The 57,132-nt window shown below is 70.3% G+C and carries 51 protein-coding genes, 1 tRNA gene and 1 pseudogene (2 of these 53 running past the window's edge); 24 read left to right on the plus strand and 29 right to left on the minus strand.

The annotated features are described in order from the left end of the window. The 5 genes from ACVV2G_RS26975 to bldG all read right to left on the minus strand — a co-directional run. Positions 1–356, minus strand: the beginning of a protein-coding gene (locus ACVV2G_RS26975; RefSeq protein ID WP_453845362.1) for a DUF7059 domain-containing protein. It extends 1,162 nt beyond the left edge of the window; 356 of the gene's 1,518 nt are visible here — the first part of the coding sequence; its start codon is at positions 354–356; its stop codon lies beyond the left edge, outside the window. A 46-nt stretch (positions 357–402) separates the two neighbouring features. Then, complete coding sequence (locus ACVV2G_RS26980) at positions 403–996, minus strand: small secreted protein (protein ID WP_453845363.1); 594 nt, start codon at positions 994–996, stop codon at positions 403–405. Positions 997–1,201: 205 nt separating this feature from the next. After that, positions 1,202–3,607, minus strand: coding sequence for a sodium-translocating pyrophosphatase (locus ACVV2G_RS26985; RefSeq protein WP_453845364.1), 2,406 nt, complete (start codon positions 3,605–3,607; stop codon positions 1,202–1,204). Between the two features lie 412 nt (positions 3,608–4,019). After that, positions 4,020–4,451, minus strand: a complete 432-nt coding sequence (locus ACVV2G_RS26990; RefSeq protein ID WP_453845365.1) for an ATP-binding protein — start codon at positions 4,449–4,451, stop codon at positions 4,020–4,022. A 106-nt stretch (positions 4,452–4,557) separates the two neighbouring features. Beyond that, entirely contained in the window at positions 4,558–4,899 is a 342-nt protein-coding gene (bldG, locus tag ACVV2G_RS26995; RefSeq protein WP_003975386.1) for an anti-sigma factor antagonist BldG, read from the minus strand. Between the two features lie 82 nt (positions 4,900–4,981). On the opposite strand from bldG, the gene ACVV2G_RS27000 reads away from it, so the two are divergent. Then, positions 4,982–7,447, plus strand: a complete 2,466-nt coding sequence (locus tag ACVV2G_RS27000; protein ID WP_453845366.1) for a DEAD/DEAH box helicase — start codon at positions 4,982–4,984, stop codon at positions 7,445–7,447. A gap of 379 nt (positions 7,448–7,826) precedes the next feature. Here ACVV2G_RS27000 and ACVV2G_RS27005 read toward each other — a convergent pair. The 7 genes and pseudogenes from ACVV2G_RS27005 to ssd form a co-directional block, all read right to left on the minus strand. Next, positions 7,827–8,159, minus strand: a pseudogene (locus tag ACVV2G_RS27005) (Rv3654c family TadE-like protein); the annotation flags it as partial. A 101-nt stretch (positions 8,160–8,260) separates the two neighbouring features. Further along, the gene (locus tag ACVV2G_RS27010; protein ID WP_453845367.1) at positions 8,261–8,698 is read right to left on the minus strand and encodes a TadE family type IV pilus minor pilin; all 438 of its coding nucleotides are present in this window, start codon (positions 8,696–8,698) and stop codon (positions 8,261–8,263) included. Beyond that, a complete protein-coding gene (locus tag ACVV2G_RS27015) occupies positions 8,685–8,909 on the minus strand; it encodes a DUF4244 domain-containing protein (protein WP_453845368.1) in 225 nt (74 codons plus the stop codon). The genes ACVV2G_RS27010 and ACVV2G_RS27015 overlap by 14 nt, the downstream gene beginning before the upstream one ends. An 89-nt stretch (positions 8,910–8,998) precedes the next feature. Next, positions 8,999–9,796 carry a type II secretion system F family protein gene (locus ACVV2G_RS27020; protein WP_453845369.1) on the minus strand — a complete coding sequence of 266 codons (798 nt, stop codon included), beginning with the start codon at positions 9,794–9,796 and terminating at the stop codon, positions 8,999–9,001. Beyond that, positions 9,793–10,668, minus strand: coding sequence for a type II secretion system F family protein (locus ACVV2G_RS27025; protein WP_453845370.1), 876 nt, complete (start codon positions 10,666–10,668; stop codon positions 9,793–9,795). The genes ACVV2G_RS27020 and ACVV2G_RS27025 overlap by 4 nt, the downstream gene beginning before the upstream one ends. Further along, positions 10,665–11,834: a TadA family conjugal transfer-associated ATPase gene (locus ACVV2G_RS27030; RefSeq protein WP_453845371.1), complete on the minus strand. Its 1,170-nt coding sequence runs from the start codon at positions 11,832–11,834 to the stop codon at positions 10,665–10,667. The genes ACVV2G_RS27025 and ACVV2G_RS27030 overlap by 4 nt, the downstream gene beginning before the upstream one ends. Positions 11,835–12,295: 461 nt before the next feature. Next, positions 12,296–13,432, minus strand: coding sequence for a septum site-determining protein Ssd (ssd, locus tag ACVV2G_RS27035; protein WP_453845372.1), 1,137 nt, complete (start codon positions 13,430–13,432; stop codon positions 12,296–12,298). Between the two features lie 687 nt (positions 13,433–14,119). Between ssd and ACVV2G_RS27040 the strand changes: the two genes are divergently transcribed. Further along, positions 14,120–14,965, plus strand: coding sequence for an HAD family hydrolase (locus ACVV2G_RS27040; RefSeq protein ID WP_453845373.1), 846 nt, complete (start codon positions 14,120–14,122; stop codon positions 14,963–14,965). 592 nt (positions 14,966–15,557) lie between these two features. Here the strand turns inward: ACVV2G_RS27040 and ACVV2G_RS27045 are convergent. Next, positions 15,558–16,382, minus strand: a complete 825-nt coding sequence (locus tag ACVV2G_RS27045) for a Fic family protein (protein WP_453845374.1) — start codon at positions 16,380–16,382, stop codon at positions 15,558–15,560. Between the two features lie 111 nt (positions 16,383–16,493). Between ACVV2G_RS27045 and ACVV2G_RS27050 the strand changes: the two genes are divergently transcribed. Beyond that, positions 16,494–17,474 carry an ATP-binding protein gene (locus ACVV2G_RS27050; RefSeq protein ID WP_453845375.1) on the plus strand — a complete coding sequence of 327 codons (981 nt, stop codon included), beginning with the start codon at positions 16,494–16,496 and terminating at the stop codon, positions 17,472–17,474. Between the two features lie 29 nt (positions 17,475–17,503). On the opposite strand, the gene ACVV2G_RS27055 is transcribed toward ACVV2G_RS27050, so the two are convergent. Beyond that, positions 17,504–18,787, minus strand: a complete 1,284-nt coding sequence (locus ACVV2G_RS27055; protein ID WP_453845376.1) for a polysaccharide deacetylase family protein — start codon at positions 18,785–18,787, stop codon at positions 17,504–17,506. A gap of 389 nt (positions 18,788–19,176) precedes the next feature. Here ACVV2G_RS27055 and ACVV2G_RS27060 point away from each other — a divergent pair, with 389 nt between their 5' ends. The 6 genes from ACVV2G_RS27060 to ACVV2G_RS27085 all read left to right on the plus strand — a co-directional run bounded on the left by ACVV2G_RS27060 (position 19,177) and on the right by ACVV2G_RS27085 (position 27,335). Then, the gene (locus tag ACVV2G_RS27060) at positions 19,177–21,636 is read left to right on the plus strand and encodes a bifunctional SulP family inorganic anion transporter/carbonic anhydrase (protein WP_453845377.1); all 2,460 of its coding nucleotides are present in this window, start codon (positions 19,177–19,179) and stop codon (positions 21,634–21,636) included. A gap of 218 nt (positions 21,637–21,854) precedes the next feature. After that, a complete protein-coding gene (gene acs / locus ACVV2G_RS27065; protein ID WP_453845378.1) occupies positions 21,855–23,810 on the plus strand; it encodes an acetate--CoA ligase in 1,956 nt (651 codons plus the stop codon). Positions 23,811–24,024: 214 nt separating this feature from the next. Next, positions 24,025–25,449, plus strand: a complete 1,425-nt coding sequence (nhaA, locus tag ACVV2G_RS27070) for a Na+/H+ antiporter NhaA (protein ID WP_453845379.1) — start codon at positions 24,025–24,027, stop codon at positions 25,447–25,449. A gap of 113 nt (positions 25,450–25,562) precedes the next feature. Further along, positions 25,563–26,051 (plus strand): phage holin family protein, encoded by a 489-nt coding sequence (locus tag ACVV2G_RS27075; protein WP_453845380.1) that lies wholly within the window; start codon positions 25,563–25,565, stop codon positions 26,049–26,051. Then, on the plus strand, positions 26,048–27,022 hold the full coding sequence (locus tag ACVV2G_RS27080) for an alpha/beta fold hydrolase (protein ID WP_453845381.1): 975 nt from the start codon (positions 26,048–26,050) through the stop codon (positions 27,020–27,022). The genes ACVV2G_RS27075 and ACVV2G_RS27080 overlap by 4 nt, the downstream gene beginning before the upstream one ends. A 127-nt stretch (positions 27,023–27,149) precedes the next feature. After that, on the plus strand, positions 27,150–27,335 hold the full coding sequence (locus ACVV2G_RS27085) for a hypothetical protein (RefSeq protein WP_453845382.1): 186 nt from the start codon (positions 27,150–27,152) through the stop codon (positions 27,333–27,335). A 138-nt stretch (positions 27,336–27,473) separates the two neighbouring features. Here the strand turns inward: ACVV2G_RS27085 and ACVV2G_RS27090 are convergent, their stop codons facing one another. The 3 genes from ACVV2G_RS27090 to nth are packed head-to-tail and all read right to left on the minus strand — an operon-like array spanning position 27,474 to position 30,560. Beyond that, a complete protein-coding gene (locus tag ACVV2G_RS27090) occupies positions 27,474–28,673 on the minus strand; it encodes a MarP family serine protease (protein WP_453845383.1) in 1,200 nt (399 codons plus the stop codon). A 47-nt stretch (positions 28,674–28,720) separates the two neighbouring features. After that, entirely contained in the window at positions 28,721–29,455 is a 735-nt protein-coding gene (locus ACVV2G_RS27095) for an NUDIX hydrolase (RefSeq protein WP_453845384.1), read from the minus strand. A 52-nt stretch (positions 29,456–29,507) separates the two neighbouring features. After that, positions 29,508–30,560 carry an endonuclease III gene (nth, locus tag ACVV2G_RS27100; RefSeq protein WP_453845385.1) on the minus strand — a complete coding sequence of 351 codons (1,053 nt, stop codon included), beginning with the start codon at positions 30,558–30,560 and terminating at the stop codon, positions 29,508–29,510. Positions 30,561–30,908: 348 nt separating this feature from the next. Between nth and ACVV2G_RS27105 the strand changes: the two genes are divergently transcribed. Next, positions 30,909–31,583: a Crp/Fnr family transcriptional regulator gene (locus tag ACVV2G_RS27105; protein WP_003975365.1), complete on the plus strand. Its 675-nt coding sequence runs from the start codon at positions 30,909–30,911 to the stop codon at positions 31,581–31,583. Between the two features lie 6 nt (positions 31,584–31,589). Here the strand turns inward: ACVV2G_RS27105 and ACVV2G_RS27110 are convergent, their stop codons facing one another. From ACVV2G_RS27110 to sp36, 5 genes are all read right to left on the minus strand, one after another. Continuing rightward, positions 31,590–32,432, minus strand: a complete 843-nt coding sequence (locus tag ACVV2G_RS27110) for an MBL fold metallo-hydrolase (protein ID WP_453845386.1) — start codon at positions 32,430–32,432, stop codon at positions 31,590–31,592. Then, complete coding sequence (locus ACVV2G_RS27115; protein WP_453845387.1) at positions 32,429–33,445, minus strand: NUDIX hydrolase; 1,017 nt, start codon at positions 33,443–33,445, stop codon at positions 32,429–32,431. Before ACVV2G_RS27115 ends, ACVV2G_RS27110 begins: the two co-directional genes overlap by 4 nt. A gap of 69 nt (positions 33,446–33,514) precedes the next feature. Then, positions 33,515–34,528: an alpha/beta fold hydrolase gene (locus ACVV2G_RS27120; protein ID WP_453845388.1), complete on the minus strand. Its 1,014-nt coding sequence runs from the start codon at positions 34,526–34,528 to the stop codon at positions 33,515–33,517. A 371-nt stretch (positions 34,529–34,899) separates the two neighbouring features. Then, on the minus strand, positions 34,900–35,367 hold the full coding sequence (locus ACVV2G_RS27125) for a RidA family protein (protein WP_453845389.1): 468 nt from the start codon (positions 35,365–35,367) through the stop codon (positions 34,900–34,902). Next, positions 35,364–35,540 (minus strand): Sp36 family protein, encoded by a 177-nt coding sequence (sp36, locus tag ACVV2G_RS27130; protein WP_210964068.1) that lies wholly within the window; start codon positions 35,538–35,540, stop codon positions 35,364–35,366. Before sp36 ends, ACVV2G_RS27125 begins: the two co-directional genes overlap by 4 nt. On the opposite strand from sp36, the gene ACVV2G_RS27135 reads away from it, so the two are divergent. The 7 genes from ACVV2G_RS27135 to ACVV2G_RS27165 all read left to right on the plus strand — a co-directional run bounded on the left by ACVV2G_RS27135 (position 35,539) and on the right by ACVV2G_RS27165 (position 42,401). Continuing rightward, a complete protein-coding gene (locus ACVV2G_RS27135; protein WP_453845390.1) occupies positions 35,539–37,347 on the plus strand; it encodes a recombinase family protein in 1,809 nt (602 codons plus the stop codon). The genes sp36 and ACVV2G_RS27135 overlap by 2 nt on opposite strands. Positions 37,348–37,973: 626 nt before the next feature. Further along, a complete protein-coding gene (locus tag ACVV2G_RS27140; RefSeq protein ID WP_453845391.1) occupies positions 37,974–38,186 on the plus strand; it encodes a hypothetical protein in 213 nt (70 codons plus the stop codon). Next, entirely contained in the window at positions 38,183–39,568 is a 1,386-nt protein-coding gene (locus tag ACVV2G_RS27145) for a DNA primase family protein (protein ID WP_453845392.1), read from the plus strand. The genes ACVV2G_RS27140 and ACVV2G_RS27145 overlap by 4 nt, the downstream gene beginning before the upstream one ends. Positions 39,569–40,097: 529 nt before the next feature. Further along, positions 40,098–40,544: a hypothetical protein gene (locus ACVV2G_RS27150; protein ID WP_453845393.1), complete on the plus strand. Its 447-nt coding sequence runs from the start codon at positions 40,098–40,100 to the stop codon at positions 40,542–40,544. A 14-nt stretch (positions 40,545–40,558) separates the two neighbouring features. Continuing rightward, complete coding sequence (locus ACVV2G_RS27155; protein WP_453845394.1) at positions 40,559–41,380, plus strand: hypothetical protein; 822 nt, start codon at positions 40,559–40,561, stop codon at positions 41,378–41,380. Positions 41,381–41,637: 257 nt separating this feature from the next. Next, positions 41,638–41,997 carry a hypothetical protein gene (locus ACVV2G_RS27160; RefSeq protein ID WP_453845395.1) on the plus strand — a complete coding sequence of 120 codons (360 nt, stop codon included), beginning with the start codon at positions 41,638–41,640 and terminating at the stop codon, positions 41,995–41,997. After that, positions 41,994–42,401 (plus strand): hypothetical protein, encoded by a 408-nt coding sequence (locus ACVV2G_RS27165; RefSeq protein ID WP_453845396.1) that lies wholly within the window; start codon positions 41,994–41,996, stop codon positions 42,399–42,401. The genes ACVV2G_RS27160 and ACVV2G_RS27165 overlap by 4 nt, the downstream gene beginning before the upstream one ends. A gap of 973 nt (positions 42,402–43,374) precedes the next feature. Here the strand turns inward: ACVV2G_RS27165 and ACVV2G_RS27170 are convergent. Beyond that, positions 43,375–44,586, minus strand: a complete 1,212-nt coding sequence (locus ACVV2G_RS27170) for a helix-turn-helix transcriptional regulator (protein WP_453845397.1) — start codon at positions 44,584–44,586, stop codon at positions 43,375–43,377. 100 nt (positions 44,587–44,686) lie between these two features. On the opposite strand from ACVV2G_RS27170, the gene ACVV2G_RS27175 reads away from it, so the two are divergent. From ACVV2G_RS27175 to bagB, 3 genes are all read left to right on the plus strand, one after another. Then, positions 44,687–44,902 (plus strand): hypothetical protein, encoded by a 216-nt coding sequence (locus ACVV2G_RS27175; RefSeq protein ID WP_453845398.1) that lies wholly within the window; start codon positions 44,687–44,689, stop codon positions 44,900–44,902. A gap of 848 nt (positions 44,903–45,750) precedes the next feature. Next, positions 45,751–46,728: an ATPase BagA gene (gene bagA / locus ACVV2G_RS27180; RefSeq protein WP_453845399.1), complete on the plus strand. Its 978-nt coding sequence runs from the start codon at positions 45,751–45,753 to the stop codon at positions 46,726–46,728. Continuing rightward, positions 46,725–48,218, plus strand: a complete 1,494-nt coding sequence (gene bagB, locus ACVV2G_RS27185) for an ATPase BagB (protein WP_453845400.1) — start codon at positions 46,725–46,727, stop codon at positions 48,216–48,218. The genes bagA and bagB overlap by 4 nt, the downstream gene beginning before the upstream one ends. 42 nt (positions 48,219–48,260) lie before the next feature. On the opposite strand, the gene wblA is transcribed toward bagB, so the two are convergent. Beyond that, entirely contained in the window at positions 48,261–48,596 is a 336-nt protein-coding gene (gene wblA, locus ACVV2G_RS27190; RefSeq protein WP_451627503.1) for a transcriptional regulator WblA, read from the minus strand. Between the two features lie 460 nt (positions 48,597–49,056). Here wblA and ACVV2G_RS27195 point away from each other — a divergent pair, with 460 nt between their 5' ends. Further along, positions 49,057–51,345 (plus strand): transglycosylase domain-containing protein, encoded by a 2,289-nt coding sequence (locus tag ACVV2G_RS27195; protein ID WP_453845401.1) that lies wholly within the window; start codon positions 49,057–49,059, stop codon positions 51,343–51,345. Positions 51,346–51,463: 118 nt separating this feature from the next. Here the strand turns inward: ACVV2G_RS27195 and ACVV2G_RS27200 are convergent, their stop codons facing one another. Continuing rightward, on the minus strand, positions 51,464–51,928 hold the full coding sequence (locus ACVV2G_RS27200) for a GatB/YqeY domain-containing protein (RefSeq protein ID WP_024885779.1): 465 nt from the start codon (positions 51,926–51,928) through the stop codon (positions 51,464–51,466). Between the two features lie 119 nt (positions 51,929–52,047). On the opposite strand from ACVV2G_RS27200, the gene ACVV2G_RS27205 reads away from it, so the two are divergent. The 3 genes from ACVV2G_RS27205 to ACVV2G_RS27215 all read left to right on the plus strand — a co-directional run bounded on the left by ACVV2G_RS27205 (position 52,048) and on the right by ACVV2G_RS27215 (position 54,248). Continuing rightward, positions 52,048–52,977 carry a metallophosphoesterase gene (locus ACVV2G_RS27205; RefSeq protein WP_453845402.1) on the plus strand — a complete coding sequence of 310 codons (930 nt, stop codon included), beginning with the start codon at positions 52,048–52,050 and terminating at the stop codon, positions 52,975–52,977. A gap of 377 nt (positions 52,978–53,354) precedes the next feature. Next, a complete protein-coding gene (locus tag ACVV2G_RS27210) occupies positions 53,355–54,107 on the plus strand; it encodes a Pr6Pr family membrane protein (protein ID WP_453845403.1) in 753 nt (250 codons plus the stop codon). A gap of 67 nt (positions 54,108–54,174) precedes the next feature. Beyond that, a tRNA-Pro gene (locus tag ACVV2G_RS27215) sits at positions 54,175–54,248 on the plus strand. Between the two features lie 77 nt (positions 54,249–54,325). On the opposite strand, the gene ACVV2G_RS27220 is transcribed toward ACVV2G_RS27215, so the two are convergent. The 4 genes from ACVV2G_RS27220 to ACVV2G_RS27235 form a co-directional block, all read right to left on the minus strand. Then, positions 54,326–55,492, minus strand: coding sequence for a site-specific integrase (locus ACVV2G_RS27220; protein ID WP_453845404.1), 1,167 nt, complete (start codon positions 55,490–55,492; stop codon positions 54,326–54,328). Next, positions 55,492–55,674, minus strand: coding sequence for a helix-turn-helix domain-containing protein (locus ACVV2G_RS27225; protein WP_279564188.1), 183 nt, complete (start codon positions 55,672–55,674; stop codon positions 55,492–55,494). Before ACVV2G_RS27225 ends, ACVV2G_RS27220 begins: the two co-directional genes overlap by 1 nt. Further along, a complete protein-coding gene (locus ACVV2G_RS27230; protein WP_453845419.1) occupies positions 55,667–56,965 on the minus strand; it encodes a replication initiator in 1,299 nt (432 codons plus the stop codon). Before ACVV2G_RS27230 ends, ACVV2G_RS27225 begins: the two co-directional genes overlap by 8 nt. Before the next feature lie 152 nt (positions 56,966–57,117). Then, positions 57,118–57,132 carry the 3' portion of a SpdD protein gene (locus ACVV2G_RS27235; protein ID WP_453845405.1) on the minus strand. It continues 225 nt past the right edge of the window, so the window shows 15 of its 240 coding nt (coding positions 226–240); its start codon lies beyond the right edge, outside the window — the gene reads right to left on this strand; its stop codon occupies positions 57,118–57,120.

Raw genomic sequence — 57,132 nt, forward strand, 5'->3', positions numbered from 1 at the left:
CCGGGCCCGCCGTACGGCCGTACGTCCACGGTGGCCGCCACCTCGTCGTCGCCCGCGCGGACGAGCCACCCGCTCTCCAGGCAGGCGTCGACGGGCAGCACGTCCGCCACGCGCGCGTGGGGCACGGGTTGCTGGAGCAGGAACAGCCGTACGAGGCGTTCCAACGGCGTGTCGCCGCGGGTGGCCCGGAGCGCGGGCACGGTCTCGCTGCGCGACAGCGCCGCGTAGGCGGGAGCGCCGAGCAGCTCCAGCAGTCCGTCGGCGGTGAAGGAGGCGCCGAGCAGGGCGTCCCGCAGCCTTGCGGTGACGTCCGGGCGGTCGGCGGAGGGCAGGGGGGACAGGCTGGCGTTACTCACACCCCCATTGTGGCCCGCCCCCCGGCCCGTGCCTGTGGAACGGGCGTCAGCTGTCGGCCGCCGACGGCGTCACCGAGGCCGACCTGCAGCTCTCCTGCTTGGCCATCGCCTGGCCGACCTCGCCCTCCTCCAGGGTCTTCAGGGCGTTGCTGCCGCTCTTGCTGAGCTTGTTCAGCTCGGTGGCGATGTCCTTGAGGCCGTCGGCGAACTTGGCCTGGTCCTTCGTGTCGAGTTCCTCCACCTGCTTGCGTAGGGAGGCGTACGACGAGGAGAGGCCGTTGAGTTCGGTGACGGCGTCCTTCTGCTTCTTCTCGCCCTCGTCGACGTCCGGCACCCCGGCCTTCTGGACGGCGCTGCCCATCGCCTTGTAGGCGTCGGACATGTCCTGGAACGCCTTGGCGTCGGTCTTCTGGACCTCAGCCGGCGTGCTGTTGTCCGAGGTCTCCTCCTGGATCGCGGCGTTGGCCGACTCGATCTTCCTGGCCTGCGGCTGCACCGCGTCGCAGACGTCCTTCGCCCAGGCGTCCAGCTTGTCGTTGTCGTCGTCGCCGCTGCCGCATCCCGTCAACGCCAGTACCAGTACCGCACCGCCGGACAGTGCGGCCGCGAGCTTCTTGTTCACCGGATTGGTCCCTTCCATGGCTCTCGGCCCCGGAACATACACGCCGGATGGGGGACATCCGCAGGACGAACATTCGTTATGACGGTATTGCAGCCATTTGCACCAAGAGAGAGAAGGCTCACGGTGAGGGAGGCGCCCCGCATGACACGGGCGGACGGCGCGTCACCACGCGCCGTCCGCCCGCCCCTTGCCCCGCGTCTCGTACGAGGCTGTGGGGAGGTGTCTACGTCACCACCGCCGGATCGGCCGACCTGGAGTCCGGGTCGGGGTCGTCCTCGTCCCCCATGGCGATCCCGCGCCGTTTGGAGACGTAGACCGCCGCCGCGATGACGGCGAACGCGAGGACGGCGATCAGCACCCGCACGGCCATGTTCTCGTCGGCGCCGTAGGAGAACTTGATGACCGCCGGAGCGATCAGCAGCGCCACCAGGTTCATGACCTTCAGCAAGGGGTTGATCGCCGGGCCGGCGGTGTCCTTGAAGGGATCGCCGACCGTGTCGCCGATGACGGTGGCGGCGTGCGCCTCGCTGCCCTTGCCGCCGTGGTGGCCGTCCTCGACGAGCTTCTTGGCGTTGTCCCAGGCACCGCCGGAGTTGGCGAGGAACACCGCCATCAGCGTGCCCGCGCCGATCGCTCCCGCCAGGAACGCGCCGAGCGCGCCCACGCCGAGCGTGAACCCGATGAAGACGGGCGCCAGCACGGCGAGCAGTCCGGGCGTGGCGAGTTCCCGCAGGGCGTCCCTGGTGCAGATGTCGACGACCTTGCCGTACTCGGGCTTCTCGCTGTAGTCCATGATTCCGGGCCGTTCCCGGAACTGCCGTCGCACCTCGTGGACCACCGCGCCCGCCGACCGCGACACCGCGTTGATCGCCAGCCCCGAGAAGAGGAAGACGACCGCCGCGCCCGCGATGAGTCCGACGAGGTTGTTGGGCTGGGAGATGTCCATCATCAGGGTCATCGGCGCGCCCTCGCCGCTGAGTTTTTCGCCCACGTCCGCCGCGCCGGTGGTGATGGCGTCGCGGTACGACCCGAACAGGGCCGCCGCCGCGAGGACGGCGGTGGCGATGGCGATGCCCTTGGTGATGGCCTTGGTGGTGTTGCCGACCGCGTCCAGGTCGGTGAGCACCTGGGCGCCGGCGCCCTCGACGTCGCCGGACATCTCGGCGATGCCCTGCGCGTTGTCGGAGACCGGCCCGAAGGTGTCCATGGCGACGATCACACCGACCGTGGTGAGCAGACCGGTGCCGGCCAGCGCCACCGCGAACAGCGCCAGCATGATCGAGGCACCGCCGAGCAGGAACGCCCCGTAGACGCCGAGGCCGATCAGCAGGGCGGTGTAGACGGCGGATTCGAGACCGAGCGAGATACCGGCGAGGACGACGGTGGCGGGTCCCGTGAGCGAGCTCTTGCCGATGTCCTTGACGGGCCGTCGGGTGGTCTCGGTGAAGTAGCCGGTGAGCTGCTGGATCAGGGCGGCGAGCACGATGCCGATCGCCACCGCGACGAGCGCGAGGATCCGCGGGTCGCCGTCCCGGCCCGCGATCGCCGCGTCCGTGACGCCGTCCAGGTCCGCGTACTTCCCGGGCAGGTAGACGAAGACGGCCACCGCCACCAGCACCAGCGAGATCGCCGCGGAGATGAAGAAGCCCCGGTTGATCGCGCTCATGCCGCTGCGGTCGGACCGCCGGGGCGCCACCGCGAAGATGCCGATCATGGCGGTGAGCACGCCGATCGCCGGCACCAGCAGCGGGAACGCCAGCCCCGAGTCGCCGAAGGCCACCTTGCCGAGGATCAGCGCGGCCACCAGCGTCACGGCGTACGACTCGAAGAGGTCGGCCGCCATGCCCGCGCAGTCGCCGACGTTGTCGCCCACGTTGTCGGCGATGGTCGCGGCATTGCGCGGGTCGTCCTCGGGGATGCCCTTTTCGACCTTGCCGACCAGGTCGGCGCCGACATCGGCGGCCTTGGTGAAGATGCCGCCGCCGACCCGCATGAACATCGCGATCAGTGCGGCGCCGAGGCCGAAACCCTCCAGGACCTTCGGCGCGTCGGCCGCGTACACCAGCACCACGCAGCAGGCGCCCAGCAGGCCGAGCCCCACCGTGAACATGCCGACGACGCCGCCCGTGCGAAATGCGATCTTGGTGGCCCGGTGCGAGACGAGAGTGAGATCCTTTTCCGGTTCGCCCGGGCCCGGCGTCGCTTCCCGTGCCGCCGCGGCGACACGCACATTGCTGCGTACGGCGAGCCACATGCCGATATAGCCGGTGGCCGCGGAGAACGCGGCGCCGACCAGGAAGAAGATCGACCGTCCGGCACGTTGATTCCAGTCGTCCGCGGGCAGCAGCATGAGCAGAAAGAACACGACGACGGCGAATACGCCGAGCGTGCGCAACTGCCGGGCCAGATAGGCGTTCGCGCCTTCCTGGACGGCCGCCGCGATCTTCTTCATACTGTCGGTTCCCTCGCCCGCGGCGAGCACCTGGCGTACCAGGACGGCCGCGAGCACCAGCGCGGACAGTGCGACGACCGCGATGACAGCGACCAGGACGCGGTTTCCGTCGGTCAGCACGGCGGCGGCGAGGGATGAGGGATCGCCCAACTGATGAGGGGTGGAAAGCTCCGCCATTCGTCCTCCTTGACGCTTGGGCTGAGCTCAAGATGTGGACGGGATTGTAGGTACCGGAACCTGATCAAAACAGTGCACGGCAAAAGGAATTACCTTGTCAACCACAAGGGACCCGGACGTAGTAATGCCCTTCCGGCATTAAGGCCGTGATCTTTTTCGCGGGACCGCCCGCAGGATTGATCGCGAAATAGATCCGTCAGATCGATCGCCACGTTGATCGCCACACTGATCGGATCAATGACCACATGATTGATCGTGAATGAATTCACTCAACGTACGTACGTGACCACTGTAAGCGTGGACCTCGTTCTCCGCACACGCCGAAGGGCCCTACGAGGTAGGGCCCTTCGGGTGAACTCTGACGCACTCGGAGCGGTCGAGGGCTCGAGTGGCGCCGGGGTCGACGCGGGGGTCAGACCGGCGGCAGCACCGCGGGCGCGGTCGGCCAGGTCATGCGGATCAGCCCGCCGTCCTCGCCGGCCGTGACCTCGACGTCGTCGACGAGGCCGCTGATGACCGCGAGCCCCATCTCGTCCTCCTCGGTCTCCACGTCGTCCACGGCGGCACCCTGGGTTCCCGACCCGGGGACCGCGTGCGGCGCCTCGTCACCGACCTCGATGGAGAACTGCTTCTCCTCCTCGATCAGCGACACCTTGACCGGCGCCGTGATGCCGACGTGCTGGTGCAGTCCCACAGCCCGGGTACAGGCCTCACCGACGGCGAGCCTGACCTCGTCGAGGACGGCCTCGTCCACTCCGGCCCTGCGTGCCACCGCGGCCGCCACCAGACGGGCGGTGCGGACATGCTCGGGCAGCGCGCTGAAACGGAGTTCAACGGTGGCCATGCATCCCCCTCGGACTACGGGCGTTGCTGTCGAGGGTCCGGACCGCGACGGCCCGGACCCCCCTTGTACTACTGCCGTCCCGGGCCCAGCGGCCCGGAACCGGTCGTCAGTCGGTGGCCGCCACCGCTTCCTCGACCGAGGTGTGAATGGGGAACACCTTGGTGAGGCCGGTGATACGGAAGATCTTGAGAATGCGCTCCTGGTTGCAGACCAGGCGCAGCGAGCCCTCATGGGCACGCACCCGCTTCAGTCCGCCGACCAGCACGCCGAGCCCGGTGGAGTCGAGGAAGTCCACGCCCTCCATGTCGACGACGAGGTGGAAACTCCCGTCGTTCACGAGCTCGACCAGCTGCTCACGCAGCTTGGGCGCGGTGTATACGTCAATTTCGCCACCGACCTCGACGACCGTACGATCGCCGACGGTACGGGTCGACAGGGACAGGTCCACGGATCCTCCAGCACCTTGCTATCGAGCGGTCGTCCCTCGGGACACCTCGGCTTGAAGCCCCCAGGACGGTTCGCCAGCCGCGATGGCATTCAATCACTTACCGGCAGGCGTGCACGACGCCTTGGTCCCATTGTCCGTCACGCCGGTGACAGACTCGGTACCGATGGCCAAGAATCACCGATCCGATCGGACCCCGGCGGGGCCCGGCTCCCGGCCCGATCCAGGCATGCTCCTGGACCGGCTCGCCGCGGGACCGAGCCGGACTGCGCGCATCACTCATACGGAGCACTTGCCCCCGCGTGCGGGTCGTCATGCCGTCTGGCCGGACCGGATTCGCCCCGAGGTCGTCGCCGCGGTGCAGGCCGCGGGCATCGAACACCCCTGGGCCCACCAGGCGACGGCGGCCGAGCACGCCCTGGACGGCGACTCGGTGGTCGTCGCCACCGGCACCGCGTCCGGCAAGTCCCTGGCGTATCTGGTGCCGGTGCTGTCCACCCTGCTGGACGGCTCCCAGGCCCCGAACGGGCGGGGGGCCACCGCCCTCTACCTGGCTCCGACCAAGGCGCTGGCCGCGGACCAGTGCCGTTCTGTGAAGAAACTTTCACAACCTCTGGGCACATCAGTTCGGGCCGCCGTGTACGACGGCGACACACCGTTCGAGGAACGCGAGTGGATCCGCCAGTACGGCACCTACGTGCTGACCAACCCGGACATGCTGCACCGCGGCATCCTGCCGTCCCACCCCCGCTGGTCCTCCTTCCTGAAGTCGCTGAAGTACGTCGTCGTCGACGAGTGCCACACCTACCGCGGCGTCTTCGGCTCCCATGTCGCCCAGGTGCTGCGAAGACTGCGCCGGCTGTGTGCCCGTTACGGCGCGTCGCCGGTGTTCCTGCTCGCCTCCGCCACCGCCGCCGAACCCTCGGTGGCGGCCCGCCGGCTCACCGGACTCCCGGTGGTCGAGGTCGCGGACGACGCCTCACCGCGCGGTGAACTGGTGTTCGCCCTCTGGGAACCGCCGCTGACCGAGATGGAGGGTGAGAAGGGCGCGCCCGTCCGCCGCACCGCCACCGCCGAGGCCGCCGACCTGCTCACCGACCTCACCGTGCAGGGCATGCGGTCGATCACCTTCGTACGCTCCCGGCGCGGCGCCGAGCTGATCTCGGTGATCGCCCAGGAACGCCTCGCCGAGGTCGACCGCTCGCTGTCCCGGCGGGTGGCCGCCTACCGTGGCGGCTACCTCCCCGAGGAGCGCCGCGCCCTGGAACGCGCCCTGCACTCCGGTGAACTGCTCGGCCTCGCGGCGACGAACGCCCTCGAACTCGGCCTGGACATCTCCGGTCTGGACGCCGTGGTGATCGCCGGGTATCCGGGCACCCGGGCGTCGCTGTGGCAGCAGGCGGGCCGCGCGGGGCGGTCCGGGCAGGGCGCCCTCGCGGTGCTGGTCGCGCGCGACGACCCGCTGGACACCTTCCTCGTCCACCATCCGGAGGCCCTGTTCGACCAACCCGTGGAGTCCACGGTCCTCGACCCGGACAACCCCTACGTCCTCGCCCCCCACCTGTGCGCGGCAGCGGCCGAACTCCCCCTGACCGAGGAGGACCTGCCCCTCTTCGGTCCCGCCTGCGAGGAACTCCTCCCCCAGCTGGAGTCGGCCGGACTGCTGCGCCGCCGGACCCGGGCCTGGCACTGGACACGCCGGGAACGGGCCGCCGACCTCACCGACATCCGCGGGGAGGGCGGCCGGCCGGTCCAGGTCGTCGAGGCCGGGACGGGCCGGCTGCTGGGCACCGTCGACGCCGGCGCCGCCCACACGACGGTCCACGAGGGCGCCGTGCACCTGCACCAGGGCCGCACGTACCTCGTCCGCACCCTCGACCTGGAGGACTCCGTCGCCCTGGTCGAGCAGGCCACCCCGTCGTACTCGACGGTCGCCCGCGACACGACGGCGATCTCCGTCCTGGAGACCGACACCGAGGTCCCCTGGGGCGACGGGCGCCTGTGCTACGGCTCCGTCGAGGTCACCAACCAAGTGGTCTCCTTCCTGCGCCGGCGCCTCATCACGGGTGAAGTACTGGGCGAGACGAAGCTCGACCTTCCTCCTCGGACACTGCGGACGCGCGCGGTGTGGTGGACGGTCACCGAGGACCAGCTGGACGCGGCCCGGATCAACCCGGAGATCCTCGGCGGGGCCCTGCACGCCGCCGAGCACGCCTCGATCGGCATGCTGCCCCTGTTCGCGACCTGCGACCGCTGGGACATCGGCGGCGTGTCGGTCCCCCTGCACCCGGACACACTGCTGCCGACGGTCTTCGTGTACGACGGCCACCCCGGTGGCGCGGGCTTCGCCGAGCGCGCCTTCCACACGGCCCGCGACTGGCTCACGGCCACCCGGGAGGCCATCGCCTCCTGCGAGTGCGACGCCGGCTGCCCCTCCTGCATCCAGTCCCCCAAGTGCGGCAACGGCAACGAGCCACTGCACAAGCGGGGGGCCGTGCGGCTGCTCACGGTCCTGTTGCGGGGGGCGGAGGAGGCGGAGGCCGGGCCATGAGCCCCGTGGACGGGCTCTCCGGGGATTCCGCCGTCATCGCTCTCGTCATCGCGCGGGTTCCGGTCGGCGGGTTTCCCGTCGTCCAGCTGCCCGTTGGCGGGGTACCTGCCGGGAGGCCTCCCACCGCCGGGACTCGAGTCGGCACACGCCCCACAAACGGGCCTCCCGCCGGTGGGCTGCCCAACAGCGGACTTCCCCACAACGGGCCTCCCGCCGGTGGGCTCCCCAGCAGCGGACTTCCCCACAACGGGCCTCCCGCCGGTGGGCTCCCCAACAGCGGACTTCCCCACAACGGGCCTCCCGCCGGCGGGAGGCCCGTCAGCGGCATCCCTGCCGCCGGGTCCGCCGTCTCCGGAGCCCCCGTCATCGACGCCTCCCACGCCGGGCCGGCCCTTGCCCGGACCTCCGCCGCGAACGGTCCCCGGCCCGACGCAGCCGTCACGTCCGAGATCCGGCCGGTGAGCACGCACCGCACCAGCCGCGTCCCCTGCGTCCGTGCGATCCGCTCCGCCCGGGCACACGCCGCCGTTCCGCCCCGGGCCCAGTGGTCCGCCGCCGCGAGCGCCGCCATGTCGGCACCGCCGGCCGCGCGGTGCCGGGTCACGACGGCTTGTCCCAGGGCCAGCACGACGCCGAACACCAGGCACAGGACGGCGATGGCACCCACGCTCCACACCGTGGCGGACCCCCGGTCGTCTCCGGCACCGGACCCGGGGCGGGATTCCGGATCGGGACCCGGGCACGAGCCGGGCCGGAGGCCGGCAGCGGCCCCCGGGGGCCGGCCCCTCGTCGGCCGGAAGAGGGCGAGAACCCTCACGGCCCCCTCCCCACCGACTGCTCCACCGATGCCACGGCTTCCTCCCGGACCTCGAAGGGCAGGCCCCGCAGGGCCGGTGGCTCGGCCACGACGACCACACGGACCCGGCCCGCCTCCCGGCTGACCGTGACCCGCGCCCCGCGCGGTGCCGCCTCCCTGGTGACCTCCACCACCGCGTCGGCCGGGTCCTGACGGGCGGCCGCGCGGGCCCCCGTGCGGGCAGCGTCCACGCACTGGATCTGCGCGGCCACCACGAGCAGCCCCCACACCAGCGCCATCGCGAACACCACCAGCACCGGCAACACCACGGCCGTCTCGGCCGTCACGAACCCTCCGTCCCAGCGGGCGCCCGCACCGCTCCGCGAGCGGCCGCGGGAGTCCTCGCGAGATCCCCCGCCGGGTTCCGCCCCGGCCTCCTGCTCACATCCGCGCATCGAGCGCCTGCTTCACGATGCCCTGCAACTCCGCGCTGACCGCCCCGCTCGTCACCACCTTGTAGAGGACCACGGCGAAGGCCACCGCCGCGACGATCCCCATCGCGTACTCCGACGTGACCATTCCCGCGTCCCGCCTCGCGGCCCGACGCCTCGTCGTACGAAACGCGCACACCAGGACACTCAGCCGTGCCCGTACCACCTGATACATCGCAACCCCCGTGAGGTTCTCGCCAGTTGCCCACTGGCTGGTCGGTCGATGACTCACTCACCGGCTCCACACCGGCCCGCTCCGTTCCGTCAGCCGCCACCTCCCCCGTCTCCCAGCGCCCCGCCCGCGAGCCCGATCACCACCGGCAGTACGCCCACCGCGACGAAGGCGGGCAGGAAGCACAGCCCCACCGGCGCGGTGACCATGACGGCCGCCCGGCGGGCCCGGGCAGTCGAGGCGCGGGCCCAGTCGGCACGCGCCTGGGCGGCGAGCCGAGCGACCGGACCGGCGGCGGGCAGGCCGGACACGTCGGCCCGTTCCAGCAACCGTGCCAAGGGCCCGGCGCCCGGAAGAGCGGCCACATCGCGCCACGCCCCGCCCGGTTCACCGCCGAGCCGCACTTCGGCGGCGCCGCGCCCCAACGCCTCCCCGACGGGCCCGCCGAGGGCGTCGCCCACCGCCTGGGCCGCGGCCACCGGCCCGGCACCCGCCGCGATGCACGCCGCCAGCAGGTCCGCGGCCAAGGCCAGCTGGCGGCCGGCTTCCGCGGCAGCGGCCTCCGCCTCGGCCGTACCGGCGGCCGACCGCCGGGCGCGCCAACGCCACAGCCCTGCCGCCCCCACCAGCCCCGCCACAACGCCGACGGCACCCCCGATCAGGGCCCAGCCGGCACCCACCGTGCCCACCAGCGGCAGCCAGGCGCGAACGGAGTCCAGCACCTCGGCGCGTCCTGGGGCGGCGCGGGCCGACCGAGGGGGCAGCAACCCGGCCAGTCGCCTGCGTACCGTCCGCTCCCGTCGCCCGGCCGCGAACCCGCGGGCAAGCCATCCGACGGCCAGCACCATCCCCGCCACCGCTCCCAGCCTGTGGACGGCGTCCCCGCTCACGACGCCGCCTCCGCGCCCCGTACGATCCGCGTCACCCACCACACACCCAGGCACTCCAGGACTCCGCCGGCCAGCAGGCAACCCAGGCCGGCTCCCGTGTGCAGCAGCACCCGCAACGGGTCGGCCCCGAGGGCGAGGCCGAGCAGGAGACCGAGAACCGGCAGGCCGGCGAGCATCACCGCCGTGGCACGAGCACCCGCCAACTGGGCTCTCAGGTCCGAGCGCTGGTCCCGTTCGGCGCGCAGGGCGCCCTCCAGCCGGTCGAGCCCGGCCGCGAGTCCGGCACCCTGGTCGACGGCGACCCGCCAGCACGCCGCGAGCCCCCGCAGCCCCTCGGCCCCCGGTTGCCGCGCCGCCGCCGCGAGCGCCCCCGGGACGTCCCCGCCGAAGCGGGCCGCCGCCAGCACCGCCGCCCGTGCGTCACCGAGCCCTCCGGAGTCATGTGCGGCACTCAGCAGCGCCTCGCCCGGCTGCCGCCCGGTACGCACCTCCCCGGCGAGTGCCCCGCACAACGCGATCACCGCGTCCTGGCGGCCTTCCCCGGCCCGCCTCGCCCGACCGGCCAGCCGCGTCCGCCGCAGTACCGGCACCCCGGCCGCCCCCGCGACGACCGGCAGCACCGAGTCGCCCAGCACCGCCAGTGCCAGCCCGGCCGCCAGTGACCACCACTCGGGCCTCAGCCGGCCCCGCACGCGCCGCAGCCCGTCCGTCACCCGGCGCACCGGTGGCGGCCCGGTCCCGACCGCCCCACCGCCGGCGAGCACCAGCCGGGCCCGCCGCGCCCCGGCGTGCCACCCGCTCCCCGCCAACCAGGCCGCCGTCCCCAGACACGCCAGGGCCACGCCTGTCGACACCTCACCCGTCCCCGTCACCGGTGCGCCTCCTCTCCCAGGGCTCGTCCCTCGAACCCGTCACTCCGCAGCAGCTCCCGCAACCGCTCCCAGCCGCGCTCGGCCACGAACGCCTCCGCGCCCCACCGCAGCGCCGGCACCGTCCGCACCAGCCCGGACGGGTCGCGTTCCAGGACGTGCACCTCGGCGATACGACGCCGCCCCGACCGGTCCCTGGCCAGATGCAGGACCACCGAGAGGGCCGCCGCGAGCTGGCTGTGCAACGCCGCCCGGTCCAGTCCGGCGGCCGTGCCGAGCGCCTCCAGCCGGGCCGGTACGTCGGCGGCGGCGTTGGCGTGCACCGTCCCGCAGCCGCTGTGGCCGGTGTTCAACGCCGCCAGCAGATGGACCACCTCGGGGCCACGCACCTCGCCGACCGCCAGCCGGTCCGGTCGCATGCGCAGCGCCTGCCTCACCAGGTCCTCCAGGGTGACCAGGCCCGCGGCCTCCTGGTTGGCGGGTCTGGTCTCCAGGCCGACGACGTGCGGATGGTCCGGCCTCAGCTCCGCCGAGTCCTCGGCGAGCACGATGCGCTCGTCCGGTGCGACCAGCCCGAGCAGTGCGCTCAGCAGCGTCGTCTTGCCGCTTCCGGTGCCACCGCTGACCAGGAAGGACAGCCTTGCCCGCAGCAGCGCGCGCAGAACGCGGTCACCGCCGGGCGGGACGGTGCCCGCCGTCACCAGTTCGTCGAGCGTGAACGCGCGCGGCCGTACCACCCGGAGCGACAGGCACGTGCAGCCGACGGCGACCGGTGGCAGCACCGCGTGCAGCCGGGTGCCGTCGGGCAGCCGGGCGTCCACCCACGGCCGGGCGTCGTCGAGCCGGCGTCCGGCGACCGTGGCGAGGCGCTGCGCGAGTCGCCGTACCGCCCCGGCGTCCGGGAAGGAAACGGAGGTCAGTTCGAGACCGCCGCCCCGGTCCACCCAGACCCGGTCCGGGGCGGACACCAGGACGTCGGTCACCGTCGGGTCGGCGAGCAAGGGCTCCAGTGGCCCGCTGCCGACGAGTTCCGACCTCAGTTGCTCGGCGGCACCGAGGATCTCCGCGTCTCCGAGCACCCGCCCCTGCTCGCGCAGCGCCTGCGCCACACGCGCGGGCGTCGGCTCCGCCCCGCTCTCGGCGAGCCGCCGCCGTACGCCGTCGAGCATCCCGGACGCCGGCCCCGAGCCACTCCCGCTCCCGCTCCCGCTCCCGAACACCCCTGCCGCAAACCGCCCGGACGCCGGTTCCGACGCCCGCCCAGCAACCGATCCCACGACCCGCCCAGCGGTTGGTACCGGGGCCCAGCCCGGGACCGGTTGTGCCCCCCGCCCCGCAACCGGAACCGCAACCGGCACCTGGCCCCACCCCGCAACGGGACCCTGGCCCGGCCCAGTGGCCGGACCCGCGCCCCGCCCAGTGACCGGCCCCGGGTCTCGGCCAGCGCCCGATCCCGCGCCCCGCGCGACCGCCGCCCCCACGACCCGACCGCCGGCCGAGCACGTGGCCGTACCCGAACGCCGCCCAGGGCCCGCCGCCATCACCCCGGGCGGCTCGCCGCCGCTGGTCGCTGCGCCACCGTCCGGCCCGTCACCGTGCCCCGCCGCCCGCTTCAAGCCCACCGTCGCCTTCATGCCGCCCCACCGCCCGTCTCCACCAGCGCCCGCTCCCAGAACTCCCGGCAAAAACGCGCCAGAGGCCCGCGTGCCGACGCCCCCGGGGGGCGCCTGCTGTCGGTGGCGCGCCGGAGGCCCGACTCGGCGGGCACCTCACCGGCCAGGGGCAGTCCGAGCAGCCTGGCCACCTCCCGGTCGTCGAGTCCGGAGTCGTACGGGCCGCGGACCGCGACGCGAAGGTCGTGCAGGACCATGCCGGTCGCGGCTGCCACCCGGCCGGCCGCCGCGACCGCCCGCAGTTCGGCCGGGACGACGAGGAGTCCGACGTCGAGCTGGGCGAGGACCTCGGCGACCCCGTCGTCGATGCGACGCGGCAGGTCGACGACGACTGTGCCGCCCCTGCGCCGGGCCGCCGCCAGCACCGCCCGTACGGCCTGGGGAGGCACCGCCACGCAGTCCCCCCGGTCCCAGCTGAGCACCCGCAGCGAATGCAGCTCGGGCAGCGACTCCTCCAGGGCGCCTCCGCCGACCCGTCCGCGCGAGGCCGCGAACGCGGGCCACCTCAGCCCCTCGGCCGTCTCACCGCCGAGGAGGACGTCGAGGCCGCCGCCCAGCGGATCGGCGTCCACCAGGAGGCTGCGCAGCCCCTCCCGCGCCGAGGTGACGGCGAGCGCGCAGGCCAGCGTGGACGCTCCGGCACCTCCCCGGCCGCCGATGACGCCGACGGTGAGGGCGGGCCGTCCGACGCCCTCGGCGACGTCGGCGATGCGGTCGACGAGCCACTGCTCGCCGTCGGGCAGCATCAGGACATGGTCGGCGCCGATCTCGACGGCCCGCTGCCAGACCCCCGGGTCGTCCTGGTCTCGGCCCACGAGGACCACTCCTCGTCTCCGTGCGGCTCCGCGCACGCGCCGTGCGGCGTCGTCGCCGACGAGGACGAGCGATGCGGTCTCCCAGCTGCCCCACTGTCCGCACGCCGAGGAGGGCGCGGACGTCGCGGGCACCGAGTGGTGCACCTCCGGCGTGGCGCCGGCCGCCGCGCACAGGCGCAACAGGTCGTCGAGGAGTTGGGTGTCCTCGGTGATGATCAGGGGCCCGCTCTGCCGCCCTCCGGCGGCATGCGGCGGGTCGTGGGTGATGGTTCCGGTCATGGCGTGCGTCCCCCTTCGTCGCGACTTCCGCGGTCGCGCCCGACATCTCGTCGCCTCTCGCGCGGCCCGTGCGGCCCCGCGGTCCCCAGCCGTGCGGAGAACCGGCGAACGGCCCCACACGGACGGCCGAGGGGAACGCCCGACTTCGACGCCCGACTGAGCAATCCAGTCGGACGCCGACGTGAACTTCGGTCGGCCCCGGCCATACGCGTCCGGGAAACAGAACCGGCCGTGGAACTCGGCGCGGCCCGGACGCATGGGAATCACGGTGCAGTGATCCGGGAAATCGTGTGGATCTTGGTCCAAAACTGTGGAACATCCCGGCTGTTGTGAATATCGGCATCCCTCAAACCGGTGAACCCGGGCCGCCCTGCCCGACCCCGCGCCCGCCTTCCTCAGAGCTGTCCGGCAACTACGCTCCGTATAGCATCATGAGCATGTCAAAGTGACCCCCGGTATAACCGTCACGTACGGCCCGATCCGGGCCGAGGGAGGGAAAACGCATCCGGACATGCGACGACCCCCGCCGGGGGGGGAGAGCGGGGGTCGTCTCCACGGCCGACTCGGGGGGGGGAGGAGTCGGACCGGGTTAGCACGGTCGCGAACGATCCGTGACTTCCATGGTGTACCCGAGAGCCTTCTCAGGCAAACCCACACGCCACACCTTACGCCGAATGGGCTGCGCCTATGCTCGGGGGCGTGGAAAACCACTCCTCGCCCCACTCGATGCCCCGCACAGCGGCCTTCTTCGACCTGGACAAGACGGTCATTGCGAAGTCGAGCACGCTGACGTTCAGCAAATCGTTCTACCAAGGCGGGCTGATCAACCGCAGGGCTGTCTTGCGTACCGCATATGCCCAGTTCGTCTTCCTCGCGGGCGGAGCCGACCACGACCAGATGGAGCGGATGCGCAAGTACCTCTCCGCGCTGTGCCGCGGCTGGAACGTGAAACTGGTCAAGGAACTCGTCGCCGAGACCCTGCACGACCTGATCGACCCGATCATCTACGACGAGGCCGCCTCCCTCATCGAGGAGCATCACGCCGCCGGCCGCGACGTCGTGATCGTCTCCACGTCGGGCGCCGAGGTCGTCGAGCCGATCGGCCACCTGCTCGGCGCGGACCGCGTGGTGGCGACCCGCATGATCGTGGGGGACGACGGCTGCTTCACCGGCGAGGTGGAGTACTACGCGTACGGCCCCACCAAGGCGGAGGCGATCCGGGAGCTGGCGGAGTCCGAGGGATACGACCTGACCCGCTGCTACGCCTACAGCGACTCGGTGACGGACCTGCCGATGCTGAAGTCCGTCGGCCACCCCCACGCGGTGAACCCGGACCGGGCGCTGCGTCGTGAGGCTCTCGCGCGCGAGTGGCCGATCCTCGATTTCCACCGTCCGGTACGGCTCAAACAGCGGGTCCGGGGCTTTTCCGTACCGCCGCGTCCGGCGCTCGTCGCCGCCGCCGCGATGGGAGCCGCGGCGGTCGCAGCCGGCCTCGTCTGGTACGCGAGCCGGCGACGGACGGCGGCGGCCTGACCCACCGACCCGTCCGCTCCACCCACCCCCTGCTCCACCCACCGAGTCACCGAGTCGCCCTCCACCAAGCCACCGACGCACGACGCACCCTCCGCCGAGTCACCGAGCGCGCGCTCCCACCGACGACCGCCCGCTTCCCGGCCGGCACATCTCGTCCACCGGCGCGCGACCGTCCACCCAGCGGGCCGCAGCCGCCTGGGCCGCGGCCCGCGCACCCGCCACCCACGCGCCGTGCAGCGCCGTACCGATCCATCTCTTTCACCCGCGTATGAGCGCAAAAGTAAAGAAGTGAGGCCACCACTTCCGCTTGCTCCGGGTCAGGAGTACAAAGGTTTCAACGGCCCGCGAGACCAAGGACATCCGAAAGGATCGCCTTAAGAACGCATTTGGCCCCACGGACCGCGCATGAGCACCGGGCACCCACGCGACGTCGACCCGTCGATTACGGGCCAGCCGCACCAGGTGACGGGCGAAGTTCCCGACCTGATGGGCAACATATCGAGGACGCCTGGTAACCCGGTGGTCATGCCAGCGGCGGTACGAAATCTCGTACCGCCGCATTTTTTCGGCCGCACGCACGTGGGGCCGGACGTCACGCCGCCCCGCGCTGGAGCGCCTCGCACACCGCCGTCGACTCACGTGCCCCCAGCTCGACCGCCCGGCCGCAGTGGGCGATCCAGACGGCCAAGCCGTCCGGGGTTCCGGAGACGTAGCCGTCCAGCGCCGCCAGGTAGGCGGCGCGCCCCAGCTCCGCATGGCCGACCTCGGCCGGGCAGACCGACTTCGGGTCCAGCCCGCTGTTGATCAGCACGATGCGCTCCGCCGCGCGCGCGACCAGGCCGTTGTACGTGGTGAAGGGACGCAGCGCCAGGAGTTCACCGTGCACGACGGCGGCCGTCACCAGCGCCGGAGCGGAACCGCCCGCCATGACCAGCCCGGCGAGCCCCTCCAGGCGGCCGTGCGCTTCCCCGGCACCCGGCAGCGGCAGCTCGACGAGCGGCTCCTCCACGGGCTCGCCCTCCTGCCGGGGCCGCCCCACCTGGTCGCCCTGGTCCGCGGCCGCCACCATGTGGAGCCGGGCCAGCACCCGCAGCGGCGACTGCCGCCAGATGGACAGCAACTGCCCCGCCTCGGCGGTCAGCCGCAGGGCCGCACCCACCGCACGCGCCTCGTCGGCGCCGCTGAAGTCGGAGCGCCTGCGCACTTCCTCCAGGGCCCAGTCCGCACCGGACAGCGCCGCCGAGCCACGGGCGCCGCGCAGGGCCGCTTCGGAGGTGATCGCGTTGCTGCGACGCCGCATGATCCGGTGGCCGTAGACCCGGTCCACGGCCTTGCGTACGGACTCCACGGACTCGGCCACGCCGGGCAGTGCGCCCAGGGCCGCGAGCGGATCGGCGTTCGCGCCTGTCGTACTCATGAGTACGACCCTACGCACACCGGCGCCGCGCCCCACGAACGAGTGGTCTTCTTCACGCGCATCCGGGCTCGCGTGCCACGTACAGCTATCGGGCCGCTACCGTTGGTGAACATGAAAATTGCTTTCGTCGGGAAGGGCGGCAGCGGCAAGACGACCCTGTCCTCCCTGTTCATCCGCCATCTCGCCGGCACGGGTGCGCCCGTCGTGGCGATCGACGCCGACATCAACCAGCACCTGGGGGCCGCACTGGGCCTCGACGAGGCGACCGCGGCCGGCCTGCCCGCGCTGGGCGAGCACCTCCCGCTGGTCAAGGACCACCTGCGCGGCACCAACCCGCGCATCGCCTCCACCGAGACGATGATCAAGACGACGCCCCCCGGGGAGGGCTCGCGCCTGCTGCGGGTGCGCGAGGACAACCCGGTCTACGACGCCTGCGCCCGGCTGGTGGAACTCGACGGCGGGGCCGTCCGCTTGATGGTCACCGGGCCCTTCACGGAAGCCGATCTCGGAGTCGCCTGCTACCACTCCAAGACGGGAGCGGTGGAGCTGTGTCTGAACCATCTGGTCGACGGCCCCGACGAGTACGTCGTGGTCGACATGACCGCGGGCTCGGACTCCTTCGCCTCCGGCATGTTCACCCGCTTCGACGTCACGTTCCTGGTCGCCGAGCCGACCCGGAAGGGGGTCTCCGTCTACCGCCAGTACAAGGAGTACGCCCGCGACTTCGGCATCACCCTGAAGGTCGTCGGCAACAAGGTCCAGGGGCCGGACGACCTCGACTTCCTGCGCGAGCAGGTCGGGGACGACCTGCTGACGACCGTCGGGCACTCGGACTGGGTGCGCGCCATGGAGAAGGGCCGGCCGCCCCGGTTCGGGCTCCTGGAGGACGCCAACCGGCGGGCGCTGCGCGCCCTGCACACGGCGGCCGACGCGACGTACGGACTGCGGGACTGGGACCGCTACACGCAGCAGATGATCCACTTCCACCTGAAGAACGCCCGGAGCTGGGGCAACGAGCGCACCGGGGCCGACCTGGCGGCGCAGGTCGACCCCGGCTTCGTCCTCGGCGAGGGAGTCGTCGCTCCGGCGTGACGACGCCCTCGCCGCACTCCTCCGTACGGTTACCGCCCGGCGGCCGGCGCTCCGGGCACGCCCTTCGGCGCCGGTGCGGGGTCGGCCGAGAGGAAGGAGGCCCAGCCCTTCTTGGGCGCCTCACCGACGTCCAGCGTGCGCAGCTTCTTCAGGACCTTCGGGTCCTGGGCGTCCAGCCAGTCCACGAGCTGTCGGAAGGAGACGCAGCGCACCTCCTCCTTGGTGCACACCCCCTCGATGACCTCCTCGACGGCACGCATGTAGGTGCCGCCGTTCCATGACTCGAAGTGGTTGCCGATGATCAGAGGGGCGCGGTTGCCTTCATAGGCCCGCTGGAAGCCCTGGAGCAGGCCGTCACGCATCTGGTCGCCCCAGAACTCGTGCTTGGCCGGGTCGCCCTGGGTGGTGGTGCCCGACTGGTTGACCATGAAGTTGTAGTCCATGGTGAGCTGCTCGAAGGTGTGCCCGGGGAACGGCACGAGCTGCATCGACACGTCCCACAGGCCCTGCTTCTTCTTCGGCCAGACCTGGTTGTTGACGCCGCTGCTGTCGTAGCGGAAGCCCATCTCGCCGGCGGCCCTCACGAAGTTCTCCTGGCCTTCCAGGCACGGGGTGCGGGCGCCGATCAGCTCCTTGTCGTAGTCGAAGGGCAGGGGCGCGGCGTTCTTCATGCCCGTGTTGGTCTTCCAGGTCTTGACGAACCGCTTGGCCTGACTGATCTCGTCCTTCCACTCCTCGACGGACCACTCGCCGACCCCGCCGCCGCTGCCGCAGAAGTGGCCGTTGAAGTGGGTGCCGATCTCGTTGCCCTCCTGCCAGGCCAGCCGCAACTGCTTGACGGTGTCGGCGATGCCCTGCTCGTCGTTGAAGCCGATGTCGGAGCGGCCCGGAGAGTGCTGCGGCGGCCGGTAGAGATCCCGGTCCTCCTGGGGCAGCAGGTACACGCCGCTCAGGAAGTACGTCATCGTCGCGTTGTTCTCCTTGGCCACTTCGCGGAAGTGGGAGAACAGCCGCTGGCCGTCCTCGCCCGCGCCGTCCCAGGAGAACACCACGAACTGCGGCGGCTTCTGGCCCGGCTTGAGGCGTTCGGGCCGGGGCAGGTGCGGCTGGGACCCGGTGTACGCGGTGGAGCCGTCGCCGATCAGCCGGACCGCGTTCTTGGGTGCCGGCGCCGCCTTTCCCTTCTCCTTGTGCGGACCGTTCGTCCCTTCACCGGAACCGGTACCGCTGCCGATCGCGCAGCCGGCGAGCGACGCGGCGCAGACCGCGGCCGCGATCGCGGTGCGCGCGGCGATCCTGTGGGTGGCGGCCATGTTCCGCCCACCTTCTTCCTTCTCTCGGGCCAACGCCGACGAGGGCGATGTCGGGTGCTGAGCCGGGACGTGCCGTCAGCGTCGTCAAGGTGGCACGAGACCGAGAAGGAATTAGTACGACAAGCCGATGAAATACCCGATTCACTCGGGCGAGCGACTTATTGCTCCATTTGAGCGAAAAGTCTATGCCTCCTCTTTACTCTGAATTACGATCTGTTTACTGAGTGCAATTACCGAGTGCTCATCCCTGCTCGCCGAGTACGTACCGCGTGCTCGCCGAGCGCTCGGCATCCCGCCGCTGTACGCCGTGACAAACGGCCGCGAACCGCCCCCGTCCGCGGGGGACCGTCCATGACCGCGACCGCGCAGCCCCGGAGGAGACGGGAAACATGTCAGCCTGCGTCCCCGCCCGTGCCGACTCGGCCCGGACCCAGCACGTCCACCCACCGCACCGCCCGCCGCCCGGCGGACCCCGGCGTTTCCGCGTCGCGGGTGCCGACGTGTCGGCGGCGGTCGCGGTCTTCCTGATCGCCCTGCCCCTCTCCCTGGGCATCGCCCTCGCCACCGGCGCCCCCCTCCAGGCCGGCCTCGTCGCGGCCGCGGTGGGCGGGATCGTCGCCGGATGGCTCGGCGGTTGCCCCTTGCAGGTCAGCGGTCCCGCCGCCGGTCTCACCGTGGTCACCGCCGACCTCATCCAGCGCTACGGATGGCGTACGACCTGCGCCATCACCGTGCTCGCCGGACTCGCCCAGCTGGGCCTCGGCTGTCTGCGCGTGGCCCGCTCCGCGCTCGCCGTCAGTCCCGCCATCGTGCACGGCATGCTCGCCGGCATCGGTGTCACCATCGCCGTCGCCCAGCTGCACATCGTCCTCGGCGGCACCCCGCAGAGTTCCGTGCCCGACAACCTGGTGGCGCTGCCCGCCCAGTTGGCGAACCTGCGCCCCGCCGATGTCGCGGTGAGCGTGCTGACCCTGACCCTGCTGCTGCTCTGGCCGCGGCTGCCCGGCCGGGCCGGTCAGCTTCTCGGCCGGCTCCCCGCCGCCCTGATCGCCGTCGCCGGCGCCACCGCGGTCGCCGCCCTCGCCGGGCTCCGAGTACCCAAGGTCGACCTGCCGTCCTGGAGCAGCCACGCCTTGGCCACCCTGCCCGAAGGCCCGGTGCTCGGCCTCGTCGCCGCCGTCCTCACCACCACGCTGGTGTGCAGTGTGCAGTCCCTGCTCGGCGCGGTCGCCGTGGACAAGCTGGTCGCCGCCCGGCCGCCGGGTCCGGCCGGCCACGTCAAGCGCTCCGACCTCGACCGGGAGCTGCTCGGACAGGGCGCCGCCAACATCGTCTCCGGATCGCTCGGCGGGCTGCCCATCGCCGGGGTCGCCGTACGCAGTTCCGCGAACGTGGCCGCGGGTGCCGTCAGCCGGAACTCCACGATGCTGCACGGCGTTCTCGTAGTGATCGCCACACTGCTGATGGTCCCGGCCCTGGAGCTGATCCCGCTCGCCTCGCTCGCCTCCCTGGTCATGGCCGTCGGCCTCAAGATGGTGTCGCTGAACCACATTCGCACGGTGACCCGCCACCGTGAGGTGCTGGTCTACGCGGTCACCACCGGCGGAGTGGTGTTCTTCGGCGTCCTGGAGGGCGTCGCGCTGGGCATCGCCGTGGCCGTCGGTGTCGCCCTGCACCGCCTGACCCGCACCCGGATCAGGCACGACGAGACGGAAGGAGTCCACCACGTACAGGTCCGGGGCCAGTTGACGTTCCTCGCGGTGCCTCGGCTCAGCCGGGTCCTGCACCAGGTGCCCCACGGGGCGCGTGCCGTCGTGGAGCTGGACGGGTCCTTCATGGACCACGCGGCGTACGAGACCCTGCAGGACTGGCAGAAGACGCACACCGCCCAGGGTGGGTCCGTCGACATCACCGGCCGCCGTCCCGGCACCCGCATCTCCGAGCCGGCCGACGCGGACGGCTGCCGCTGCCGCCCCTGGACGCCGTGGCGCAACCACCAGTGCGAGCGACCGCAGTCGGGCACGCAGCCCGGCGGCACCGGCCGGCAGGACACCACCGGCGGGGCCACCGGCACGAAGACCGGAGCAGGCGGAGCCGGCACACCGGGCGGGCCGGACGTCCGGCCCGACGTGGCCGCCGGGTCCGACGGGCCCGGCAGATCCAGCGGGCCGAGCGGCCCCAGCGGACGTGAACTGGCGCGCGGCATCAGTGCGTTCCAGCGGAACACCGCGCCACGGGTGCGCCATGAGCTGGCCCGGCTGGCGCGCGAGGGACAGCAGCCCTCCCAGCTCTTCCTGACCTGCGCCGACTCACGGGTGGTCACCTCGATGATCACCTCCAGCGGTCCCGGTGACCTCTTCGTCGTGCGCAACGTGGGCAACCTCGTCCCGATGCCCGGTGACGAGAGCGGCGACGACTCGGTGGCCGCCGCGATCGAGTACGCGGTGGACGTGCTGAAGGTGCGGTCCATCACGGTGTGCGGGCACTCCGGGTGTGGCGCCATGCAGGCGTTGCTCAGCGCCGAACCGGGGGGTGCGCAGACCCCGCTCAAGCGGTGGCTGCGGCACGGGCTGCCGAGCCTCGAGCGCATCCCCGAGGACGAGGACACCTGGCCCCTGCTGGCCGGACGCCGTCCCGCGGACGCGGCCGAGCAGCTCTGCCTGGCCAACGTGGTCCAGCAGTTGGAGCACCTGCGTGCCCACGAAGCGGTGTCCCGGGCGCTGGACGCGGGAGACCTGGAGCTGCACGGCATGTACTTCCACGTGGGCGAGGCCCAGGCGTATCTGCTCGCCGAGGACGCCGGGGACGGTGTGTTCGAGCTGGTGCTGGAGACCGACCTGACCGCCTGAGGGCACAGGAGGCCGAGGCGCGGGGAGTGTGAGCGGCGTTACAGACGCTGAACCCCGCGCCGTCGGTGTCCGTGAGTACGGATGAGCACTGGTCACGAAGACGGGCGACCACCCAGACAGGTCTAAACCAATCGCCCGTCGACCCTTGTCATCGGCCCCCCGGGTCTGATGAGGTGTGGCCTGGGACACAACGGACAACCCTGAGAACGGGAGATGTCGTGAGCAACGAAAGCCTGGCCAACCTCTTGAAGGAGGAGCGACGCTTCGCGCCGCCCGCTGACCTGGCCGCACACGCCAACGTCACGGCAGAGGCGTACGAACAGGCCAAGGCTGACAGGCTCGGCTTCTGGGCCGAGCAGGCCCGCCGGCTGACCTGGGCGCAGGAGCCGACCGAGACCCTCGACTGGTCGAACCCGCCGTTCGCCAAGTGGTTCAAGGACGGCACGCTGAACGTCGCGCACAACTGCGTGGACCGGCACGTGGAGGCCGGGCACGGCGACCGCGTCGCCATCCACTTCGAGGGCGAGCCCGGCGACAGCCGCTCCCTCACCTACGCCGAACTCAAGGACGAGGTCTCCAAGGCCGCCAACGCCCTGCTGGAACTCGGCGTGCAGAAGGGCGACCGGGTCGCCGTCTACATGCCGATGATCCCGGAGACGGCGATCGCGATGCTGGCCTGCGCCCGGATCGGCGCCGCCCACTCGGTGGTCTTCGGCGGCTTCTCCTCGGACGCGCTCGCCACCCGCATCCAGGACGCCGACGCCCGGGTCGTCATCACCTCCGACGGCGGCTACCGGCGCGGCAAGCCGTCCGCGCTCAAGCCCGCCGTGGACGAGGCCGTCGAGCGCGCCGGCATCGTCGAGCACGTGCTCGTCGTCCGCCGCACCGGCCAGGACGTCGCCTGGGACGACTCCCGCGACAAGTGGTGGCACGAGACCGTCGACCGCCAGTCCGCGGAGCACACGCCGGAGGCGTTCGACGCCGAGAACCCGCTGTTCATCCTGTACACGTCCGGCACGACCGGTAAGCCCAAGGGCATCCTGCACACCTCCGGCGGCTACCTCACCCAGGCGGCGTACACGCACTGGGCCGTCTTCGACCTCAAGCCGGAGACCGACGTGTACTGGTGCACCGCCGACGTCGGCTGGGTCACCGGACACTCGTACATCGTCTACGGCCCGCTCGCCAACGGCGCGACGCAGGTGATGTACGAGGGCACCCCGGACACCCCTCACCAGGGGCGCTTCTGGGAGATCGTGCAGAAGTACAAGGTCTCCATCCTGTACACCGCGCCCACCGCGATCCGCACGTTCATGAAGTGGGGCGACGACATCCCCGCGAAGTTCGACCTGTCCTCCCTGCGGGTTCTCGGCTCGGTCGGCGAGCCGATCAACCCCGAGGCCTGGATCTGGTACCGCAGGAACATCGGCGCGGACAGCACCCCGGTCGTCGACACCTGGTGGCAGACCGAGACCGGCGCGATGATGATCACACCGCTGCCGGGCGTCACGGAGGCCAAGCCGGGCTCCGCCCAGCGCGCGCTGCCCGGCATCTGCGCCACCGTCGTCGACGACGAGGCGAACGAGGTGCCCGACGGCGGGGGCGGTTACCTGGTCCTCACCGAGCCGTGGCCGTCCATGCTGCGCACCATCTGGGGCGACGACCAGCGGTTCATCGACACGTACTGGTCGCGCTTCGAGGGCAAGTACTTCGCCGGCGACGGCGCCAAGAAGGACGACGACGGCGACATCTGGCTGCTCGGCCGCGTGGACGACGTGATGCTCGTCTCGGGGCACAACATCTCCACCACCGAGGTCGAGTCGGCCCTCGTCTCCCACCCCTCGGTCGCGGAGGCGGCCGTGGTCGGCGCGGCGGACGAGACGACCGGCCAGGCCATCGTGGCCTTCGTGATCCTGCGGGGTACGGCCACGGAGACCGAGACCCTCGTCACCGAGCTGCGCGACCACGTCGGTACCGCCCTCGGCCCGATCGCCAAGCCCAAGCGCATCCTGCCGGTGGCCGAACTGCCCAAGACCCGCTCCGGCAAGATCATGCGCCGTCTGCTGCGCGACGTGGCGGAGAACCGCCAGCTCGGGGACGTCACCACCCTGACCGACTCCACCGTCATGGATCTCATCCAGACCAAGCTCCCGACGGCACCCGGCGAGGACTGAACCACCGGTTTCGAGGGCACCCGGCGAAAGACCCGCCGGGTGCCCTTTTCATGCGGTACGTCCCACTGTGCACCGTCATGGAGATCACCCGGCCCCCTCGCCGCAGGTTAGGTAAGCTAAGGAACGCGGAGAAAACCAACAAGATCCTCATGGTGTGCCGGGAAGTCTGGTCGGCAACTGACCCAGTGCTGCCCTAAGACCGGAGGCCCGCCCCGTGAGCCCGTCCCACACCCCCCGCAAAGCATTCGGACGTCTGTCCCTCCCGGAGCGGAACTACGTCGCGGAGGCCCTGCGCACCGAGACGGTCGGCGGCGTCCTGCTGCTCGTCGCCGCGGTCACCGCTCTGGTGTGGGTGAACATACCGGCGCTGCAGGACAGCTACGAGAGCGTCAGCGACTTCCACTTCGGCCCCGAGACCCTCGGCCTGGACCTGTCCGTCGCCCACTGGGCCGCCGACGGACTGCTCGCGATCTTCTTCTTCGTCGCCGGCATCGAACTCAAGCGGGAGCTGGTCGCCGGGGACCTGAAGGACCCGAAGGCCGCCGCGCTCCCGGTGGTGGCGGCGCTGTGCGGCATGGTCGTACCCGCGCTCGTCTACACCGTCACCAACACCGCGGGCGGCGGCTCCCTGGCCGGCTGGGCCGTACCCACCGCCACCGACATCGCCTTCGCGCTCGCCGTGCTCGCGGTCATCGGCACGTCGCTGCCGAGCGCCCTGCGCGCCTTCCTGCTGACGCTCGCCGTCGTCGACGACCTGTTCGCGATCCTGATCATCGCGGTCTTCTTCACCGACAGCCTCAACTTCCCCGCCCTCGGCGGCGCGGTCGTCGGCCTCGCCGTCTTCTGGCTGCTGCTGCGCAAGGGGGTGCGCGGCTGGTACGTGTACGTCCCGCTCGGCCTGGTGATCTGGGGGCTGATGTACAACAGCGGCGTCCACGCCACCATCGCCGGCGTCGCGATGGGCCTGATGCTGCGCTGCCACACCCGCGAGGGCGAGCCGCACTCCCCCGGCGAGCACATCGAGCACCTCGTGCGCCCGCTGTCGGCGGGCCTGGCCGTGCCGCTGTTCGCGCTGTTCAGCGCGGGTGTCTCGCTGTCGGGCGGTGCCCTCGCCGACGTGTTCACCAAGCCGGAGACCCTGGGGGTGGTGCTCGGACTCGTCGTCGGCAAGACGTTCGGCATCTTCGGCGGCACCTGGCTGACGGCCCGCTTCACCAGGGCCTCGCTCAGTGACGACCTGGAATGGGCCGACGTGTTCGCCGTGGCGACCCTGGCCGGCATCGGGTTCACCGTCTCTTTGCTCATCGGTGAGCTGGCCTTCGAGGGCGACGCGGCGCTCACCGACGAGATCAAGGCCGCCGTCCTGACCGGCTCCGTGGCCGCGGCGCTCCTGGCCACGGTGCTGCTGAAGGTACGGAACGCCAAGTACCGCCGTATGACCGAGGCCGAGGAGCGCGACGAGGACCTCAGCGGCATCCCGGACATCTACGAGGAGGACGACCCCGCCTACCACCTGCGCGTGGCCGCGATCTACGAGAAGAAGGCCGCCGAGCACCGCCGGATCGCCGAGGAGATGGAGGCGGCGCGGCTTGCCGAGGTACCGGGCGGGGCAGGCGATGGGGGCGGCCGTCCGGCATGATCTGACGAGACGGTACAGAAGACGGACCGTACGCGGTCGGGCCGCAGTGGACAGGCACCGCACGACAGCCACGGAACCGTACGCAGACGAGCCAGCAGAAGAGGGAGACCGCGATGAGCGCACCCGACGGCAGCCCGGTCGGCACTGAACGCAGCATCGGCCGGCTGTTCGCCTCGGCGACCACCGAATTGTCGGCGCTCGTGCACGACGAGATCGCGCTGGCCAAGGCGCAGCTGAGGCAGGACGTCAAGCGCGGGGCGACGAGCGGCGGGGCGTTCTCGCTGGCCGGAGCCGTGTTCGTGTTCTCACTGCCGATGCTGAGCTTCGCACTGGCCTACGGCATCCAAACCTGGAGCGGCTGGAACCTCGCGGTCTGCTTCCTGTTGTCCTTCGCGGCGAACGTCCTGGTCGCGGGCCTCCTCGCACTGATCGGCGTCGTCTTCGCGAAGAAGGCCAAGAAGGGCAAGGGCCCGCAGAAGGTCGCCGCCTCCGTGAAGCAGTCGGCGGGCGTCCTGCAGCACGCCAAGCCGCACCCGCGGTCGGAGCTGCCCGCGGACCGGTCCCCCGAAGCCATCGAGGCTGTGGCACGCTCGTCCTCATGACGGGCTCCAGCTCCACCACCCCTTCGGGCCAGACCCCCTCGGCGCAGCACCCCGCGTCGGTCGTACGCCCCGGCGTCCCCGGCGGGCACGAGGTCACCCACCGGGACGTCGCCGCCAACGGCGCCCGCTTCCACATCGCGGAGCTGGGTGACGGCCCGCTGGTGCTGCTGCTGCACGGTTTCCCGCAGTTCTGGTGGACCTGGCGGCACCAGCTGGTGGCACTGGCGGACGCGGGTTTCCGCGCGGTCGCCATGGACCTGCGCGGAGTCGGCGGCAGCGACCGCACCCCGCGCGGCTACGACCCCGCGGGCCTCGCCCTCGACATCACCGGCGTGGTCCGCTCACTCGGCGAGCCGGACGCCGCACTGGTCGGCCACGACCTGGGCGGGTACCTGGCCTGGACGGCCGCCGCGATGCGGCCCAAGCTCGTCCGGCGGCTCGCCGTCTCGTCGATGCCGCACCCCCGGCGCTGGCGCTCGGCCATGCTCGGGGACGTCCGGCAGACCCGGGCGGGCTCCTACATCTGGGGTTTCCAGCGCCCCTGGGTCCCGGAACGCCAACTGACCGCGGACGGCGGCGCGCTGGTCGGCCGGCTGATCCACGACTGGTCGGGACCGCGCCCGTTGGACGAGGAGGCGGTGGAGGTCTACCGCCGCGCCATGTGCATCCCCTCCACGGCGCACTGCTCCGTCGAGCCGTACCGCTGGATGGTGCGCTCCCTGGCCCGTCCCGACGGCATCCAGTTCTACCGCCGCATGAAGCGGCCGGTACGCGTGCCGACGCTGCATCTGCACGGTTCGCTGGACCCCGTGATGCGGACGCGGAGTGCGGCCGGGTCCGGGCAGTTCGTCGAAGCGCCCTATCGCTGGCGGCTGTTCGACGGGCTCGGGCACTTCCCGCACGAAGAGGACCCGGTCGCTTTTTCCACCGAACTGATCAATTGGCTGAAGGATCCCGAACCCGATCGGTGACCGGTCGAGCGCGCCCGGTACCCGAATCGAGCCGCTTGTCGTATGAACGGCCACTTGCCTGCCGCATAGGCCAATTGGGCGCCCCGGGAACGGTTATCGACCTTGGGGTGCGGGCACACGTCGGTGTATGGGCTGGACGCACGACTACAGTGACGTAGCACGCGACGGCCGCTCCCCGAGCGGCGTGCGCAGCACCCACCGACGAGGCGGCACCCCGCAACTGGCGGGTGCGGAGCTGCGGGTGGGCATTCCGCGCATCCTGCGCCGCCGGGCCCGCTGGGTCTCCGTACGCCTGCGCCATCCACGCACCTGAGCACCGGGCCCCGCGCCATCCACGCACCTGAGCACCGGGCCCCGCGCCATCCACGCACCTGAGCACCGGGCCCCGCGCCGTCCGCACGGCTGAGCGCCGGGCCCACGCGCGGTTCACGGTGCCGCGGCCCCACGGCTTCTAGAGCGCACAGCTGTCGCTGTCCACCTGCTGGTTGGCGGTGCGTCCCCGGTCGATGTCCTCGCTGATCTCGTCCACGGTGAGCGCGTAGCCGGTCTCGGCGTCGTCCAGGGACTTGGCGAAGACCACACCGTAGACCTCGCCCTCGGGCGTCAGCAGCGGGCCGCCCGAGTTGCCCTGACGGACGGTCGCGAAGAGCGAGTAGACGTCGCGGCGGACGTTGTCGCGGTGGTAGATGTCGGGGCCGCTGGCCGTGATGCGCCCGCGCACGCGCGCGGCACGGACGTCGTACGCCCCGTTCTCCGGGAAGCCGGCGACGATCGCGTCGTCGTCGCGGGTGGCGTCCTCGTCCGTGAACCGCAGCGCGGGCGCGTCCAGCTCCGGCACGTCCAGTACGGCGATGTCGCGCCGCCAGTCGTAGAGGACGACGGTCGCGTCGTACTTCCTGCCCTCGCCGCCCATCTGCACCGTGGGCTCGTCGACGCCGCCCACGACGTGCGCGTTGGTCATGACCCGACGCTCGGCGAAGACGAAGCCGGTGCCCTCCAGGACCTTGCCGCAGTCGGGGGCGGTGCCCATGACCTTGACGATGGAGCGCTTGGCGCGGGTGGCGACCGGGCTGTCGGCCAGCACCGGGTCGGGGGGCTGGACCTCGGTGATCGGCTCGTTGGAGAACGGGCTGAAGACCTGCGGGAAGCCGTTCCGGGCGAGGACGGAGGTGAAGTCGTCGAACCAGGTGTCGGCCTGGTCGGGCAGCGCCTCCTGCACGCCGAGGAGCACCTGCGACTGCCGCACCTCCTTGCCGACCGTCGGCATCGTCGTCTGGGCCAGGGCCGAGCCGATCAGCCAGGCGACCAGGAGCATCGCCACGACGTTGACCAGGGCGCCGCCGGTGGCGTCCAGGGCACGGGCCGGGGACCAGGTGATGTGGCGGCGCAGCTTGTTGCCGAGGTGCGTGGTCAGAGCCTGGCCGACGGAGGCGCAGACGATGACCACGACGACCGCGACGACGGCCGCGGTCGTGCTCACTTCGGCGTTGTCCGTCAGGACGTCCCAGACCACCGGCAGCAGGGAGACGGCGACGAGACCGCCGCCGAGGAAGCCGACCACCGACAGGATGCCGACCACGAAGCCCTGGCGGTACCCGACGATCGCGAACCAGACGGCGGCCAGCAGCAACAGGATGTCCAGCACGTTCACCGATTCAGGCCCCGCCTAGTCGTCGTACGCTCACACCGGTCACCCTGTCATGACCGCCAGTCCAGCGGGACCTGCTTCTCCTTGTCCCAGGGCCGCTCCCAGCCCGCGAAGTGCAGCAGCCGGTCGATGACGCCGGCGGTGAAGCCCCACACGAGCGTCGATTCGACCAGGAATGCCGGTCCCCGGTGACCGCTGGGGTGGATGCTGGTGACTCTGTTGGCGGGGTCCGTGAGATCTGCCACGGGGACGGTGAAGACCCGCGCGGTCTCGTTCGGATCGACGACTCCGACCGGGGAGGGCTCGCGCCACCAGGCCAGGACCGGTGTGACGACGAATCCGCTGACCGGGATGTAGAGCTTGGGCAGGGCGCCGAAGAGCTGTACGCCGGCCGGGTCCAGCCCGGTCTCCTCCTCGGCCTCGCGCAGGGCAGCCCGCAGCGGTCCCTCGCCCTGCGGATCACCGTCCTCGGGATCGAGCGCGCCGCCCGGGAAGGCCGGCTGCCCGGCGTGGGAGCGCAGCGTGCCGGCCCGCTCCATGAGCAGCAGCTCGGGGCCGCGGCCCGTCCCGCCGGGGGCGCCCTCGGGCGCGCTCTCGCCGCCGCCGAACAGGATCAGTACGGCGGACTGGCGGCCGGCGCCGTCCTCCGGCGGCAGGAAGCGGCTCAGCTGTCCGGGCCGCACCGTCTCGGCGGCCCGCACCACCGGAGCCAGCCAGCCGGGCAGACCCTCCTCGCTGAGGAGCGCGCCCCGAGTGTGGCCCTGCGTGTCGCTCGCCCGTGTCATCTCCACCCCCGTCCTGCCGAATCCAACGCCCGACGCCCCCGAGATCGTTCCGTCACCCGGCCCCCAGCGCAGGTGCCGGGGTACCGCCCGCGTCCAGGTACGCCTGCGGGGGCTTCAGGCGCTGGCCGGGGAAGCCGCCCTTCTCGTACTTCAGCAGCTTCCTCGCCTTCTCCGGGTCCGTCTCGCCCTCGCCGTACGCCGGGCAGAGCGGGGCGATGGGGCAGGCGCCGCAGGCGGGCTTGCGGGCGTGGCAGATCCGGCGGCCGTGCCAGATCACGTGGTGGGAGAGGTCCGTCCAGTCGCTCTTGGGGAAGAGCGCGCCCACGGCGGCCTCGATCTTCTCCGGGTCGGTCTCGTCTGTCCACCGCCAGCGGCGCACCAGGCGCTGGAAGTGCGTGTCCACGGTGACGCCGGGGCGGCCGAACGCGTTGCCGAGGACGACGAAGGCGGTCTTGCGGCCGACGCCCGGCAGTTTGACGAGGTCCTCGAGACGCCCGGGGACCTCGCCGCCGAAGTCCTCCACCAGGGCCTTGGACAGCCCTATGACGGACTTGGTCTTGGCCCGGAAGAAGCCGGTCGGACGCAGGATCTCCTCGACCTCCTCGGGGTTGGCGGCGGCCAGGTCCTCGGGGGCGGGGTACCTGGCGAAGAGGGCGGGTGTCGTCTGGTTGACGCGCAGGTCGGTGGTCTGGGCGGACAGCACCGTGGCCACGACCAGCTGGAACGGGTTCTCGAAGTCCAGCTCCGGGTGGGCGTACGGGTACACCTCCGCGAGTTCGCGGTTGATGCGGCGGGCACGGCGGACCAGCGCGGTGCGCGACTCGTCGCGCGGCGCCCTCGGGGCGACGGTCTTCGCCGGGGCGCCGCCCTCGACGGCGGCGACGGGCTTCCCGGGGGCGACGGCGGGCTTCCCGGGGGAAGCCTGCTTCCTGACCGGGGCCGGCCGCGCCGCGCTCCCCTTCTTCGCGGAGGGCGCCTTCCGCGCGGGCGCCGCCTTCTCGGCGGCGGCGGTCTCCTCGGCTACGGACTTCTCGGCGGCGGTCTCCTCGGCGGGTGCCGGGTCCCTCTCGGCGTTCTTCCTCACGGCATCCTTCTTCGCGGTCACCCTCTTGGCAGGTGCCGCCCTCTTCGACGCTTTCGCCGTTTCCCTACCGCCATCGGGGCCCTGTTCGCCCACGGCGGAATCACGACGTACACCCACCCGCGCAGCCCCCTCGGCCTGTGCTCTCACCGGCGATTTGGACACCCGGCCAGCCTACGGCCCGGCACCGACATCCGCCCCGGACCTCGGAGACCGGCGTCCAATTGGACCCCTGCCGCGTACCCCAGGACACCAGTGCGGCATCCTTGTGACAGATCACACTGTTTGGACTGTCCGGCAAAATGGGCACCACGGACCCCTGGTACACCGGGGGAACAAGATCCTCTGAGCCGGTCGACAAGGAGAGAACTCGTGGACGACGTTCTGCGGCGCAACCCGCTCTTCGCGGCGCTCGACGACGAGCAATCCGCGGAGCTCCGCGCCTCCATGAGTGAGGTGACCCTCGCCCGCGGCGACACACTGTTCCACGAGGGGGACCCCGGAGACCGCCTCTACGTGGTCACGGAGGGCAAGGTCAAGCTCCACCGCACCTCCCCCGACGGCCGCGAGAACATGCTGGCCGTGGTCGGCCCCAGCGAGCTGATCGGTGAGCTGTCGCTCTTCGACCCGGGCCCGCGCACGGCGACCGGCACGGCGCTGACCGAGGTCAAGCTGCTCGCCCTCGGCCACGGCGACCTCCAGCCCTGGCTGAACGTCCGCCCCGAGGTGGCCACCGCCCTGCTGCGCGCCGTCGCGCGCCGCCTGCGCAAGACCAACGACGCCATGTCCGACCTCGTCTTCTCGGACGTCCCCGGCCGCGTCGCCCGAGCGCTGCTGGACCTGTCCCGCCGCTTCGGCGTGCAGTCCGAGGAGGGCATCCACGTCGTGCACGACCTGACGCAGGAGGAGCTGGCCCAACTGGTCGGCGCGTCCCGCGAGACGGTCAACAAGGCCCTGGCGGACTTCGCCCAGCGCGGCTGGCTGCGGCTGGAGGCCCGCGCGGTGATCCTGCTGGACGTGGAGCGGCTGGCCAAGCGCTCCCGCTGACACCCGTCAGTCGGGCGGCTGGATGAGCCCGTGCTCGCCCAGGTACTCCAGCTGCGCCCGCACCGACAGCTCGGCCGCCGGCCACAGCGAGCGGTCGACGTCCGCGTACACGTGGGCGACGACCTCGCCCGGCGTCCGGTAGCCGTCCTCCACGGCCGTCTCGACCTGGGCGAGGCGGTGGGCACGATGGGCCAGGTAGTACTCGACTGCGCCCTGGGCGTCGTCCAGGACCGGGCCGTGGCCCGGGAGCACCGTGTGCACCCCGTCGTCGACCGTGAGCGACCTGAGCCTGCGCAGGGAGTCCAGGTAGTCGCCGAGACGCCCGTCGGGGTGGGCCACCACCGTCGTACCGCGGCCCAGGACCGTGTCGCCCGTCAGGACCGCCCGGTCGGCCGGGAGATGGAAGCAGAGGGAGTCGGCCGTGTGCCCCGGGGTCGGTACGACCCTCAGCTCCAGGCCGCCGACCCCGATCACGTCACCGGCGGCCAGCCCCTCGTCCCCCAGCCGGAGCGCCGGGTCCAGAGCCCGCACCTTGGTGCGCGTCAGCCCGGCGAAGCGCGCGGCGCCCTCCGCGTGATCCGGGTGACCGTGCGTCAGCAGGGTGAGGGCGACGCGCCTGCCCGCCCGTTCGGCCGTGTCGACGACGTGCCGGAGGTGGTCGTCGTCCAGGGGCCCCGGGTCGACCACGACGGCCAGGTCGGAGCCGGGTTCGGCGAGGATCCAGGTGTTCGTCCCGTCCAGGGTCATCGCGGAGGCGTTGGGCGCCAGGACGTTCACCGCGCGCGCGGTGGCGGGCCCCGGGAGGACGCCGCCCCTCGGCTGGCCGGGCAGTGCCGCTGCGTCCGTCATGCGGGGGCTCCCCCGGTCGGGCCGGAAGGTGTCGCGGGCGCCGTGGACGCCGTGGGCGCCGGCCGGGCCCGCGTCGCCGGTGCCGGACCGGCGGGCGCCGCGGGGGCGCCGGGGGCCACCGGACCGGCGGACGCCTCCGGGTCGCCAGGGGCCGGCGCCGTGCCCGGGACGTGTCTGGTGAACTCGTCGTGTCCCGGCCAGGAGAGCACGATCCCGCCGTCGGCCAGCCGCGCCCGGGCCAGCACCGGCGTCATGTCGCGGCCCGGAGCCGACGCGAGCGCCTCGGCCGCCGTACCGCACGCCGCCAGCGCGCGCAGGGTCGCGATGGTCGGCGGCATCATCAGCAGCTCGCCCCTGTCGTACCCGGCGGTCGCCTCGGCCGGGGTGGTCCACACCGTGCGGTCGGCCTCCGTCGAGGCGTTGCGGGTGCGCTGCCCCTCGGGGAGGGCGGCCACGAAGAACCACGTGTCGTAACGCCGGGACTCGAACTCCGGCGTGATCCAGCGCGCCCAGGCGCCCAGCAGGTCGGAACGCAGGACGAGGCCCCGGCGGTCCAGGAACTCCGCGAAGGACACCTCACGGGCGACCAGAGCGGCCCGGTCCGCCTCCCAGTCCGCGCCCGTCGTGTCGCCGACCACCGAGTCACCGGTCGGTCCGGCCAGCAGGACGCCCGCCTCCTCGTACGTCTCCCGCACGGCCGCGCAGACGATCGCCTGGGCGGCCGCCTCGCCGACGCCGAGCCGGTCCGCCCACCACGCGCGCGTGGGGCCCGCCCAGCCGATGTCACGGTCGTCGTCGCGCGGGTCGACCCCGCCACCCGGATAGGCGTACGCGCCCCCGGCGAACGCCATGGAGGTGCTCCGGCGCAGCATGTGGACGGCGGGTCCGGACCCGGTGTCCTTCAGGAGCATGACGGTGGCCGCGCGCTTCGGGGTGACCGGGGTGAGGGCGCCGGCCGCCAGCGCGCGGATGCGGTCCGGCCACTCCGGGGGATACCACTGACCATTCGCCATGGCCGGAGGCTATCCGGTGACGGGCGGATGTTCGAGTGGTCCCCGGGCCGGACGGGGCCGCGGCGACGGTCAGCCGGGGAGGGCGGCCAGCCAGTCGGTGAGCAGCCGGTTCGTCTCCTCGGGGCGCTCCTGCTGGAGCCAGTGGCCGCAGTCGTCGAGGAGGTGCGAGGCGGCCAGGCCGGGCAAGGTGGCGGGGTACGCCTCGATCGCGTCGGACAGCCAGGTGATGGAGGCGTCCCGGCCGCCGCCGAGGAACAGGGACGGCTGGGTGATCGGGGCGCCCCGGTGGTCGGCCAGGTCGGCCCAGTCGCGGTCCATGGTGCGGTAGCGGTTGAGGGCGCCGGTCAGCCCGGTCCGCTCGAACTCCCCGGCGTACACGTCCAGCTCCTCCTCGGTGAGCCAGGAGGGCAGCCGCCCGTCGGCCGGGAACCGGTCGCGCAACCTGCCGCCGGGGGTGACGAAGTGCGGGTCGGGTGCCTCGGGCGCGGGCATGGTGTCGGCGGACAGGGCGGCGTAGAAGCCGGCGAGCCAGCCACGCACGTCGGGCTCGATCTCCGCCTCGGCCCGGCCGGGCTCCTGGAAGTAGGAGACGTAGAACTCCTGCCCGGCGAACGGGCCCGCCGGATCGCTCATACCGGCGAAGACCTCGCTGGGCCTCGGGCCGCCGGGCGGGGTGTACGGCACGCTCAGCAGGCCGACCGCCCGGAACACGTCGGGCCGCAGCAGCGCGGAGTGCGCGGCGACGGTCGCACCCCAGTCGTGCCCGACGATCACGGCCGACCGCTCGCCCAGGGCCTCCACCACGGCGGCGTTGTCCGCCACCAGATCGAGCATCCGGTACGCCTCCACGGCCTCGGGCCGCGAGGAGCGCCCGTACCCGCGCACGTCGATCGCGGCGGCGCGGAAGCCGGCCGCGGCCAGGGCGGGCAGCTGGCGGCGCCAGGAGTACCAGGACTCCGGGAAGCCGTGGACGAGCAGGACCAGAGGCCCGTCGCCCTGCTCCACCAGATGGATGCGGCCGGCCGGCGAGGGCGCCAGACGGTGAACGAAGTGGCGGTCGTCGGTCGCGGGCGGCTGCGGCACGGCTCCTCCTGAGTACGCGCGGTCGGACTGGTGCCGGCGCACGGGCCGGAACGCCGGCCGGGGGGCCGGCGCCCCTCCGTACGGGGCACCGAAGCGATCCTGCAACGTCGCCACGAGGCCGGCGCGGTTTGTTGCCGATCCGGCAACAAACCGGCCGCGCGTCCGGCCGTGACGCGTCCGGCGCACGCTCGTACGGCCGTGCATCCGGCCGTCCTCTCCATCGCGCCCCGTTCGGCGCACGTCGGCCGCACACGTCTCCGGCCGCGCGTTCAGCCGTGACCCCTCCGGCTCACGTCCACCCGCGCTCGTACGGCGCAACACACCCGGGCGCACGTATGACCGCGACGTCCGGTCGCGCGTACGGGGTCGCGCTAGGCCCGGACGAGTTCCACCTGGACCTCGACCTCCACCGGCGCGTCCAGCGGCAGTACCGCCACGCCGACCGCGCTGCGGGCGTGGACGCCCTTGTCGCCCAGGACCTCGCCGAGGAGTTCGCTGGCGCCGTTGATCACGCCCGGCTGGCCGGTGAAGTCGGGGGCGGAAGCGACGAAGCCGACGACCTTCACCACGCGCGCGACGCGGTCGAGGTCACCGGCGACGGACTTCACGGCGGCCAGGGCGTTGAGCGCGCAGACGCGGGCGAGTTCCTTGGCCTCCTCCGGCGTGACCTCGCCGCCCACCTTGCCGCTGACCCGGAGCCGGCCCTCCACCATCGGCAGCTGGCCGGAGGTGTACACGTACGGTCCGGACTGCACGGCCGGCTGGTACGCGGCCAGCGGCGGCACCACCTCGGGCAGCGTCAGACCGAGCTCGGCCAGCTTCGCCTCGACGGCGCTCACGCCTGCTTCTCGCGCTTCAGGTAGGCCACGAGCTGCTCGGGGTTGTTCGGCCCGGGCACGACCTGGACGAGCTCCCAGCCGTCCTCGCCCCAGGTGTCCAGGATCTGCTTCGTGGCGTGGACGAGCAGCGGCACGGTTGCGTATTCCCATTTACGGTGGCACGGTGAGGCCATGATCGTTCCCGAGGTAGTGACTGGCATGAACTTTCACGTAGCAGCATACGGACGACAGTCGTACGGCCGAGTAAACGGCAGCGAAGCGAGCCCGGCGGCACAGCGGGCAGCGAACCACGCGCGCTACGAGACGTTCGCCGCCGAGGTCGCACGGGATGGCCGAGAGGCCAAGTGGTGCGGTCACTTCGAGGACGTGGGCATATCCGCGTTCAGCGGGGTTGAGCGGCCAGACTTTGAGCGGCTGATCCGTGAGTGCCGCATGGGCCGCGTCAACGTGATCATCGTCTACAACATCAGTCGTCTGTCTCGGCTCGAACCGACAGACGCCCTCGGCATCGTCAACGAACTGTTGGGGATCGGCGTAACGATCATCAGCACGACCGAGGGCGTGTTCCGCCAAGGCAACATCATGGATCTGATCCATCTGATCTTCCGTCTTGACGGAGCGCACCAGGAGAGCAAGAACAAGAGCACCGCCGTTCGGGACGCTGTGAAGCAAGCGCGGGCCCTCGGCGGGTACGTCGGCGGTAAGGCGCCCTACGGCCGGAAGCTGCGGCAGGAGACCCGGCACAACGCCGACGGCAAGCCCATAGCCATTCAGCTACTCGACACCGACGCCGAACAGGCCAAGGTGATTCAGCGGGTGTGGTGGATCATCCGCAAGCACAAGAACCGCGCGGGCGCCGACGACACGGCGACGACAGACAGCCGATCCGTGCCCGGTTCCCTCGGGAGCATCGTTGCTCAGCTCAACGCTGACGGAGTGCCGACGCAGGGCACCGACCGGGGCAAAAAGACGGCCGGGGGTGCGTGGCATATCAAGACGCTGGCCGCCATGCTCCGTCACCCGCAGTTGGCCGGTTTCGCCACGGAACCGATCTACGAGCCGCAGAAGAAAGACCCGAGCAAGATGCGGGTAGTCGGGCACCGCATCCGGCGGGACGACAGCGGGGCACCGATCCAGGCATGGGAACCGATCCTCGCGCCGGGCGACTGGTTCGAGTTGCAGGAGTGGCTAGACAGCCGTCCGAAGCGCAAGTTCGAGAACCGGACCACGGCCCTACTCACCAGCATGGAAGCTCTCTACTGCGAGTGCGGCCGACCCAAGAGCGCCAACAACGCAGCGCGCCCGGTCGGCGGTTCCTACTTCTGTTCTCGGCCGTCCGGCACCAAGCCCAAGCCGGGTGAGCACGAGGGCGGTTCGTACATCAGCCGCGCGGGCGTTGATGATCTTGTGGCCCGGCGCATCTTCGCTGTCATCAGCTCCGGTGAGGACGACCCCGAGACGGGCGACATCTTGGCCGCAGCGGCACAGCGGTACGGGGAGGCCAACGAGAGTCCGGAACGGGCGCAGGAGCGAAGCGCACTGCTTGGTGAGCGGGCCGACGCTGCGCGCGCCCTTGACGGACTGTTCGACAACCAAGCCCGGTACATGGCTACCGAGATCGGTGCACGTCGCTGGCAGCGTGACGTGGACGCACAGACAGCGCGACTCCAAGCGGCGGACGCTGCCCTTGCCGACCTCGGGGAGTCGGACGTTCCCGTGTTGCCCATCGATGCATGGTTGGAACACGACCTCTGGCCGGACGACGAGGGTTACGACCCCATCGGGCCCGGCTCATGGTGGGGGAAAGCGTCGCTCAACGACCGGCGCGCGCTGGTGAAGCTGTTCATCGAACGTATCGAGATTCGTAAGGCACGGCCGGACGAAAAGAGCCGAGGAAACAAGGCCGAGGCCGTCATTGAACCTCGGGTCACCATCACATGGGCCAAGCCTGCGCAGCGAGCACAGCAAACCGCCGCCTAGGTCGGACAGCGAACAAGGGCCCCGCTCCTGGAAGTACAGGGAGCGGGGCCCTTTGCCATGCCCTAGAAAGCCACAGACGGCCGCGTGAGCGCCGTTCGGGTGACCGCCGTTCATTCCCCTCGGCCGACCCCCTGAAAGGCCGTCAGAGCGCCACACGCAAGCGCGCAACCGAGCAACCACCCAAAGTGATCACAGGAACCGCCGGCAACTATGTAACGAATCAATAACGGCACTGTCGGCTATGACCGTTCCGCCACCTATGCGCTTAAGCGACTCAATCTCTGGACCCCGAGGGCAGCGAGTGACGCCGACCCAAACGGCGCCCGCTGGGTTAACCGTGCTCGCTGTTCCTCGCGCGCTCTTAACCGACGCAATCTCTCAGCATTGAAGGCACCCGCCGAGGGTGCTTTTTCTTTGCCCTGAATTCCGATGCATCGAAGAGAGGACTACCCCATGCGCGCCAAGTGCGAATGCGGACAGCCGCTCAAGCCGTACTGCGGTAAGGGACAGCGGCCCCGCTGGTGCAGTCGCTCATGCCGTGACCGTGCCTACTACCAGCGCTGCACCTACGGCACCACCCGATAACCACCTAGGAACGTTCCTAGGTTCAAGAGAGGACACGCGAAATGACCGAGGCAGAAAAGCAGCGCGCCCGCGTTGACCAACTGATTGTGTGGGTCGAAGAACGTTTGGAAATGCTCGGCGATTACGGCCGACTCTCCGCCGAGGAACTTGTGTTTCCGGACCCTCACCGCACCCCCGACGCTCCCGAGAGTCAGCCGCGACAGCGCATGACCAAGCGGAACGCTTACCTTGACGCTTGGAAGGCTGACAAGTGACCGCCACCCCCGTTGAGATCCTGCCCCGACTAACCGCCCGAGACGGCACGGACGTTGACCGCGCCGAATTCCTCGCTGATCGACTCGCCGGCCGACTGATCTACGTAGAGGGTCCCGGTTGGTACGCGTGGGATCGTCGCCATTGGGTGAACGACAGCACGCGTGACGCTGTGGCCCGTGGCATGGTTCACGACGTTTCTAACGACCTCTTGCGGGAGGCAGCGAACGGCGGAGACGGCCGACTTATCGACGCTGCAAAGGCACTCCGCATGTCTCGTCTGATCACAGCGGCACTGCAAGAGCTACAGGCCATGCCGGGAATTCGTCGCAGCGTGGATGATCTCGACACTGACCCGTCGCTGTTGAGTTTCCGAAACGGAACCGTTGATCTGCGAACCGGCAAGATGCACTCGCACGACCCGGCCGACCTGATCACACGCATTATCGATGTGAACTACCGGCCAGACGCCGAATGCCCGAGTTGGCTTGAATTCCTTGATTCCTCGCAGCCAGATGACCCGGAAATGCACACGTTCCTACAGCGGCTAGCGGGCTACGCCATTACGGGCGAGACGCGCGAGGAATGTCTAGCGTTCTTCTACGGGTCCGGCCGTAACGGTAAGGGTGTATTCACCGAAACCCTCGGTAAGACGTTCGCCGCTGTCACCACGTCGCAGGAATCCGAGTTTTGGGAGAAGCAGCGGAACGGCCGTAACGGCTCCCTTGTGGCCAAGCTGCACGGGGCCCGGCTGGTTCTCTCGTCCGAGATGACAGCGGCCCGGTTGGATGAGGCTTTCGTGAAGCTGTTCACAGCGGCGGACCTACTGACGGCAAACCAGAAGTACAAGCCTGCCTATGACTTCACGCCCTCGGCGCTACTCATCATGTCCGGCAATGACAAGCCAACCATTCGCGGAACCGATGAGGGCATTTGGCGACGCTTCCGCTGTGTCCCGTGGGATGAGTCGTTCATCGGCCGAGAGGACAAGGGGCTAAAGGGCCGCCTACTCGATGAGGCCGAGGGAATCGCCGCATGGGCCGTCCGTGGTGCTGTCGAGTGGTACGCACACGGGCTGAATGAGCCAGAGCGGGTCACCCGAGCAACGGACGAATACCGCGAGGAATCCGACCCGTTCGCGGATTGGGTGGCCGACAATTTCGAAGCTGCGCCGGATGAGTTCGTGCCTAACAGCGAGATCAAGCAGCGAGGAGAGCGCGCGCATCCTCGGCTACCCGGTTCGCCGCAGAGTTGGTCTAAGGCTGTTGCCCGACACTTTGGCGGGGAGACGGGACAGCGCCGGGTGAACGGCCGAAAGGTTCGCGGCGTGGTCGGGGTGCGTGCACTGGCAGAAGACAGCGTGTGGGGCGGAATGCGCGGCTAAACAGCGGGTGGGGACGCTTGGGACACTTGAGAGTCTGTTTGCAGTAACTCTCTCCATACGCGCATGGGGGAAGGTTTGTGCAACTGAGCTTCGAAGTGTCCCAGGTGTCCCCGAGCCTTTCCCGCTGTCGCGCTTTCGCGGCTTTCCCGCTGTCACGCACCCGGTTCGGTATCGATCACGTAACGCTTAACGCCACGACAACGAATAGTGACGCCTATATGGCCGACCCGCTTAAGGAACTCACTCTCTGAAGTGTGCGGACGGCGGTTTCGTTCCTCGGGTTATGCGTGCTCTCCACGTGATGACCGGTCGGGCTCTCCTTGGCTCGGCCGGTCCTCTCACCCACCTAGGAACGTTCCTATGTCCGCCTGCGGCTGTCACCCGCAATCATTCTGAATCTTCGGTGAGTTGAAGTCACGCGTGCACTGCGGCGGACTCCTTACCGGTCGGGCCCCCTTGCCCGCTGTGGTCTGTGACAGAGACCCGGCGAGTAAGGGGGCTTTTTTGTTTGCCCGAAAGGAACACACCCATGCCAGCAATTCACGACATGGCGCATGAGGGGAGCGGCGGAAACTCCCGACTCAACACAGCGGCCATGCAGGACCCGGCGGAGTCCACTTCCCGCAATCATGCACAGCGCACGCGCGACGAGTCGTCCGTCGGCCTGGATTACTCAGACGTCTACGAGGAACGCGCGCAGCGTAAGGAATCCGAGGCGTCGTCCTTGCGGTTCCATAAGGGCCGGGAAAAGGCCGAGCAGGACAGGAGTGATCCGATCCGAAAGGCCGTGAGTGCGTACGAGAGTCGAATCCATATGCCGCCCGCTTTCTACGACGAAACCGATCCCCGCTGGATTAGCCGCGAGGATTGGGAAGCTGACCGTGCCCAGTGCGAGGAACTACGGGACAGCTACGAGGCAAAGCTAGTCGGCAAGGAATTGGCCGAAAAGATCGCCCGTCGCCGATTCATTTTCTGAGAGGAACGCGCACCATGACTGACCCGAGCGACCTAATCACAGACGACGTTCTAGCGCTGTCCATCATCCGGCATGGCTCGCTGGCCCCGGATGCTGCGGAGACTCGTTGGGAGGCCGTACGCGCCGCGTTCGAAAACGTGGAAAGCCTTTCTGACCGCTGGTACGAACTGAACGAGGCAGCGAGCGACGCCCGTGCGGCTGCGGTAGCGGCAAGTGCCGAGGCCGTAACCGGCGGAAAGAAGACGCCGGCCGGTGGCGCTGCAAAGGTCCTAGAGGCCGAACTAGCCGTAGAGGGTTGCGGCGTGGCCATTCGCAAGGCCATTGCCACTCTGCGGGATGCACGCCGGTCTTATGACGCGCTGTGGGATGACACGGCGTTCGTCGCTGAATACCGCGAGGCCGTGGCGGCCGAGTTTCTCAAGCGCCGCAAGGCGGTTCTAAAGGCATTCAACGAGCTTGATGCCAACCTGCCCGCGCTTGCCGAGGCTTACGCACTGCTCGGGGATTTCACGCTTGACCACCTGCTAAGCGACGCGGTTACCTCTCTTGAGTTCGACGGTCGACCTATGGCAAACGCAAGCGTGTTCATGCGTCCTCACCGCAGTTGGCTTGCGCCGAAGCTCTCCGAGGCAATGACCGAGGTTCGCCAGTACATGACGAACGATGACCCGATTACCGGCGGAACACTTCTTGCCGAGGATCTGGACACGGTGGCCGCAGCGCTGCCCGACCTAGTGGATAAGCGCTATGAGCAGTGGCAGGACGACCTAGCGGCTGCGCGTATTGAGCAGTACGGCGTAGACCACAACACCGACACGGGCCGTCGCTACGGCTGAGTTTTCCAACGGGGCCGAGGGTCCTACTTCTGCCCTTGGTCCCGTTGGCCGGCTCGCTGTCGGCAAGCAATTCGCCTTGGCTCGCGCTGACATGTAGCGCTCCGTGATGGGGGCTGTTGTCACGCTGTGTGGCCAAGGGGGTGGGAAGGGACCCCAATTCGGAAGGGATTTTCACCGCCCACGTATAGCAGTTGGCCCGATGCGTGCCCGCACCCCCCACAGCCCCAGCAACCCGTGACCCACCGTAAGGAGGTGGCATGCCCAGTAACCGCCGGTCGGACACGTTCCGTAAGGAACTCATTGAGGAATTCGACCTTGACCCGGACCATGCGCGCATCGTTGATCAGGCAGCGCGCATCCTTGACGAACTCGACCTAATGGAATCGGCCATTGCGGAACGCGGCGCAATTGTGCAGGGTCGATACGGCCCGCAGATCAACCCCGCACTAGAGCAAGCTGATAAGCACCGAAAGACGTTTATGGCTCTGCTCAAGTCGCTTAACCTTCCGCGCGAGACTCACGCCGAGATCATCGACATGACCGAGGCGACAGCGGCCAAGGCTCGCAGCGAGGCAGCACGTAAGGCCGCACGCGCACGATGGGAGAAGCGAGCATGAGCCGTCGCCGTTATTCCTCGGTTGCGCCGCTGCCTGTTCGTATCGAGCGGCTACTAGCAACCGCCGAGCCGTCCCCGGAAATGGTGCGCGCTGTGCTCCGCGAACACCCGGATGCCGCCAAGCTGTACAGCGAGGATGCCGCCGACTGGCTTACCGATCGGGAGTTTTCCCCGCCGTTTTCTGTGACCGGCGACGAGGCCGAGGTGAGCGCCGAGGTAAACCGGGACCATGCAATAGACGGTTGGCTGCGCGGGATCGTAGAGGGCAACCTTTCTCGCTCTCCGCTGTATTCGGCGCGAATGATTGGCTTTGGCATCCCGCCGCTTGAGTCATCCGTTTTGCATCTGCCCCGACTCCGTTGGTCGGCCCGCTGTGTTGAACGCCAGCGCGAGCTAAGCACCTAGGAACGTTCCCAGGTCCCTAAGTTCCGGCGCGTAGCTACCGCCGGTCGAGTACGCCGCTCCCCGATTTCCCTTCCTTTCGGGTTGAGCGGCGTACTCATTTTCAGGAAGGGATTACCAACCCATGCAACTACCGCCATACGCCCGGTTCTCTGCCACTGTTGGCCGGCCGCTGTTAAACAAACCTATGGGAGGACGTAATCATGGAACCGACCCGAGTTGTTTGGACGCCTAACGGCTGGATTCCCTCGGACGCACCGGCCCGACCGGGGTTCGTGGCCTACCGATTTCCGCAGACCCTTGACCCCGAGGGGCCAGACCCGTTCGCGGAATATGTAATCCGCGCGCCACGGCCACCACGACCGCGAGACGGCCGACCGAGAAACTATGGCCGTCGCTGATGTTCGTACAAATCGATATCGACTACGGCGCACGTAAGCGGTGCCGAGAGTGCGGCCGGCTGCGGGACCTACGTTGCTTTGCAATGGGCCCGTCGCAGCCGGACTACTACCGGCCCGAGTGCGTGGACTGCGAGTCGGCAGACTGGCTAACCCTTCCCGGTATTGGGTAGCGACGACCGTTAAATAGTCACCACTCGTTCCGGCCGTTGAACCACCCAATGAGGTACCCGACCGCCATTTCCAGCGAAGGGAGAGGCCAGCCGGGGTTCTCCTCGGGGCCCGGCTGGACAAAGTAGCTAGGTTCGGGTGCCCCGGGCAGCGGCAGGTCTTCGATGATCCAGAGCCGGTGACTTACGTCCGGTTCGCTGTCGGGGTAGTGCATGTAGAACCACCCGCAAAGTTGCCCCGTATCCCGCCGCTCGAACCACTCGAACCGGCAAGATCCTACGTATTCGGTATCGCCCAACTGGCGTGCCATTTTCGCTGATCCTCCGTCAATTAGTCGTAACACTCTGACCTAGGAACGTTCCTAGGTGACCCCCGAGGGCCCTACCGGCTGTCGGGGGTTTTCGCGTTTATGCCGCCGAGTCGAGAACGGCCCTCACCTCGGGTACGTCGGCGTACTCCGCGAGCCGTGCCAGCACCACCCGCACCCGCTCCGCTGTCCGCTCGCTGGCCACGTCCGCCGACAGCGAGAGCACGCGTTCGGCAACGGCTGCCGCCTCCTCGGGTTCGTTCGCGTCGGCGTAGGCAACGGCAAGCCATGAGAGGTACAGCGCTAGTTCGCGGGTGTGCGTGGCGTCGTATTTCCCGAGGACTTCCCGCAGCAACGGAACGGCGCGAAGCGGTCGGCGCAATTCCGTATAGACACGAGATTCCATTACTTGCAATTCCCCGGCGTCCACCCAATAGAGGTACGCCGGTTCCTCGGTTTCCTCGTTGTCCTCGGCAAGTGCTTCGCTCGCTTCCCCGAGGGCCCGCATTGCGTGCTGCGCATTCTCGGTTCCTCCCGCTTTTGTGGCCGCCCAAGCCACCCGATCGAAGTACAGCGCGCGAGCCTTTGCCGGTGCGTCCGGTCCGGCCCCGTCAAGCGCAGCCCGGGAAAGGTCTAGACCTTCCAACTCCCGCCCGGTGTTGGAGAGTTGGTAGGCGAGTGATCCGGCAAGGTTCCCGGCAAGGGTCCGGTCCTCGGCCTGTGTCGCTGCGCTCAGACCTAGCCGGTAGATCCGTTCCGCCTCGGCGTACTGTCCGGCGTCACTCGCAATCCACCCTGCAATTTGGGCCAACTCGCCAATCTGCACCAGGAGCTGACGGCCCGTCAGGTCCGCGTATGAGTGTTCCCGGTACAGCCGGACGGCCCGCCGCAACTCCCGCAGCGCTGGCCGCATGAGATCCCCACCGGCTAGGTAGTCGTCGGCGAGCCGTAGGCCGTGCACCCGCTGTTGCAAGTCGGCCACCTGGGCTATGCCGACACGGGCCCCTGCACGGGCCGCCAGAGGCTCTAGCGGGTCCTCGGCGGGCAGGAAGTCGGACAGCGTGGGGAGCGGCGGTTCTGCGGGCGTCTGTGGGGCGCACAGCGCCTCTACGGGAACGGCCAGCGCCGCAGCGAGGAACGGCAACCATTCGCGCGGCGTGCGCTTACCCGTCTCCCATCGGCTGACTTCCTGTCGGCCTACCGGCTCACCGACTACGCCGGCCGCCCGGCAAACCTCCCGCGCTAGCCGTGCCTGACTCCACCCGAGCCGTTCCCGCTCTCCCCGGATGTTGGCCCCAATGCTGCTCCCCATGTCTCCAGTCTGGCCGACACCGGGCCTACACGTGGCCGCTAGTTCGAGATCCATTACGGCCGGACGCTGGACCCCGATTTGCCGACAGCGAGGGGACGACATGACCACCACGCAGTTACGCGAGAAAGGCGCGGCGCTCGAACCGGTCGGGGTGGAGGGTTGCGGGACATGCGCCGCGCTGTCTGGGTCTCGGCAAATCGCGCGTGATGCGGGAGCGCTCGACGCCGTGGCGCGCTGCAATCGAGAGATCGGAAACCACCCGCACAGACAGAGTGCCCGCGCTGGCGAAATGCGGATTTGGGGCGTGGTGCAGTGAACCGGTATCCGGGGGCCCCGGTCGAACTCCCGCTAGACGACTGGCTGTATGAGGCACGGCCGGTTGCCGGTTGCGAGACGTGCCAGAAAGCAGCGCGAGCACTCGACGCAGCGAAGCGTGCCGGTCGGTCGGGGGACCGGTTCGACGCTGCGCGGATCATCCGGGCTCACCCGCACGCCAAGGGAACGTGACTATGGAGCCGACGAGACTGGAGAGCGCGGAAAGCCCGGAACAGTGGTGGACGCAGTACGGCGGGAACCGTGACAGCGCGTCCGGCGTGATCGCGTTTCCCCCGCGTTCCCTTCCGCCGTGCCGGTTTCCGTGCGCGCTGTGCGAGAGGGGGAGCGATGCGCGACGTTGACCGCTGGCTACGCGAACCCCGGCGCGGGCCGGTCGACCCGTCGTCTTGCGTCGTCTGTGCGGCGCTGCGCGGAAACATCGTTGCGGCCAACCGGACGGACGACTTGGCCCTTGGCTTGGCCACGCTGTCCGCCATGCGCGTTCACAAGCAATTCGGGCATCAGGACTGGGTGCGTGATCCGGCACCCGCTAGCCGGCCCGCCTGAATCTCCGTCCCTCCCGTGGTCTGTGTCGGTGCAGCGCGGTAGGGGCGGACCCTCGGCCCCGTTCGTCTGCTCCCCCCGTGGCAGATGGGCGGGGCTGCTGGCGTTTCCGCAGGTCAACGCACCGTTTCTCATGCAACCGTATGTGGTGTAACTTTTGCGTATTCCCACTTGGTCATGCGGCCGACTCTAGCCGCTGGCCGGGGTGGCTCCGGCGGCCGGTCACGGCGACGTTGTCCACAGCCCCCGGCGTACTCCGCGCGCGGACTGGTTAGGCTCGAATACGTGAGCAGGCTCCAGGTCGTCAGCGGCAAGGGCGGAACCGGCAAGACCACGGTGGCCGCGGCCCTCGCGCTGGCCCTGGCCACCGAGGGGAAGCGCGCGCTTCTCGTCGAGGTCGAGGGTCGCCAGGGCATCGCGCAGCTCTTCGAAACGGAGGCGCTGCCTTATGAGGAGCGGAAGATCGCCGTCGCTCCCGGGGGCGGGGAGGTGTACGCCCTCGCCATCGACCCCGAACGGGCCCTTCTGGACTACCTCCAGATGTTCTACAAACTCGGCAGCGCCGGACGGGCCCTGAAGAAGCTCGGCGCGATCGGCTTCGCGACCACCATCGCGCCCGGCGTCAGGGACGTCCTGCTGACCGGCAAGGCGTGCGAGGCGGTCAGGCGCAAGGACAGGAACGGACGGTTCGCCTACGACTACGTCGTCATGGACGCCCCGCCGACCGGCCGCATCACGCGCTTTCTCAACGTCAACGACGAGGTGGCCGGACTCGCGAAGGTCGGCCCGATACACAATCAGGCGCAGGCGGTGATGCGGGTGCTGAAGTCGCGGGAGACCGCCGTGCACCTGGTGACGCTGCTGGAGGAGATGCCCGTCCAGGAGACCGCGGACGGCATCGCCGAGCTGCGGACAGCACGGCTCCCGGTGGGGCGGGTCATCGTCAACATGGTCCGGCCCGCGGTGCTGGACGCGGCCGGTGTGGACCTCGTACGGAGCACACCGCGCACGGCGCTCGCGCGGTCGCTGTCCGCGGCCGGACTCGGCGGGGCGCGGCGGGGCGGGCACGCCGAGCGGCTGGTGGACCCGCTGCTGGCGCAGGCCGAGGAGTACGCCGAGCGGTTCGCCCTGGAGCAGGAGCAGCGGGCCGCCCTCGGCGAGCTGGACCTGCCGACGCACGAACTCCCACTGTTCGCCGAGGGCATGGACCTGGCGGGCCTGTACGAACTGGCCCACGAGCTGCGGAAGCAGGGGATCGCATGAGTCCGGAGCCGTCCCGGCACCAGGAGGGCGCGCGGAGCCTCTCCCCCGCGCGCGTGCTCGACGTCGACCCGCTGCTGGAGGACCCGCAGACCCGCATCGTGGTGTGCTGCGGGTCGGGCGGGGTCGGCAAGACGACCACCGCGGCGGCCCTCGGCCTGCGCGCGGCCGAGCGCGGCCGCAAGGTGGTCGTCCTCACCATCGACCCGGCCCGGCGGCTCGCCCAGTCCATGGGCATCGACTCGCTCGACAACACCCCGCGCCGGGTGAAGGGCGTCGACGACTCGGCGGGCGGTGAGCTGCACGCCATGATGCTCGACATGAAGCGCACCTTCGACGAGATCGTCGAGGCGCACGCGGACCCGGGCCGGGCGGCGGCGATTCTGGGGAACCCCTTCTACCAGTCGCTCTCGGCGGGCTTCGCGGGCACGCAGGAGTACATGGCGATGGAGAAGCTGGGGCAGCTCAGGGCGAGGGACGAGTGGGACCTCATCGTCGTCGACACCCCGCCGTCCCGCTCGGCGCTGGACTTCCTGGACGCGCCCAAGCGTCTCGGGTCCTTCCTGGACGGCAAGCTGATCCGCGTCCTGCTGGCCCCGGCGAAGGTGGGCGGCCGGGCCGGGATGAAGTTCCTGAACGTCGGCATGTCGATGATGACGGGCGTGCTGGGGAAGGTGCTGGGCGGGCAGTTCCTGAAGGACGTGCAGACCTTCGTGGCCGCGATGGACTCGATGTTCGGCGGCTTCCGTACGCGCGCGGACGCGACGTACAAGCTGCTCCAGGCGCCCGGGACGGCGTTCCTGGTGGTCGCTGCCCCGGAGCGGGACGCACTGCGCGAGGCCGCGTACTTCGTGGAACGGCTGGCGGCCGAGGACATGCCGCTGGCCGGTCTGGTGCTCAACCGGGTCCATGGCAGCGGCGCCGACCGGCTGTCGGCCGAGCGGGCGCTCGCCGCTGCGGAAAATCTTGAGGATTCCCGCATTGTGGATCAGAACGACGGGAAAGCTGGTGATCGTAACTCCCGTGACCTGCAAGGCAGTTCAGACTCCCCCGAGCCCGAGCACGACCGCGATCCCAACTCCTCGTCCGATTCCGACTCCTCGTCCGACACCGAGCCCGGCCCGTCCGCCGAGACCGACCCCGGCCCTGCGTCCAGGACCGACCCCGCCTCCGAGCCCGAAGTCTTGACCGAGCCCGAGCCCTTCGCCGGGCCTGAGTCCGAAGCCTTCGCCGAAGCCTCCTCCGAGGCTTCGGACGCACCGGAGCGGTCCGTCGACCGGCTCACCGCGGGCCTGCTGAGGCTGCACGCCGACCGGATGCACCTGCTCGCCCGCGAGCAGCGCACACGTGACCGCTTCACCGCGCGTCATCCCGAGGTGGCGGTCACCGAAGTGGCCGCGCTGCCCGGTGACGTCCACGACCTCGCGGGCCTGCGGGCCATCGGGGCCCGCCTCGCGACGGGCCGGCCCGAGCTGCCCGAGCCCGGGGCCTGACCGGGCCGGGGGTGTACGCGCCTGGGGGTTGACCCGGCCGCCTCAGCCCACGGCCGCGAAGTTCTCGTAGACCTCGTCGTCGAGGGGCACGATGCCGGCCCCTCGTTCGTACTCCGTCCGCGCCGTCTCCAGCAGTCGGCGCCAGGAGGTCACGGTGGGCCGCCGGCGCAGCAGCGCGCGGCGTTCCCGCTCCGTCATGCCTCCCCACACGCCGAACTCCACGCGGTTGTCGAGCGCGTCGGCCAGGCATTCGGTCCGCACCGGACATCCGGTGCACACCGCCTTGGCCCTGTTCTGTGCTGCTCCCTGGACGAACAGTTCGTCCGGATCGGTAGTGCGGCAGGCAGCCTGCGCACTCCAGTCGGTTACCCAGCCCATACTGGCGCCGTCCTCTCCCGAATCGAGGCTCCCCCACGGCGGCAGCGGCATATTCACCGCCGCCAGTTGAGGACGTTACGGAAGGTGGGCACAGCGCAACACCCCCTTCGGGCCCAATCTTGGATGGCCCGAACGGACTATGGGTAAGCGGCAGATCACCCGGGGGAGTGACCTGGCGACATGCGCGACGATCCCGGCATTAGGGTCATCTCTGTTGCACCACAACGGACACCGATCGACACACAAGGCGGTTTCGGACACTCAACTCACACGCCGCGATGCGCGCCCGTACACTTCAACGCGCCCCCCAGCGAGGCCTCTCGGAAAAAAACCGAGCGGATCCGGAACGCTTCGGGGTCGCCGGACGTATTGATACATGGCCTCACTGCTGTGACAGTTGAGTGCAGCTTAGGCCAAGGCATATACGCGTGTCCGGCGAATGAGAACGTAGGCTGCCTCCATGCCAAACAAGCGCTCGGGCGGTGGTCTGTCGCCAACGCAGCAGGCCGCCAAGTTTCTCGGTGTCAGTGTGCTCGCGGGAGCAGTGCTGGCCGGCATCGCGTTGCCCGCCGTGGGCGCGCTGGGGCTGGCGGCCAAGGGGTCGGTGGAGAGCTTCGACGCTCTCCCGGCCAACCTGAAGACTCCCCCGCTGAGCCAGCGCACCGCCATCCTCGACGCCGAGGGCGGCACCATCGCCACGGTCTACTCGCGCGACCGCACGGTGGTCGCCCTGAAGGACATCTCGCCGTACATGCAGAAGGCGATCGTCGCGATCGAGGACTCGCGCTTCTACGAGCACGGCGCGGTCGACCTGAAGGGCGTCCTGCGCGCGCTGAACAAGAACGCCCGCAGCGGAGAGGTCTCCGAGGGCGCGTCCACGCTCACGCAGCAGTACGTGAAGAACGTCTTCGTGGAGGAGGCCGGCGACGACCCGACGAAGGTCGCCCAGGCCACCCAGCAGACCATCGGCCGCAAGATCCGCGAGCTGAAGCTCGCCATCCAGGTCGAGGAGGAGCTGGGCAAGAAGAAGATCCTCGAGAACTACCTGAACATCACGTTCTTCGGCCAGCAGGCCTACGGCATCGAGGCGGCCGCCCAGCGCTACTTCTCGAAGCCCGCCAAGGACCTCGACCTCCAGGAGTCCGCCCTCCTGGCCGGCATCGTCCAGTCCCCCAGCCGCTACGACCCGGTCAACGACGAGGCCGAGGCCGTCAAGCGGCGCAACGTGGTCCTCACGCGCATGGCACAGGTCGGCGACATCTCCGCGGCGGAGGCCGACGAGGCCAAGGAGGCGCCGCTCGGGCTCAAGGTCAGCCGGCCCAAGAACGGCTGCATCACGGCCGTCAAGGGCGCGGGCTTCTTCTGCGACTACGTACGCGCGGTGTTCCTGAGCGACCCGGTCTTCGGCAAGACCAAGGAGGACCGGGCCAAGATCTGGAACCAGGGCGGTCTGACGATCCGCACGACGATGAGCCCGCAGGCCCAGGAGTCGGTGCAGCAGTCGATCAAGGACCACGTCTACAAGATGGACGAGGTGGCGACCGCGGCCACCATCGTCGAGCCCGGCACCGGCAAGATCGTCGCGATGGGCCAGTCCCGTCCGTACGGCGTCGACATCAAGAACGGCGAGACGACCCTCAACCTGTCCGTCAACGCCGCCATGGGCGGCGGCGCCGGCTACCAGCCCGGTTCGACGTTCAAGCCGATCGTGGCCGCCGCCGCCCTCGAGGGCGGCATGCCGGCCAACAAGACGTACTCCTCGCCGTACGAGATGGACTACCCGACCCCGGTCGCGGCCTGTGACGGCAAGTCGTGGAACGAGAAGGGCGCCGAGCTCACCAACGAGAACGAGTCGGAGGTCGGCCCGTACGACATGAAGGAAGCGACCGCCAAGTCGGTCAACACCTACTACGTACAGATGATCAGCGACATCGGCATCTGCCCGGTGACGCAGATGGCCGAGAAGATGGGCGTCGAGCGCGCCAACGGCAACAAGCTGGAGCAGACGCCGTCCATCGCCCTCGGTGTCACCGAGGTGTCCCCGCTGACCATGGCGAGCGCCTACGCCACCTTCGCGTCGCGCGGCATGTACTGCACGCCGGTCGCCATCGAGTCGATCAGCCAGCGGGTCGGCCAGAAGAGCAAGTCGCTCGAGGTCCCGAAGTCCACCTGCTCCCGGGCCATGTCCGAGACCACCGCCGACACCGTGAACACGCTCCTCAGGGGCGTGGTCGAGGACGGTACGGGCCAGCAGGCGGGCCTGGACAGCCGCCCGAGCGCCGGCAAGACCGGTACGACCGACGAACGCTTCGCGGCCTGGTTCGTGGGTTACACGCCGGACCTCGCCGGCGCCGTGTGGGTCGGTGACCCCAAGCACGAACGGCAGATGGTCGACATCACCATCGGCGGCGTCCCGCACGAGAAGGTCTTCGGCGGCGGGGTGCCCGGCCCGATCTGGGGCGACATGATGGCAGGCGCGCTGGAAGGCACCTCGCCCACCCCCTTCAACCTCGTCGACATCCCGGACAGCGGGGAGACGGACAGGGGCCGGGGCGACGACGGCGGCCGGGACGACGGCGGCAACGGCGACGACGGCAACGGCGACGGCGGCGGCAACGGCGACGGCGACGGCGGCCTCATCGGCGGCCTGGTCGACGGCGGCACGGACAACGGCGGCACCGGCGGCGGCTTCCCGGGGACCGTCTTCCAGGGGCAGGGGAACGGCGGCACCGGCGGACGGCGCGACTAGACCCCCGACCGCCCCTGTCGTACACAGGACCGGCGGCCCCTTCCTCCACGGAAGGGGCCGCCGGTGTTCGTGGCCGTACCCGCCCGGCAGGGACCCGGCCGGGGCGGGAACACGGTGGTCAGCCGGCCAGCAGCTTCTTGACCGCGGCGGCGACCCGGCCGCCCTCGGCCTGCCCGGCCACCTTCGGGTTCACGATCTTCATGACCGCGCCCATGGCCCGCGGCCCCTCGGCACCGGCCGCCCTCGCCTCCTCGACGGCCTGCGCGACGATCGCGTTCAGCTCGTCGTCGGACAGCTGCTTCGGCAGGTAGGCGGCGAGCACCTCGCCCTCCGCCTTCTCCCGCTCGGCCTGCTCGGGTCGACCGCCCTGGGCGAAGGCGTCCGCGGCCTCGCGGCGCTTCTTCGCCTCGCGGGTGATCACCTTCTGCACCTCGTCGTCGGAGAGCTCCCGCTTCTCCTTCCCCGCGACCTCCTCCTTGGTGATCGCGGCGAGCGTCAGCCGGAGCGTCGAGGAGCGGAGCTCGTCGCGCTCCTTGATCGCGGCGTTGAGGTCGTCGTGCAGCTTCGACTTGAGCGTGGTCATGGAGGTGATTGTCGCAGGTGCGCAAGGCAGGGCGCCCGCTGATTTCAGGGACCTTCCCGCGGGCCCCGCACGGTCGGCTCCCGCTCCGCCTCCGCCACGGCTTCTGAGACGATGGACGCATGCGCGCGCGATACGGAGTACCCCTGGGAATCACGGCGGTTGGCGCCGCCGGTCTTGTCTACGCGGCGGGCTTCGAGGCCCGTTCGTTCCGCCTGCGACGGGTGACCGTCCCCGTCCTGCCCTCCGGGATGCGCCCCCTGCGCGTGCTGCAGGTCTCCGACATCCACATGGTCGGCGGCCAGCGCAAGAAGCAACGCTGGCTGCGCTCGCTGGCCGGCCTGCGCCCCGACTTCGTGATCAACACCGGCGACAACCTGTCCGACCCGGAGGGGGTCCCGGAGGTCCTGGACGCGCTGGGCCCCCTGATGGAGTTCCCGGGCGCCTACGTCTTCGGCTCCAACGACTACTACGGCCCCAAGCTGCGCAACCCCGCCCGGTACCTGATCGAGAAGGTCCAGGGCCGCCACGGCCTGAACGGCAACGCGCCCGCGACGGGCGCCGTCCACAACCCGTGGGAAGGCCTCCGCGACGGCTTCGACGCCGCCGGCTGGCAGAACCTCACCAACACCCGCGGCACCCTCAAGATCGAGGGCGTGTCCGTCGAGCTGACGGGACTGGACGACCCGCACATCAAGCGGGACCGGTACCCGGAGGTGGCGGGCGGCCCCTCGGACACGGCGGACTTCTCCATGGGCGTCGTCCACGCGCCGTACCTGCGCGTCCTGGACTCCTACACGGCGGACGGCTACCCCCTGGTGCTGGCCGGCCACACCCACGGCGGCCAGCTGTGCATCCCCTTCTACGGCGCCCTGGTCACCAACTGCGACCTGGACACGGACCGCGTGAAGGGCCTCTCCACGCACACGGCCGAAGGCCGTACGGCCTACCTCCACGTGTCGGCGGGCTGCGGCACCAACCGCTACACCCCGGTCCGTTTCGCGTGCCCACCGGAGGCGACGCTGCTGACGCTGGTGGGGCGGGAGCGGTAACCGGCGGGGGCGGTAACCGGCGGGGCGGGGCCGGGGCGCGCGGGGGCGGCGGGGCGGGACTGGGGTACGCGGGGGCAGCGCGGCTGGGCCGAGGAGCGAGGGGCAGCAGGACGGGACCGAGGAGCGGGACCGCGGGGCGAGGGGCCGAGAACCGAGGAGCGGGACTGAGGAGCGGGACTGAGGGGCAGGGCCGAGGGGCAGGGCCGAGGGGCAGGGCCGAGGGGCAGGGCCGAGGGGCAGGGCCGAGGGGCAGGGCCGAGGGGCAGGGCCGAGGGGCAGGGCCGAGGGGCAGGGCCGAGGGGCAGGGCCGAGGGGCGGTGTAACCCACACGGCCCACCCGCATAGCCCGCTATGCGCGGTATGCCTAGCTTGAGGCCATGACCGCCTCGATACCCAGGGACATCCCGGACCTCCCCGCAGTCCCGGGCCCGCCCAGGCTGCTGCCCTCCCCCGTCCCGGCGACAGCCGTCGTGACCCCCGTACGCCGCCCCCTGGTCGCCGCCTTCCGCCTCCTCACCGCCTCGCTGGCACTGACGGGCGTCACGGCCGAGCTCCTCCTCGGCGGTCCGGCCACCAGGACCCTGAGCCACTTCACGGTGCAGAGCAGCATCCTGCTGATCCTGGTCATGCTCGCCTCCGCCCGCCGTGCCTGGTCCGCCCGCCGCCCCCTGCCGGGCGCCCTCACCGGCGCGGCACTCCTCTACGTCGTCGCCGCCGGCCTCGTCCACCACCTGCTCCTGGCCAACGCGGCGAGCCCGTTCGCCGTGGCGGACAGCACGGGCACGGGCGGCTGGCCCACGCTCGCGGCCCACGTCCTGAACACCGCGGTCCCCGTCGCCGCGGCCCTGGACTGGCTCCTCCTCACCACCCCCGGCCGCCTGCACCTGCGCCAGGCCGCCGCGTGGATCCTCTGCCCCCTGGCCTACCTGGCCTTCTCCCTGGCCCGCGGCGAACTCCTGCTGCCCGGCACCCAGGACCGCTATCTGTACCCGTTCCTCGACGTCGACCAGCACGGATACAGGGGCGTCCTCGGCAACGCCCTCCTCCTCGGCCTCTCCCTGTACGCCCTCGGCGTCCTCCTCGTGGCCCTGGACCACATCCGCCCGAACCCCCTCCGCCACCGCTGGTAAACCGGATTTCGCCTCCGGCCCCCGGTGGGCTAAAGTAAACGACGTCGCCGCGACGAGCAGCGACAATCGGGGTGTGGCGCAGCTTGGTAGCGCGCTTCGTTCGGGACGAAGAGGTCGTGGGTTCAAATCCCGCCACCCCGACAGTGAAGTACCAGGTCCCCAACCTGCTCACGTGAGTAGGTTGGGGACCTGTTTCGTGTGCGTGTCTATCTGCGTGACTACCGCTCCGGAGCGCGCTTGAAGATGCCGTCCATGATCACAGCGCCGGTCTGGATCACGGGCCGGATCTGCTTCCAGTAGACCTCCTCGGTCACGGCCGTGCCGGAATGGCCGACCAGGCGGGAGATCTCCTCCAGCGGGACACCGCGGTCGGAGAGCAGCGACACGAAGCTGTGCCGGAGCTCCCGAGGGGTCCACTCGTCGGCGTTGACGCCCTCGGCATCCTTGAGTGCCTGGCGGAAGGCGCGCCGGACGTTCGTGGCATCGAGCGGCTTACCCACGGCCGAGGAGAAGACGAGTCCGTGCTCGTCCCACTTGTCACCAGCAGCGAGCCGTTCCCACCCCTGATCTTCGAAGTGCTGCCAGAGAACCTCCACGCAGCGCGCCGGCAGGGCGAGCGTGCGCCGGGACTTCCGTGTCTTCGTGTCCCCACCACGCCGCACCGAGCGCCACACGGCGATGTGCGGAGGCTGGGGCGGATCGGCGTCCGGCCGTCCTTTCAAGAAGACGTGGTCCCAGGTGAGCGCCCGCAGTTCCTCGGTACGGGCGCCGGTCAGCAGAGCGACGACGATGTACGCGTGCATGGAGGTGCCCTCCGCCGCCTTCAGCACCGCCTCAGCCTGAGAGAAGGACAGCGCCTTGGACGGCCGCCCAGCCTGCCCCTGGGGCACCGAGCACAGCTCGACCACGTTGCGCTTCACCTTGTCCCGCGCCATGGCCCTCTTGACCGAGCGGTTCAGGCAGGAGTGGACAGCTTGCAACGTGCGCGTACTGAGCGTCTGCCCCTTGGTCGCCAGCCAGCGGTCGATGTCCTCCGCACTGAGGTCGCGGAGCTTGCGTGCGCCCAAGGCCGGGATGACGTGCTTCTGACTCAGAAGCGTGCACGTCTCGACGGTGCCAGGCTCTCGCCCCGCCAGGCCGTACGCGAGCCAGTCATTCACGGCATCGGCGACGGTGTAGTTCGTCGGCGCGATCGCGAGACCGTCTTCGTGGTCCCGTAGAACCTCCTTGAGCTTGTTCTTCGCCTCGGCCTTGGTCTTGCCACTCCCCCGTTTCACGATGCGTTTGCCGCTCGGGTCGAAACCGAGGTTCGCCGTGGCGATCCAGCGCTGTCTCTTCTCGTCCCAGTGGAGGCCGCCGTCACCGCGGCTACGACGCTTGGTCATCAGGCAGCACGCTCCATCTGTCCCGCGATGAAGTCCCCGAGGGCGGAGGCGGGGATGCGCCGGCACCGGCCGATGGCGACGGAGGGCAGACGCCGGGTACGGATCAGTTCGTAGACCGTGGACCGGCCCACCTTCAGGCGAGCCATGACTTCACCCACGGTCAACAGCTCTTCGTCACGCACGCGTCGGCTCTCCTTCTGTTCCGGGGGCGGGTTGGAGGGTTTCGGTGAGCCAGGCTTCGGCGTCGGTGAGGCCAGTACCGGCGTAAATCCAGTGGGCGAGGACGAGCGTGGTCGTCTCCCTGTCGGTCTCGGTCACCGCAGCGGCTTGGGCACGGCGGTATTCGGCGCGGGCGGTACGGAGGGCGCCGAGGGTGATGGAGTAGCGACGGGACTTCGTGGAGAAGTGGCCGCGGAAGCCGAGCATGTGGGCCCAGGCGCGCAGGCGGAGGTGTTCGAGTTCTTTGCGGGCGCCGAGGGTCCAGGCGGTTCGGACGAGGCGGCGGGCGTGGTCGCTGATGTCGAGCTGGGCGAGTTCGGCGAGGAACTTCAGTGGGCGGTCGAGGGCGCCCGTCGCGGTTTCGGCGCCCTTGGTGGCGTACTTGGCGATGTACGCGGCCACCGCGCGCTCGGTCAGTTCCTGGCCGCCGTCGAAGTCGGCGGACCGGATGGTGCGTACGTCGAGCTGACGGCCGAAGGCGAAGGTATGGGCCCGGCCGTCGATCACGGGGCCGTCGACCCGGGCGGCGGTGGCGGCGACGCGGATGGCGTCGGTGAGCAGTTCGGCGGTGGCCCAGGCCGGGGGTGGGGTGTCGCCGCCTTCCGGGCCGTCGATACGGACCACCGCATGAAAGTGGACGGCTCCGCGCTTCTGGTACTCGGCGACCTTGGCAAAGGAGACCCGCGCATGCTCGCGGAAGGCTCGCTGTGTGAGGCCGGCGCGCTTGGCGACCTCCCGGCGCAGGTAGATCGAGAAGCGCCGCCACAGCAGGCCGGCGTGCGCGTTCCACAGGACGGCCGCTTCGTAGTCGTAGGTGTCCGGGTCGAGCGGGGTGCCGAGTACGGCCTCCTCCTGGTCGTGGAGAGCGCCGCAGCGGCAGGGGCGGACGGTGCGGGCCGGGCCGCTGGGGCGGTTGTGGACCGGTCCGAAGCCGGGGGCGGTGAAGGTGGCGAAGACGCGGGGGTGGGCGGCGACGTGTTCGGGGACGCCCTTTCCGCCGCGCAGGCCGGAGGTGATCAGGTGGAAGGTGTCGCGGCGGTACACCTCTGCGCAGGCGGCGCAGCGGGTGGTGCGGCGGTTGTTGCAGCGGACCAGGAGGTGACCGGCCGGGAGGTCGGTGGAGTCGAGGTGGTGGAGGGCGGCGCCGATCTCTCCGGTGCGGGTGTCGACGGCGTACTCGGTGCGGTGGCCGTCGAGGCGGATCGGGTGCGTGCAGCCGCCCAGGCCGGAAAGTTGGCGGGCCAGCTCGGGCAGGTTGCCGAGGGAGGCCAGGGTGGAGAGTTCCGCCAGCGGGGGCGGAGTCTGCCGGGTGATGATGGGAGTTCCTTTCGGCTGTTACGGCGGTTGGGAGGGACGGCCCCGGGGCGGCGGGATGCTTGGCGGCTTGTTGCCGCCCCGGTGGCCGGTCAGCGCTTGTTCGC

The sequence above is a fragment of the Streptomyces sp. JK94 genome, from assembly GCF_053613315.1.

Bases quoted from the DNA above. Each gene is read 5' to 3' on its own strand.
- ACVV2G_RS26980 (WP_453845363.1), bottom strand. From the start codon at position 996: ATGGAAGGGACCAATCCGGTGAACAAGAAGCTCGCGGCCGCACTGTCC.
- ACVV2G_RS26985 (WP_453845364.1), bottom strand. From the start codon at position 3,607: ATGGCGGAGCTTTCCACCCCTCATCAGTTGGGCGATCCCTCATCCCTC.
- ACVV2G_RS26990 (WP_453845365.1), bottom strand. From the start codon at position 4,451: ATGGCCACCGTTGAACTCCGTTTCAGCGCGCTGCCCGAGCATGTCCGC.
- ACVV2G_RS27000 (WP_453845366.1), top strand. From the start codon at position 4,982: ATGGCATTCAATCACTTACCGGCAGGCGTGCACGACGCCTTGGTCCCA.
- ACVV2G_RS27010 (WP_453845367.1), bottom strand. From the start codon at position 8,698: ATGCGCGGATGTGAGCAGGAGGCCGGGGCGGAACCCGGCGGGGGATCT.
- ACVV2G_RS27015 (WP_453845368.1), bottom strand. From the start codon at position 8,909: ATGTATCAGGTGGTACGGGCACGGCTGAGTGTCCTGGTGTGCGCGTTT.
- ACVV2G_RS27030 (WP_453845371.1), bottom strand. From the start codon at position 11,834: ATGCTCGACGGCGTACGGCGGCGGCTCGCCGAGAGCGGGGCGGAGCCG.
- ssd (WP_453845372.1), bottom strand. From the start codon at position 13,432: ATGACCGGAACCATCACCCACGACCCGCCGCATGCCGCCGGAGGGCGG.
- ACVV2G_RS27040 (WP_453845373.1), top strand. From the start codon at position 14,120: ATGCTCGGGGGCGTGGAAAACCACTCCTCGCCCCACTCGATGCCCCGC.
- ACVV2G_RS27045 (WP_453845374.1), bottom strand. From the start codon at position 16,382: ATGAGTACGACAGGCGCGAACGCCGATCCGCTCGCGGCCCTGGGCGCA.
- ACVV2G_RS27050 (WP_453845375.1), top strand. From the start codon at position 16,494: ATGAAAATTGCTTTCGTCGGGAAGGGCGGCAGCGGCAAGACGACCCTG.
- ACVV2G_RS27055 (WP_453845376.1), bottom strand. From the start codon at position 18,787: ATGGCCGCCACCCACAGGATCGCCGCGCGCACCGCGATCGCGGCCGCG.
- ACVV2G_RS27060 (WP_453845377.1), top strand. From the start codon at position 19,177: ATGTCAGCCTGCGTCCCCGCCCGTGCCGACTCGGCCCGGACCCAGCAC.
- ACVV2G_RS27075 (WP_453845380.1), top strand. From the start codon at position 25,563: ATGAGCGCACCCGACGGCAGCCCGGTCGGCACTGAACGCAGCATCGGC.
- ACVV2G_RS27080 (WP_453845381.1), top strand. From the start codon at position 26,048: ATGACGGGCTCCAGCTCCACCACCCCTTCGGGCCAGACCCCCTCGGCG.
- ACVV2G_RS27085 (WP_453845382.1), top strand. From the start codon at position 27,150: ATGGGCTGGACGCACGACTACAGTGACGTAGCACGCGACGGCCGCTCC.
- ACVV2G_RS27095 (WP_453845384.1), bottom strand. From the start codon at position 29,455: ATGACACGGGCGAGCGACACGCAGGGCCACACTCGGGGCGCGCTCCTC.
- ACVV2G_RS27110 (WP_453845386.1), bottom strand. From the start codon at position 32,432: ATGACGGACGCAGCGGCACTGCCCGGCCAGCCGAGGGGCGGCGTCCTC.
- ACVV2G_RS27115 (WP_453845387.1), bottom strand. From the start codon at position 33,445: ATGGCGAATGGTCAGTGGTATCCCCCGGAGTGGCCGGACCGCATCCGC.
- ACVV2G_RS27135 (WP_453845390.1), top strand. From the start codon at position 35,539: ATGATCGTTCCCGAGGTAGTGACTGGCATGAACTTTCACGTAGCAGCA.
- sp36 (WP_210964068.1), bottom strand. From the start codon at position 35,540: ATGGCCTCACCGTGCCACCGTAAATGGGAATACGCAACCGTGCCGCTG.
- ACVV2G_RS27140 (WP_453845391.1), top strand. From the start codon at position 37,974: ATGACCGAGGCAGAAAAGCAGCGCGCCCGCGTTGACCAACTGATTGTG.
- ACVV2G_RS27150 (WP_453845393.1), top strand. From the start codon at position 40,098: ATGCCAGCAATTCACGACATGGCGCATGAGGGGAGCGGCGGAAACTCC.
- ACVV2G_RS27155 (WP_453845394.1), top strand. From the start codon at position 40,559: ATGACTGACCCGAGCGACCTAATCACAGACGACGTTCTAGCGCTGTCC.
- ACVV2G_RS27160 (WP_453845395.1), top strand. From the start codon at position 41,638: ATGCCCAGTAACCGCCGGTCGGACACGTTCCGTAAGGAACTCATTGAG.
- ACVV2G_RS27165 (WP_453845396.1), top strand. From the start codon at position 41,994: ATGAGCCGTCGCCGTTATTCCTCGGTTGCGCCGCTGCCTGTTCGTATC.
- ACVV2G_RS27170 (WP_453845397.1), bottom strand. From the start codon at position 44,586: ATGGGGAGCAGCATTGGGGCCAACATCCGGGGAGAGCGGGAACGGCTC.
- ACVV2G_RS27175 (WP_453845398.1), top strand. From the start codon at position 44,687: ATGACCACCACGCAGTTACGCGAGAAAGGCGCGGCGCTCGAACCGGTC.
- bagB (WP_453845400.1), top strand. From the start codon at position 46,725: ATGAGTCCGGAGCCGTCCCGGCACCAGGAGGGCGCGCGGAGCCTCTCC.
- wblA (WP_451627503.1), bottom strand. From the start codon at position 48,596: ATGGGCTGGGTAACCGACTGGAGTGCGCAGGCTGCCTGCCGCACTACC.
- ACVV2G_RS27195 (WP_453845401.1), top strand. From the start codon at position 49,057: ATGCCAAACAAGCGCTCGGGCGGTGGTCTGTCGCCAACGCAGCAGGCC.
- ACVV2G_RS27200 (WP_024885779.1), bottom strand. From the start codon at position 51,928: ATGACCACGCTCAAGTCGAAGCTGCACGACGACCTCAACGCCGCGATC.
- ACVV2G_RS27205 (WP_453845402.1), top strand. From the start codon at position 52,048: ATGCGCGCGCGATACGGAGTACCCCTGGGAATCACGGCGGTTGGCGCC.
- ACVV2G_RS27210 (WP_453845403.1), top strand. From the start codon at position 53,355: ATGACCGCCTCGATACCCAGGGACATCCCGGACCTCCCCGCAGTCCCG.
- ACVV2G_RS27220 (WP_453845404.1), bottom strand. From the start codon at position 55,492: ATGACCAAGCGTCGTAGCCGCGGTGACGGCGGCCTCCACTGGGACGAG.